General features: G+C 52.4%; 51 protein-coding genes (1 of these 51 only partly in view). 25 read left to right on the top strand and 26 right to left on the bottom strand.

Annotated features, from left to right (window positions below; all coding sequences use genetic code 11):
• A protein-coding gene (locus tag KIS30_02285; GenBank protein MBX8645575.1) for a hypothetical protein crosses the window boundary here: on the top strand, positions 1-692 show its 3' portion. 457 nt of this gene lie to the left of the window's left edge; the window shows 692 of its 1149 coding nt (coding positions 458-1149); its start codon lies beyond the left edge, outside the window; the stop codon is at positions 690-692.
• A gap of 15 nt (positions 693-707) precedes the next feature.
• On the opposite strand, the gene KIS30_02280 is transcribed toward KIS30_02285, so the two are convergent.
• Entirely contained in the window at positions 708-2642 is a 1935-nt protein-coding gene (locus tag KIS30_02280) for an alkaline phosphatase family protein (GenBank protein MBX8645574.1), read from the bottom strand.
• Positions 2643-2728: 86 nt separating this feature from the next.
• On the opposite strand from KIS30_02280, the gene KIS30_02275 reads away from it, so the two are divergent.
• The 3 genes from KIS30_02275 (at position 2729) to KIS30_02265 (ending at position 7407) form a co-directional block, all read left to right on the top strand.
• On the top strand, positions 2729-4339 hold the full coding sequence (locus KIS30_02275) for a hypothetical protein (protein MBX8645573.1): 1611 nt from the start codon (positions 2729-2731) through the stop codon (positions 4337-4339).
• A 114-nt stretch (positions 4340-4453) separates the two neighbouring features.
• Positions 4454-6319 carry a CehA/McbA family metallohydrolase gene (locus KIS30_02270; GenBank protein ID MBX8645572.1) on the top strand — a complete coding sequence of 622 codons (1866 nt, stop codon included), beginning with the start codon at positions 4454-4456 and terminating at the stop codon, positions 6317-6319.
• Positions 6304-7407, top strand: a complete 1104-nt coding sequence (locus KIS30_02265) for a beta-lactamase family protein (GenBank protein MBX8645571.1) — start codon at positions 6304-6306, stop codon at positions 7405-7407. Before KIS30_02270 ends, KIS30_02265 begins: the two co-directional genes overlap by 16 nt.
• A gap of 3 nt (positions 7408-7410) precedes the next feature.
• On the opposite strand, the gene KIS30_02260 is transcribed toward KIS30_02265, so the two are convergent.
• From KIS30_02260 to KIS30_02240, 5 genes are read right to left on the bottom strand one after another with little or no spacing between them, the layout of a single operon-like run.
• On the bottom strand, positions 7411-8403 hold the full coding sequence (locus tag KIS30_02260) for an ABC transporter ATP-binding protein (protein MBX8645570.1): 993 nt from the start codon (positions 8401-8403) through the stop codon (positions 7411-7413).
• Positions 8390-9364 (bottom strand): ABC transporter ATP-binding protein, encoded by a 975-nt coding sequence (locus tag KIS30_02255; GenBank protein MBX8645569.1) that lies wholly within the window; start codon positions 9362-9364, stop codon positions 8390-8392. The genes KIS30_02260 and KIS30_02255 overlap by 14 nt, the downstream gene beginning before the upstream one ends.
• Positions 9364-10257 carry an ABC transporter permease gene (locus KIS30_02250; GenBank protein MBX8645568.1) on the bottom strand — a complete coding sequence of 298 codons (894 nt, stop codon included), beginning with the start codon at positions 10255-10257 and terminating at the stop codon, positions 9364-9366. Before KIS30_02250 ends, KIS30_02255 begins: the two co-directional genes overlap by 1 nt.
• Complete coding sequence (locus KIS30_02245) at positions 10254-11246, bottom strand: ABC transporter permease (protein MBX8645567.1); 993 nt, start codon at positions 11244-11246, stop codon at positions 10254-10256. The genes KIS30_02250 and KIS30_02245 overlap by 4 nt, the downstream gene beginning before the upstream one ends.
• 7 nt (positions 11247-11253) lie before the next feature.
• Positions 11254-13023, bottom strand: coding sequence for a hypothetical protein (locus KIS30_02240; protein ID MBX8645566.1), 1770 nt, complete (start codon positions 13021-13023; stop codon positions 11254-11256).
• A 236-nt stretch (positions 13024-13259) separates the two neighbouring features.
• Between KIS30_02240 and KIS30_02235 the strand changes: the two genes are divergently transcribed.
• The 6 genes from KIS30_02235 to murQ all read left to right on the top strand — a co-directional run bounded on the left by KIS30_02235 (position 13260) and on the right by murQ (position 19931).
• On the top strand, positions 13260-15086 hold the full coding sequence (locus KIS30_02235) for an ABC transporter substrate-binding protein (protein ID MBX8645565.1): 1827 nt from the start codon (positions 13260-13262) through the stop codon (positions 15084-15086).
• 78 nt (positions 15087-15164) lie between these two features.
• On the top strand, positions 15165-16157 hold the full coding sequence (locus tag KIS30_02230) for an ABC transporter permease (protein MBX8645564.1): 993 nt from the start codon (positions 15165-15167) through the stop codon (positions 16155-16157).
• Positions 16154-17044, top strand: a complete 891-nt coding sequence (locus KIS30_02225) for an ABC transporter permease (protein MBX8645563.1) — start codon at positions 16154-16156, stop codon at positions 17042-17044. The genes KIS30_02230 and KIS30_02225 overlap by 4 nt, the downstream gene beginning before the upstream one ends.
• Positions 17045-18049 carry an ABC transporter ATP-binding protein gene (locus KIS30_02220; GenBank protein MBX8645562.1) on the top strand — a complete coding sequence of 335 codons (1005 nt, stop codon included), beginning with the start codon at positions 17045-17047 and terminating at the stop codon, positions 18047-18049.
• Positions 18033-19019, top strand: coding sequence for an ABC transporter ATP-binding protein (locus KIS30_02215; GenBank protein ID MBX8645561.1), 987 nt, complete (start codon positions 18033-18035; stop codon positions 19017-19019). The genes KIS30_02220 and KIS30_02215 overlap by 17 nt, the downstream gene beginning before the upstream one ends.
• A 6-nt stretch (positions 19020-19025) precedes the next feature.
• Positions 19026-19931: an N-acetylmuramic acid 6-phosphate etherase gene (murQ, locus tag KIS30_02210; GenBank protein ID MBX8645560.1), complete on the top strand. Its 906-nt coding sequence runs from the start codon at positions 19026-19028 to the stop codon at positions 19929-19931.
• A gap of 17 nt (positions 19932-19948) precedes the next feature.
• Here murQ and KIS30_02205 read toward each other — a convergent pair whose 3' ends face one another.
• Together KIS30_02205 and KIS30_02200 are read right to left on the bottom strand one after the other, a co-directional pair.
• Complete coding sequence (locus KIS30_02205) at positions 19949-21040, bottom strand: DUF871 family protein (GenBank protein MBX8645559.1); 1092 nt, start codon at positions 21038-21040, stop codon at positions 19949-19951.
• Between the two features lie 5 nt (positions 21041-21045).
• On the bottom strand, positions 21046-21960 hold the full coding sequence (locus tag KIS30_02200; GenBank protein MBX8645558.1) for a hypothetical protein: 915 nt from the start codon (positions 21958-21960) through the stop codon (positions 21046-21048).
• A gap of 282 nt (positions 21961-22242) precedes the next feature.
• Here KIS30_02200 and KIS30_02195 point away from each other — a divergent pair, with 282 nt between their 5' ends.
• A complete protein-coding gene (locus tag KIS30_02195) occupies positions 22243-22473 on the top strand; it encodes a SelT/SelW/SelH family protein (protein MBX8645557.1) in 231 nt (76 codons plus the stop codon).
• Between the two features lie 344 nt (positions 22474-22817).
• Positions 22818-25559, top strand: a complete 2742-nt coding sequence (locus KIS30_02190; protein MBX8645556.1) for a DEAD/DEAH box helicase — start codon at positions 22818-22820, stop codon at positions 25557-25559.
• Positions 25560-25572: 13 nt separating this feature from the next.
• Here the strand turns inward: KIS30_02190 and KIS30_02185 are convergent, their stop codons facing one another.
• The 7 genes from KIS30_02185 to KIS30_02155 form a co-directional block, all read right to left on the bottom strand.
• Entirely contained in the window at positions 25573-26211 is a 639-nt protein-coding gene (locus KIS30_02185; protein ID MBX8645555.1) for a fumarylacetoacetate hydrolase family protein, read from the bottom strand.
• A 125-nt stretch (positions 26212-26336) separates the two neighbouring features.
• Positions 26337-27005, bottom strand: a complete 669-nt coding sequence (locus tag KIS30_02180; protein ID MBX8645554.1) for a cyclase family protein — start codon at positions 27003-27005, stop codon at positions 26337-26339.
• A complete protein-coding gene (locus KIS30_02175) occupies positions 27002-28972 on the bottom strand; it encodes a glycoside hydrolase family 15 protein (GenBank protein MBX8645553.1) in 1971 nt (656 codons plus the stop codon). The genes KIS30_02180 and KIS30_02175 overlap by 4 nt, the downstream gene beginning before the upstream one ends.
• A gap of 5 nt (positions 28973-28977) precedes the next feature.
• Positions 28978-30069, bottom strand: a complete 1092-nt coding sequence (locus tag KIS30_02170) for a glucose 1-dehydrogenase (protein MBX8645552.1) — start codon at positions 30067-30069, stop codon at positions 28978-28980.
• Positions 30070-30105: 36 nt separating this feature from the next.
• On the bottom strand, positions 30106-30522 hold the full coding sequence (locus tag KIS30_02165) for a hypothetical protein (GenBank protein ID MBX8645551.1): 417 nt from the start codon (positions 30520-30522) through the stop codon (positions 30106-30108).
• 28 nt (positions 30523-30550) lie between these two features.
• The gene (locus tag KIS30_02160) at positions 30551-30895 is read right to left on the bottom strand and encodes a hypothetical protein (GenBank protein MBX8645550.1); all 345 of its coding nucleotides are present in this window, start codon (positions 30893-30895) and stop codon (positions 30551-30553) included.
• A gap of 85 nt (positions 30896-30980) precedes the next feature.
• On the bottom strand, positions 30981-31838 hold the full coding sequence (locus KIS30_02155; GenBank protein MBX8645549.1) for an aldo/keto reductase: 858 nt from the start codon (positions 31836-31838) through the stop codon (positions 30981-30983).
• A 560-nt stretch (positions 31839-32398) separates the two neighbouring features.
• Here KIS30_02155 and ilvB point away from each other — a divergent pair.
• From ilvB to KIS30_02115, 8 genes are all read left to right on the top strand, one after another.
• On the top strand, positions 32399-34105 hold the full coding sequence (ilvB, locus tag KIS30_02150) for a biosynthetic-type acetolactate synthase large subunit (GenBank protein MBX8645548.1): 1707 nt from the start codon (positions 32399-32401) through the stop codon (positions 34103-34105).
• Entirely contained in the window at positions 34074-34367 is a 294-nt protein-coding gene (locus KIS30_02145; protein ID MBX8645547.1) for a hypothetical protein, read from the top strand. Before ilvB ends, KIS30_02145 begins: the two co-directional genes overlap by 32 nt.
• Positions 34368-34382: 15 nt before the next feature.
• Positions 34383-35378, top strand: coding sequence for a ketol-acid reductoisomerase (ilvC, locus tag KIS30_02140; protein ID MBX8645546.1), 996 nt, complete (start codon positions 34383-34385; stop codon positions 35376-35378).
• Between the two features lie 121 nt (positions 35379-35499).
• A complete protein-coding gene (locus KIS30_02135; protein ID MBX8645545.1) occupies positions 35500-37821 on the top strand; it encodes an FMN-binding glutamate synthase family protein in 2322 nt (773 codons plus the stop codon).
• A gap of 2 nt (positions 37822-37823) precedes the next feature.
• On the top strand, positions 37824-39950 hold the full coding sequence (locus KIS30_02130; protein ID MBX8645544.1) for a glutamate synthase: 2127 nt from the start codon (positions 37824-37826) through the stop codon (positions 39948-39950).
• Between the two features lie 96 nt (positions 39951-40046).
• A complete protein-coding gene (locus tag KIS30_02125) occupies positions 40047-40805 on the top strand; it encodes an SDR family oxidoreductase (GenBank protein ID MBX8645543.1) in 759 nt (252 codons plus the stop codon).
• Between the two features lie 230 nt (positions 40806-41035).
• The gene (locus KIS30_02120; protein ID MBX8645542.1) at positions 41036-42487 is read left to right on the top strand and encodes an ammonium transporter; all 1452 of its coding nucleotides are present in this window, start codon (positions 41036-41038) and stop codon (positions 42485-42487) included.
• A gap of 125 nt (positions 42488-42612) precedes the next feature.
• The gene (locus KIS30_02115) at positions 42613-42756 is read left to right on the top strand and encodes a hypothetical protein (GenBank protein ID MBX8645541.1); all 144 of its coding nucleotides are present in this window, start codon (positions 42613-42615) and stop codon (positions 42754-42756) included.
• 3 nt (positions 42757-42759) lie between these two features.
• Here KIS30_02115 and KIS30_02110 read toward each other — a convergent pair whose 3' ends face one another.
• The 5 genes from KIS30_02110 to KIS30_02090 all read right to left on the bottom strand — a co-directional run bounded on the left by KIS30_02110 (position 42760) and on the right by KIS30_02090 (position 45523).
• Positions 42760-43224, bottom strand: a complete 465-nt coding sequence (locus KIS30_02110; GenBank protein MBX8645540.1) for a PD-(D/E)XK nuclease family protein — start codon at positions 43222-43224, stop codon at positions 42760-42762.
• The gene (locus tag KIS30_02105; GenBank protein ID MBX8645539.1) at positions 43212-43481 is read right to left on the bottom strand and encodes a hypothetical protein; all 270 of its coding nucleotides are present in this window, start codon (positions 43479-43481) and stop codon (positions 43212-43214) included. Before KIS30_02105 ends, KIS30_02110 begins: the two co-directional genes overlap by 13 nt.
• Positions 43482-43536: 55 nt before the next feature.
• Positions 43537-44640, bottom strand: a complete 1104-nt coding sequence (locus KIS30_02100; GenBank protein ID MBX8645538.1) for a saccharopine dehydrogenase NADP-binding domain-containing protein — start codon at positions 44638-44640, stop codon at positions 43537-43539.
• 49 nt (positions 44641-44689) lie between these two features.
• Entirely contained in the window at positions 44690-45208 is a 519-nt protein-coding gene (locus tag KIS30_02095; GenBank protein MBX8645537.1) for a hypothetical protein, read from the bottom strand.
• 102 nt (positions 45209-45310) lie between these two features.
• The gene (locus tag KIS30_02090; protein ID MBX8645536.1) at positions 45311-45523 is read right to left on the bottom strand and encodes a hypothetical protein; all 213 of its coding nucleotides are present in this window, start codon (positions 45521-45523) and stop codon (positions 45311-45313) included.
• 141 nt (positions 45524-45664) lie between these two features.
• Between KIS30_02090 and KIS30_02085 the strand changes: the two genes are divergently transcribed.
• Both KIS30_02085 and KIS30_02080 read left to right on the top strand, forming a co-directional pair.
• On the top strand, positions 45665-49720 hold the full coding sequence (locus KIS30_02085) for a DUF835 domain-containing protein (protein ID MBX8645535.1): 4056 nt from the start codon (positions 45665-45667) through the stop codon (positions 49718-49720).
• Between the two features lie 94 nt (positions 49721-49814).
• On the top strand, positions 49815-50060 hold the full coding sequence (locus KIS30_02080) for a hypothetical protein (protein ID MBX8645534.1): 246 nt from the start codon (positions 49815-49817) through the stop codon (positions 50058-50060).
• On the opposite strand, the gene KIS30_02075 is transcribed toward KIS30_02080, so the two are convergent.
• The 6 genes from KIS30_02075 to KIS30_02050 all read right to left on the bottom strand — a co-directional run bounded on the left by KIS30_02075 (position 50057) and on the right by KIS30_02050 (position 53986).
• Complete coding sequence (locus tag KIS30_02075) at positions 50057-50539, bottom strand: hypothetical protein (GenBank protein MBX8645533.1); 483 nt, start codon at positions 50537-50539, stop codon at positions 50057-50059. The genes KIS30_02080 and KIS30_02075 overlap by 4 nt on opposite strands.
• Positions 50536-51126 (bottom strand): hypothetical protein, encoded by a 591-nt coding sequence (locus KIS30_02070; GenBank protein ID MBX8645532.1) that lies wholly within the window; start codon positions 51124-51126, stop codon positions 50536-50538. Before KIS30_02070 ends, KIS30_02075 begins: the two co-directional genes overlap by 4 nt.
• 158 nt (positions 51127-51284) lie before the next feature.
• Entirely contained in the window at positions 51285-52199 is a 915-nt protein-coding gene (locus KIS30_02065; GenBank protein ID MBX8645531.1) for a DUF1641 domain-containing protein, read from the bottom strand.
• Positions 52200-52204: 5 nt separating this feature from the next.
• Complete coding sequence (locus KIS30_02060; GenBank protein MBX8645530.1) at positions 52205-52588, bottom strand: DsrE family protein; 384 nt, start codon at positions 52586-52588, stop codon at positions 52205-52207.
• 11 nt (positions 52589-52599) lie between these two features.
• Positions 52600-53754, bottom strand: coding sequence for an NAD(P)/FAD-dependent oxidoreductase (locus tag KIS30_02055; GenBank protein MBX8645529.1), 1155 nt, complete (start codon positions 53752-53754; stop codon positions 52600-52602).
• 1 nt (position 53755) lies between these two features.
• The gene (locus KIS30_02050; GenBank protein ID MBX8645528.1) at positions 53756-53986 is read right to left on the bottom strand and encodes a sulfurtransferase TusA family protein; all 231 of its coding nucleotides are present in this window, start codon (positions 53984-53986) and stop codon (positions 53756-53758) included.
• A gap of 268 nt (positions 53987-54254) precedes the next feature.
• On the opposite strand from KIS30_02050, the gene KIS30_02045 reads away from it, so the two are divergent.
• From KIS30_02045 to KIS30_02035, 3 genes are all read left to right on the top strand, one after another.
• Positions 54255-54704: an Lrp/AsnC family transcriptional regulator gene (locus KIS30_02045; GenBank protein MBX8645527.1), complete on the top strand. Its 450-nt coding sequence runs from the start codon at positions 54255-54257 to the stop codon at positions 54702-54704.
• 60 nt (positions 54705-54764) lie between these two features.
• Positions 54765-57065 (top strand): hypothetical protein, encoded by a 2301-nt coding sequence (locus KIS30_02040; GenBank protein MBX8645526.1) that lies wholly within the window; start codon positions 54765-54767, stop codon positions 57063-57065.
• A 1-nt stretch (position 57066) separates the two neighbouring features.
• Positions 57067-57671 (top strand): glycosyltransferase (locus KIS30_02035; GenBank protein MBX8645525.1); only part of this gene is annotated, 605 nt, incomplete at its 3' end.

Here is a 57671-nt window from a genome sequence, read left to right as displayed (position 1 = left end):
TTCCATACTACAAGGACTCGATTGCATTGACGGGTTTTATTGCCAACTTCTCTTCCGCGCTGGAAAAGTCCGGCCTTTCACTGTCGGTTGATCTGCCGGGAAGCGCGGTCCTCCAGCATTTTTCGCCAACCTCGTACGGCGGTGCATACAACTGGAGTGCGATTGCCGGAACAGGCGTATCGAAACTCATAGTGATGGATTATTTCTCGATAGGCGATTTCGAGCAGGTCGTGAACTATTCGATAACACACATACCGCTGAACAAGCTCTCTGTTGCGCTGCCGGATTACGGGTTTGGCTTCATTGTCAACACCAGCACGACTGCTCAGTTCCCGTTCAGCATAGTCAAGACGATAAAGGCGCACATGTTCGGACAAGTGAAGTCGATAGTCCACGACGCGCTGCTGCAGCATGCGAATGTGACCAAGCACTTCGGCGCATTCTATGGCGAACCGTACTACAGGATTGTGTATCCTGGTGAAGTCGGAACCGCGTACGAGTATTATTACGTCAATAGCCATGCAATGCAGCTGAGGCTGGATTACCTCTCAAGCCTCGGAATACATCAAGTAGCGATGTGGAGACTCGGCGCAGTGGACAACACCATCTGGGGACCGCTGCAGAGCTACGCTTCAACATCTACCGGATATTCGACACAGACTATCATGGCCGCGGCAAAGCAGGATGAATGAGGGCAGATACACCAGTCAGTCTTCGTCCGTCACGTCGCCCTTGAAGCCCTTCGGCGCCACTATGACCCTGGTCCGCACGGGATACTTTGCTTTAGCCGTGGTATGACTGAGCCTGGCTGCCCCGCCTTCAAACATGTCCTTGGGGACAGCACCCTCACACTGTGCGGTCGTTTCCATGTCGAGCAGCTTGCATGCAATAGGAACGACATCAGTCAGAGAGATGGCGTGCTTCCTGCCGTACCCTTTCTTCAATCCCGGCGCCGAAGCCACAAATGTTGCGAAATTCGACGAAAACTCTGTCTCAGCAGTCGGGGGCTGAGGACCATGATTCGCGCCGCCTGTTTTCCAAACGATTCTCTTCTCTCCCAGCGAGGCGACTTCACTTCCGCTCCAGACGTAACCTCTGTCGAACACAAGCACTATGTCTCCGATTCCTTTGCCCCACAGGCCTGCGACGTCGGCTTCCTCTCTACGCAGCACAGAGGCGAAAGGGGAAAGACCGTTGTCCGGATCCCTGATTGACAGAATAGCCGATCTGACCTCCTCCCTGAAGCTGTTGTATTCCGCTGGTTCCACAACCCCTTCCGGATCCCTTCCCCTAACGTTCAGATAAACATGAGACAGATTTACGAAAACTCTTGAAGATGGTATATCGACCCTGGGGACACCGTCCACCACATCAATCTTTGTCCATCCTTTTTCCATGAAGAGATTGTAAAGTGAGACACGGTGGTGGTTTGGTATGTTTCCGTGATCAGACACGACGAGGAATGCATCCTCTTCGTCGGCAATATCCATGAGCTTGCCTACGAGCTCGTCCGCCAGTGCGTAACCTTCACGAAGCATTTCGATCGCGTGCATCTCGCTCTCTCCCCCCTCATAGTCTCCACCCGTACTGTCGGCAAAGCCGAGATACGAATGCTGCAGCGTATCAACGTAATGCCAGTGAAGGAAAAAGAGAGACGCCTCGTAGCGGTCGCCCATGAATTCGAAGCATCTCGCTATCCAGCGGATCTTGTACCTTGCCTCATCAAGGAATGTTTCACGATCTACGAGGCCGGCAACATACAGTTTGCCAATATCATCGTTGATATATGGACCTATACTTGAGGACAGTTCCAGCCCCACTTCCGCCGGCGAGCAGAAATCGGTATCCAGGTACATGCTGCTTCTGTAAATACGCATGGAAATGCCATCATTCGAAGCACCTCGGCGGAGAATCTTCCATCTCACTGTTGCATTGCCGTCACCGCACTTTATGCGCAGCCAGTCCGTCCATTCGCCTTCATTGAACTCAACCTTTCCACCCTCGTACTCCAGTGTTGCGCGTACGCAGGACTCAACCGATACTCCTGCGGGCTTTTTCAGGCGGAAGGTGTATTTTCCGTGATTGTTCCTGAACGGAATATCTATGGACACAGAGCCGTCCTGGTTCCACGGCTCGGTCCACTTTTCCCATTTTGAATCCTTACCCTTGACTTTCACCGGTATGTTGTATACACAGGATGTAGCGAGCCCGAAATAATCTCTGTTCGGTCCGTAAAACCAGTCGACGTGATAAATTCCATCCTGATCTGAAGGATATCCGATATAGTTGAGCAGGACGGATTTCCTGCCATGCCTCCGGGCAGTTTCCCAGAGATATTCCGCCTTGCATACAGTTGACGTCATGCACTCGTCGAAATGGTCCTCCTCCAGACTCTCACCGGCGGAATGCGAGCCCCACAGAAAAACACCGTGTGTTCCGGAGGTGGCACCGGTGGAAATGGTTGCCCAGTTTGTGGGCGTGAAGACCGGAAGGCTGGAAACAGCCTTTGAATACACTCCGTTTGAAATCAGCCTGGCAATGTTGGGCATCCTTCCTTCGGAAAGAAAGCGTTCCATTATTTTGGGCGACATACCGTCTATTCCGGCCAGAAACAGTTTTTTCTCATTGCTCATTTCGTTCAACTGGCCTGAATTGACTATATCTAATAAGACTTTCCCGCGGCAGTAATCGCAAGCATTATGCTTTCTTTGACATACTTGCACGGCTGTTGAGAAGAAACATGAAACGTTTCGATTTAGAAGAGAACATGGGCCAGCTTTTCCAGATATCGTTGCCGCAGGACAACACAGCCAGGTGGGAGAAACTGATTGAAGAGATTAGACCCGGAAGTATCGTGATTCAAGGGGCGAACGTTTCCAGTTCCCGCGACATTAAAGCGTTTGTGAAGAGAGTGAAAGTTATTTGCAGCAACGTCGGGATTCCGCAGGACCATGCGCCCCTGATCGGCATAACACAGGAAGGTGGATGGATCAGCAGGATTGACGACATTGCCAACAGCCCCGGCAATATGGCGCTGGGTGCATGCGACAGCAGGGAATCCACATACGCCTCATACAGGGCCATGGGGGAAGAGCTCCGTTCGTGCGGCATACAATGGAATCTTGCACCGACTGCCGATGTCAACACAGAACCTACGAATCCCATCATCGGCGTCAGATCGTTTGGAGATGATCCTGAGCACGTCTCAAGGCACACAGTCTATGCGATGGAAGGACTCAGGGATGCGGGCGTTCTCTCATGCGTCAAACATTTTCCGGGCCATGGTGCCAGCAAGTCCGACTCGCACCTCACGCTGCCTGAAATAGACAAAGGCATACAGGAACTGAAAAAAATAGATCTTCTGCCATATCGTGCCGCAATAAAGAACAATGCCGACTCCATTATGATTTCACACATACATTTTCCGCGCATTGAGAATAACGGCCTTCCCGTTCCGGCCTCCCTCTCGAGGAAAGTTGTCACAGACCTGTTGCGCGACAGGATGAATTATGACGGACTGATACTGACAGATTCGCTGTCAATGGCGGCAGTCGCAGACAATTTCAACATGGAGAAGGCTGCAGTGATGGCCGTTGAAGCGGGCGTGGACGTGCTCGAATGCGCCGTGCCGGAAAGATACATCGAACTGTATAACGGCCTGAGGGCATCTCTCTTGTCAGGCGGCGTGAAACGCAGCAGAATTGCCAGAAGTCTCGCTAGATTTACCGAATTGAGGAGAACACTCGCAGGCATTGGCGGTAAGGCGGCACCTTGGTCGATAGCGGTACGAAAACATGTGACGGTGGAAGCAACATTTTCAACAGTGACGGAAATCAACAGTCTGCAGGATTTCCGCCTTCCTGCTCCCGGAGCAGGAAAGGTGCATACTGTTTTCTTCAGCAGAAACAGATTCCTGGAGGAAAAACAGGCACGCAGGAATCAGAGCCCGGTCACTCCTGCACTGAACGAATGGGGTCTTCGTCCTGGCATGAGTCTGCAACTGCCGAGAGGTATCGGGAAGTATAGCATTGCTGGAGAGGTAGACCGTATTGCGGCGGCAGCAAGAGAAGGAGATGCGGTGATTGTATTTGCGAACGATGCACTGTCCGGTCATGTGCTGAACGACACACCGCCGCAAATGCTGTTTGCCAGGAAGCTGGCATCAGGTATGAGAGGAAGAGTGGCGGTCGTGGGCACAGGCACGCCGTACGAGGCGGCATTTATTCGCGAAATACCTTACATTGCGGCGTACAGTTACAGGCACGATGCACTTCTCGCATCTGTGGGCGTTCTCGCTGGCGCGGTACGCGCACGTGGACGCCAGCCCGTGAAAATCTGAATGCACATGCGTGCGGACAGGAGACAGTGATTGACCGATGATCGGCAACTGAAAGACAAGCCTCAGTCTGCGATCAAATAATGTAGATGTGTGTTGTGACCGTAATCAGATAACATGGCGGCATACAACATCTACTGGGGAGATCCGCACGGGCATTCCGGTTTCTCCGAGTGCTACTGGAAGGACACGGACTTTCCCTCATGCAAACCTGAAGTCTACTACAGGAACGCGAGATACAGCGCAGGACTCGACTTTGCCACACTCACTGACCACGACCTCAACTTAACGCAGGAGGATTGGAACGGGATAGTCACAGCGTCCAACGAGGCCAATGAGCCGAATGCTTTTGTCACAGTGCCCGGGTTTGAATGGACTTCGGCGAAATACGGTCACCAGAATCTCTACTTCATAGATGATTCGGGCCCGCTGATCAAATGCAGACAGTCGGGAAGAAATATCGGACCCATGGACAAGACTGCCCTCTGGGCATCCTCGGAACCGCAGGACTGGATGCCGCCTTCGAAGCTCTGGCATCTACTTGAAGGCATGGAGGGACGCGTCATAACTGTGCCGCACCACGTGGGTGTGAGTCAGATGCCGTACGACTGGAATTATCACAACCCTGCGTTTCAACCGGTTACGGAGATTACTTCGCTGTGGGGAAATTTCGAATCGCCGGAGACCGATATAGATCACGGCATCTCGGACGTTCTGCCGGACAGATACGTCAGAGATGCCCTGAACCGTGGCTACAGGCTAGGATTCATCGGCGGAGGCGACAGTCATGACGGGCATCCTGGCGACACCTATTTCGGACCAAGAAGGAAAAGGAATGTCATCGAGGGACTCATTCTAGGAAGAAGCAGGGTGGGGAGAGACATAGCAGAGTTCATTTCGGACAAGACCGCAAACACCAGGGGACTCACTGCAGTGCTTGCAGAACGGCTCACAAGAGATAGTGTTTTCAGAGCCGTCACCGAAAGAAGATGTTACGCGACGACCGGTGCCAGGATAGAGATTGCTTTCACGGTCAATGGAATGCCTATGGGTTCCGAGTTCACCATCGGGAGCGATGAGAAGGTCGAACTGATGGTGAGCGTTAGAGGGACTGCCAGCATAAAGAGCGTCGAAGTCGTCAGAAACAACGGTTTCGCCGGAAAGTGGGAACCCGGCTCAAAGACCTTCCGTGCAACAATAAACGACGTTCCAGGAAGGGGTGTCACGTGGTATTACCTAAGGGTGCTGCAGAAGGACGGACACAGGGCATGGTCCTCTCCCGTATGGGTTACAAGGCCGGGATTTCAATGCCTCTTTTCACGAGAGGGAGATTACATCAAGGTAAGGAATCCTTCGTATTCAGTTGCCGTTCCGCACAAGGTACTTGTCTATTCGGCAGAGCCGCTGACATTCAACCGATTGTTGACTGAAAGGGGCAGGAGGACGTTTCATGACGGCTATAACCTGCGGATAAAAAGGACGGCGGAACTGGAAGCAGTTCTTGAGATCACGGGATTGAGCACAGAGGGAAAGAGACTCTTTTCCGGATCGGTAGATTTTCATAATGCGGCGCAGATGAGGTTCAGAACGTTCAATTTCAGGACTGTGAAGTACGGCGGAGATCTCTATGCGACAAAGAGACAGACTGTATCGTGGAGTTTTACTTCAGAAGGGGAACCTAAAGGACTCTCAGTGCTCGTCAGAGCGAAGTTGCTGAAGACGCTATCGTTCCGCTTCCGCAGCGACATGCATCCGGACGTGTGGAAGGCGCCTTTGCACTTCAACGGTGCAAAAAGCGATGTGGAATTGGCGGGTTGCGTGCTTATAGAATATCACGGTGACGCCCTCGTCATGAAAAAAAGAGTTCCGTCGATACCTGGATTCGAAACAACCCGCATAGCGAAGACGCGGGCAAAGGGGCAGTACATACTTGCTTATGCTGAAGACGCGGAGAGTGAACCGCTCAGATGGCCAGGAGAGTAGTTACGAATAAAGTGACAGCTGTGCAGCCTGATGACAGGCGCAACCCGGATAGCAGGCTCTCCGAATTGCTGAGGAAGGGTACGGGCAGGACACATACGTGCGCGGCTGCCGGAGCTTGGAGAGAGGGCAAAATGCTGTTTGAGGGGTGCACAGGATATACGACGACAGGGGGAAAAACGAGGAGGAGGGTGACGCGTGATTGCCTCTTCGATATTGCATCCATAACCAAGATATTCACGTCGATTATTGTCATGCAATCGTGTGAGGAGGGACTCCTCAGCCTTGATGACGCCGCTGGCGACATCGTTCCGGGCCTGAGTGGTGAAGGACTCCGAAAATCGACGGTCTTCGAGCTGATGTCACACACGTCAGGACTACCCGCGCTGAGAAATTCGATGAAGCGATGCGCATCGAGGGCATCCGTGCTGAGAGTCCTCAACTACGTAGATGTCGGGAAGCGGTGCGTTCCTGTATACAGCGACCTCGGTTTTATGCTCCTTGGCGAGATTGTTGAGACGATTCACGGGAAGAGGGAGGATGAGTTGATAAGAGAGAGGATAACGGAGCCGCTCGAACTCCATTCCACGCTTTACAATCCTGACAGGAGCGGATGCTGCGCCCCCACAGGTTATTCGCACATCAGGAAGAGGGATCTGATATGCGAAACGCACAACGAGGTTGTTGCCAGGATGGATGGCGTTGCAGGTCACGCAGGGCTGTTCTCAACCCTCGGCGACCTTGCGACGTTTGCCTCTACGGTTCTGTCCGACTGTGTTGAGGGAACTGGAGTATTGCTGAGACAGTCGAGTTTGAAAAAGATGATCAGACCGGTCTCAGACATATTCGGCATGCCGTACGGCCTTGGCCTGATGCTGCGCACAAAGGACGATGGAGGATATCCCATCGAACGCGGTGTGGTATTTGGCCACACAGGGCATACCGGAACTTCCGTCTGGATGGATGTCGACAGGAGACTCGTTTCGATTCTGCTGATGAACAACGATGCGGTGGGCGGCACGTTGGAAGATGTGCGTGGAATCAGGAACGAATTTCATTCGTTCGCGGCTGCAGTCGCAGACAAAGGCTGAGCGTCAGTTGATATGCCTGAGCTCTTCCGTTTCGATCGGATGCAGGCAGGCCACACTCCTGCCGTTGGGAGCGATCGTAAGAGGGGGAAAAGACTTGCTGCATTCTTCCGTTCTCCTCGGACATCTGGCAAAATATCTGCAGCCCCCGAGCTTCCACGGGTCCGCCGCATCAGGATCAACGTCGGAGCCCTCACGTTCAGCCGGCTTATTCCTGCTGCTCCCTTCAGACAGCGGCGCATGACTGATGAGCACAGAAGTGTAGGGATGTCTCGGAGCCGTTAGGATATCCTCAGCAGCAGAATCCTCCACCACCTTCCCCGAGTACATGACAACGATCCTGTCAGATGCATATGCGGCAACTCCCATGTTGTGCGTTATGATCATATAACCCATGCCTCTCTTCGACGCCAGCCTCTTGAGCAGATTCAGTATGCCTGCAGCGGCCGACGCATCGAGCATGCTTGTCGGCTCGTCCGCAACAATGAAATCGGGTTCCGTCGCCAGCGCCCTTGCTATGGCGATGCGCTGTTTCTGCCCGCCGCTAAGCTGATGTGGATATTTAGAGAGAAACTCCGTTTCCAGACCCACCTGATCAAGCAATGCCTCACTCGCACTTCTGAGTTCGGTTCTTGACGAGATGCCGGAGATGAAGCGAAGCGGCATCGACAGGTAATCTAAGACCACATGCTTCTGGTTCATGGCATCATAAGGATCCTGGAAAACAACCTGCACATGTTTTCGGAAGTTCTTCTGTTCTTTTTTCTTCAGCCTGTGTATATCCTTTCCGGCAAAGAGCACGGCGCCTGAGTCCGGCCTGACGAGTCCGAGAAGCGCCCGGCCAAACGTCGTTTTGCCGGCCCCGCTCTCACCAACAACCGACACCAGGTCAGACAGTTTGAAGGAGATAGTCACGTCGTCGATGGCCGGTACAACCCTCCCCTGAGAAGTGAACCTGACCGATACCCCATCCAAGCCTATCGTTCTACTTTCCGCCATTGCCATACCTCGGATGGTAACAGTACACGACTCTTCCGTTGTCGAGCGTGGTCGCTGGCGGTTCGGAATCGAAACATTCGCTGGTAGCGAATTTGCATCTGCTGCTGAACCTGCAGTTGCGCGGGAGATTGATAGGGGAAGGCGGGTATCCCGGAATCGATTCCACCGTCTCTCCGCGCCTGTCAAGAGTTATGTTGGAATCGATGAGTGCTTTCGTGTACGGATGTGCGGGGGTTGCCAGCACGTCCGAGGCCTTTCCCGATTCGACAATCCTGCCCAGGTACATGACTGCAAGGCTGTCGCACATATCCGCTATGAGCGACAGGTCGTGCGAAATGATTACGACAGTGGACCCAGAGGCCTTCACTATCTCCTTGAGCAACCGGAGAATGTGTTCCTGCGAAACAACATCGAGTGCAGTAGTGGGCTCGTCCGCAATAATGAGTTTCGGATCGAGCGCTATGGCCATCGCTATGACCACACGCTGTTTCTGCCCGCCGCTAAGCTGATGAGGGTAACGGCGCAGTATATCGGATGGCAGTCTCACCTTACGCAGAAGCTCGGCCGCCATGTTCATTGCCTCTTTCCGCGTACCGCCGTTGTGATCGATTATCACTTCGGTTATCTGCTCGCCCACACTGCTCACTGGATTAAGGCTGTTCATGGCCCCCTGAAAAACCATGGACACCTCCTTCCATCTGAAGAGTCTGCGCTCCTCACCGCGCAGCGATGTTACATCCTTTCTGTTGACTGTGATGCGGCCCTCGACCCGACCTGGTTCTCTGACCATTCCGAGCAGTGAAAGGCCTATCGTCGTCTTTCCGCAACCCGACTCTCCGGCAATGCCGAAGATGGATCCTTCCTCAATGCTCAGGTCGACGGCATCCACGGCCTTGACCATGCCTTTCCTGGAAGGGAATGTGACGGACAGCCCGTGTAAATCTGCTATAATCGCTGCCATCACCTTCCCTCTGTCGAATAGCGCGGATCAGTTATGTCACCAAACGCTCTCGCAAGCAGTGTCATGGACACTCCTGTGAGTGCGATAGCCAGACCAGGCAGCGTAATCCACAGTATGCCGTTGTGATATATCGCTCCTTCAATCTGTGCGTTGTAAAGAACAGTCCCCCAGCTGTAACTCGTCGTGCTCGCGAGGCCGATGAATGCCAGTGAAGCATCGGCGATTATTGCATAAATCACGGCGAGCAGGGCATTTGCCAGTATCAGTGAAATGATGTTCGGCAATATCATCCTGAAAAGAATAAAAGTTTTCGTTGTATTGCTTACAATGGCACTCTCAACGAAACCGCGTTTTTTCAGGGAGAGCACCTGTGACCGTATCATCCTGGACATTGGGGGCCAACCGAACACAATGATTACAGTGAGAACGGTTATCACACCCGGACCCATAATTGTTGAAACGAATATCATGAAGGCAATCGATGGTATAACAAGCATAACATCCACGAATCTCATCAGTACCTCGTCAACGAATGAACCGATGTACCCGGACACAATGCCGACGAGCGTACCAATCGATGTAATACCTACAGCGGAAACGAAGCCTATCTCGAGCGACAGACGTGTCCCGTAAATCATCTGGCTGAAAATGTCCCTTCCCAGCCCATCCGTTCCGAAAAGATGGGCAGCACTCGACGGCAGGTACGGTTTCGCTACGATAGCGTAAGGAGAGTATGGCGCTATGAACGATGAAAAGAGAGCGATAAAGGCGAGAGCGGACAGTATGATGAGGCCGGTCATTCCGCCCCTGTTCATTAGCAGTTTCTTCAGGAAGGTATCCGTTCCAGACTCGGTTTTGAAGAGTCTTTCAAGCTTCAACTCCTGCATCATCATGAATATCGGATCCTCGGGTCAATGTAGGAATAGATTACGTCCGCGATGAAATTCGCGCCAATTACGGTGATGCCGAGAATATAGAAAACACCCTGGATAATCGGGTAATCGTGTGAAAGGATCGCGTTGAAGAGGAGTGTGCCAACTCCCGGATAACTGAATACAATCTCCACAAGCAGGGCGCCGCCGACGACATAGCCGAAATGAACGGCAATAAGGCTCACGATCGGAAGGATGCCGTTGCGCAGGCCATACTTATAATAGAGACGCGATTTGCGAAGCCCCTTCGCTTCGCCCGCCACCATGTAATCCTCCCGAATAATGTCTGCGAGCGTGTTCCTCATTATAATGGCGTAAACTGGGGTCGTGGCTACGATGATTGTAATCATTGGCAGCATGGCGTGATAGAGAACATCCTGTATGTACTGGGGCGAGAACATAGGACTCGTATCTGTTATGGATATTGCGCCGCCTATCGGGAACAGCCTCAGTACTACCGCGAGAACTATTTGGAACATGATTGCGATCCAGAAGTACGGCATTGATTGTGTGGTCATCGCGGTGTATGTAAGGAGCCTGTCAAGCGCCTTGCCGCGATTCATACCGGCGTACAGACCGGCCATAGTGCCTGCAAATGCGGAAATAGCGACGGAGCTTCCAACAAGGAAGAGTGTCCATGGAAGTGATATAACGAGCAGAGACCAGACGGACTGAGGATAGTATTCATAAGAAAAACCAAGATTTGGGGGGAATGTGAAAACCACGTTCTTGAGATACAGGAGAAACTGAACGTAAAGCGGCTTGTCCAATCCAAACTGCGCCGTCAGCTGCTTGATGGCCGAAGGCGGGAGCTGCTGTGATGCGGCTATTATCTCAACAGGATTGACTGCAATCAGGCGCGGTATGATAAAAATCATAAGCAGCGCGATGAAAAAAGTCAGTACGGCGTACAGTGCACGCCGCACCAGAAAACGCACAGATATGCCCAACTCAGATCTACCTTTGCCGTTTCCTTAACACATAAACCGCCACAGCGATGACCGCCAGAACGACCACAAGTCCCGCTGCAGCGTACACCACTCCGTTGTTGGATGTAGCAACCGTGGCAGGTCCATGCAGGCTCATCAGCAACGGAGCCTGGGGGAACTGATATCCCTGGGCAGCTGGACCCCATCCGCCGATGGTCGCATTGGAATATGCCCATATGTTCTGTCCGTAGTACAGCACGATGAGCGGCACCTGAGTTGCCATGATCTGCTGCACATTCGCATACAGCTGGTACTGCTGGGAGAAACCGCTGACGTTTCTGGCCTGATTCAGATCGTTCCAGACTGTCTGATTGGACCACCTGGCCCATCCGTGATAGTCGAGTTCCTGTGTTCCTACCGGCGTAACAGAGTTGGTGACGAAGACGCCGAGGACGAAGTCGGGAATCGGCGGCCTGCTTGTTCCGAGCAATATCATATCGAATGTACCGTACTCTAGCGCATTGACAATGGTACCTATAGTGACAACAGACTCGGACGCGTCGATGCCGGCAGCATGCAGATTCTGCACTATTACGCTGACTACACTACTCGCCGTGCCACCCACATCCATTATCTTGGGTGTCCATGCGGTCCCGTTCGGGAATGTGAGATAACCGTTGCTGCCGTTCTTGAAGCCGAGGCCCAGCAGCATTGATCGTGCCTTACTTGGATTGAATGTATAGTTGGCAAGAGTGGACGGTATCCACTGGGAAAGCGAAGGAGGCAACTGTCCCTGATTTCCCGCGGTTCCGTAGCCGTTCAGGGCAAGCTGCACAATCTGCGTCCTGTTTATGCTGTAAGCCAGAGCCTGCCTCACCGTGGTTATGTTGTACGGGTACAGCGCGTCGTCAAACATGAACAGACCTGCCGGATCGAAGTATGTGCCAACAATCGATATTCCGGGCGACACAGAGACACCGACGTGACTCACGCCGCTGAGAGCAGCCACCTGACTCGGCGAGGGCTGAGCGAGTGTTATCTCACCGGTTTGCAGGAGAGCGGGAATGTTTGCCGTCGGTGAAAGCAGCTCCACTGCAAGGTTTGTAATCTTTGGCTTGCCCATATAGAAGTAGGGGTTTGCCTTGTAGTGCAGAACAGTTGAACCGGGCGTCCAGTTCACAAGCAGGTATGGACCATCACCGACCGGCGATGATGAACCAGTATAGGCCGTTATGTTGGAAATCGCAGAGAAAATGTGCTCAGGCACGATGTACTTTCCAAGCGATGCGTAGTCGAGAAACGGAGAAAACGGGTGCGTCAGTGTAAACTGAACAGAGGTGCTGCTCAGAGCAGTGACATTCTTCAACAGTGAGCCTACGATGAAACCGTTGAGAGTGTCAAACAGGGGGTGCTGCTGCAGCAGCCTGAAGGAATAGACCACATCGTTCGCGGTGAGCGGTGTCCCGTCAGACCATTTCAGATTCGGTACCAGGTTGAATGTGTATACCGTTGCATTCGCGTTGGCACTCCAGGATTGCGCAAGCTGTGGCATGAGTGTTCCATTGGGTGCCTGAAGCATAAGCGTGAGATAATACAACCCGCGCAACTGGTCGGTCGTTATGGCAGACTGACCGCCTGCTTCCCACGGATTCAGATTTGTTATTGCTCCGGGCGAGACGATGCCTACGGTCAGTGTAACGGGGGTTGAAGAGGCCCTGTCTGACTCCGGCACCAAAACAAAGAATATACTCGTCGACAGCAACACGGCTATCAGCAAAGACACGATTTTCTTATTCATTAAATCGCGAGCATGTGATTTGTTATCACTATATTAAATAATCGGACCATGTCCGCAGCCAGACTCCGTCAGCGAGCAAGAAAAGCGCAGTCACTGAGCTGCGCCTGTTCATAGGAACGAAGGTAATCTTTTCATTCTTGCTTGTCTGAGATGCCTATGATTGGGAGAAACTGTTTTATGATAACCATGCTAATAATAATCAGTCATTTATACATCTGTTCCATTCACCGGGAATTATGACTGAGAGAAAAAGAATATTTTTCATGCGAAGGGCATTGATCGCGTTTTCCGTCGCTTCCGCTTTACTGCTGATCGGTAGTGTATTCGGCGGCAGCTTCGTAGGTGTTGCTTCCGCAAAACAAGTAGCCAAGATAAATCCGAACGGTACATTCATCTTCGGTTCTATCCAGGGCACACTCACCAATCTGAATCCGCTCACAGCCACAAGCATGGCAGGAGACATAGATGCTCTGCTGTACAGTTCACTCCTATACCCGGGAACGAGCGGCGGAGTCATACCGTGGCTCGCAAAGTCATACAACGTGACAAACAACGGCCTCACGTTCACATTTAATCTAGTCCACAATGCGACGTGGTCCAACGGACAGTCTGTTACTGCCAAAGATGTCACATATACATTTCAATCGCTGATCAATACACCAAGCATTGACTTTTTCTCATTCAATAATTACATCCAAAGTGTAGTTGCCTTAAACAACTATACGGTTGTATTCAAAATGAAAACGTTCTACAGCCCGCTGATTTATGAAATAGGAACAGAGCCTATCATTCCGGCAGCATGGGGCAACAGCCCGTACACTTCCAATCTCTCAAGTTTCACGAATTACGCGACAAACATTACATCTGGGACGTATCAGGCGACGAACCTGATAACCGACGGCCCGCTGATACTGAACAGCATGTCTACAACTGCTGGAACAGTGTTCAGTGCAAACAAGCATTTCTTCAACGGACCGCCCTCTTACGCAAAAATGGTATGGGAATATTTCAAGACCACTTCAGATGCCACTGCTGCGCTTGAAAGCAAGACGATTGATGCATTCTGGGGGCCCTACACAGACAGAGCACTTTTCGCAAAAATACCCTATATACGAAGCGTAAGTGCTCCCTCAACATACGAATTCTTCGCTTGGATGAACAACGCAATTGCGCCATTTAACAACACATATGCAAGAAAGGCTGTAGCATATGTCATAAACAAGACGAACTTGAACCTGCTCGCTCTTGCAGGAGCGGGACTCACAGGTTCGTACGGAGCGCTTCCGGCACTTTACAAGAATCAGATACCCGCAGGACTGCCATTCTACCACTACAACCTCACAGAGGCAGCGATTATGATGAAGGACGGTGGATTTACTCAGAAAGGAGGTCAGTGGTACTACCCCAACGGCACACAGGTAACTGTCACTTTGATTGAGCCTCCGCTCGCAGACTGGGTTACTGCCGGAAACGTGATAGCCAACAACCTGACTGCATTCGGAATTAAGACAACATATGTGGCAAATACGTTTGCACAGTGGAACTCGAACACAGGCTACGGCAAGTATCAACTCACATACTTCGGATACACAGGCTATGCGCCAAATGCTTGGAGCGTGCTCTATTCTCTGTTCTCCAACAAGTCCTCAGCACCCATGGGCCAATTCGTCTGGACCCACGGGTGGAACGTGGAACGCTACAACAACACGACAGTCAATAGTCTGCTCACACAAGCTGCATCCACATCCAACAGCACCAAGGTTCAGCAGCTGCTGGACAGTGTGCAGCAGATCATTGCGGCACAGGTTCCAGTGGCAATGACATCGGACCCCCCTACATTCTTCAGCTACAACAATCAGACAATCAGAGATAACACACCAAGTTACAACATTGCATGGATGATCAGCGTTGAACACATCGACGTTCTGCAATACGTAAACGAAACTGCTCCCAATTACCTCCCGTACATAGGAGGAGGAATCGTGGTACTGATTCTCGGGGGTGTCGCAGCTGCGATATTCTATGTCAGAAGGAAGAGGCTGAAGGAAAGGCATAACAAGTAATCTTGCCCGGTTGTCGGATGGCGCCGCAAACCTCTTACCCATAAATTTATGCCGCTTACGCAGAAGGAGACGGTAAGATTGATCGGCAAACGGTATCTGCTGAGAAGACTCGTAAACATGGCGGTCATCGCATACGGTGCGATAACGCTCAATTTTTTTCTTCCGAGAATAATACCAGGCAATCCTGTTATGGCGAACCTGTTTGGAGGCGGAGGCGGACAGATAGGGAATCCGGTCGTGGTACAGAGGCTCACTCAGGAGTTCGGACTGAACAATCCGAATCTGCTCTATCAGTATTACAGATATCTTGTCGAGCTTGTCCACGGCAACCTGGGCATTTCATTCTATTACTATCCGCAGAGTGTCACTTCGGTGATACTGCAGAGACTGCCGTGGACGCTGTTTCTTGCAGGATCCGGAACAATATTTGCCGCCCTGCTTGGCATACCGCTCGGTATTTTTCTTGCGTGGAGAAAAGGAACACTGCCTGACTCGCTGATTTCATCAGCAGGCATGCTGATTTCATCGATACCTTACTTCTGGATAGGCATTATACTGCTGATTTTCTTCGCCGTAGATATTACGATTTTTCCAGTTGCACATGCCGTATCCCAAGGTGTCACATACCACAATGAATTTGCGTTTCTAGGGGACGTTCTGTATCATGCGGTTTTGCCCATATCTACGCTCGTCATAGCCCTGATGCCAGGCTATGCGCTGCAGATGCGCAACACCATGATAACCGTAATGCATGAAGATTACATACTGACGGCCTTTGCAAAAGGACTGCCGAACCATGTTATAAAGAACAGATACGCTGCCCGAAATGCCATACTGCCCGTGACCACCCACGTAGGCATAGCGCTGGGATACGTTGTCGCAGGCGCACTCATGGTGGAATATCTTTTTGCCTATCCAGGACTCGGATATACGCTCTTTTCGGCGATACAGAGCGAAGATTACCCGCTAATGCAAGGCATTTTCCTGATCATAAGCCTGTGCGTCATACTTGCCAATTTCATTGTGGACATCATCTATACAATTATTGATCCGAGAGTGAGTCTAATTTGAACAGTTCGACAGATGTGAAGCAGCAATCCCCGGTACGCTTCCTTGTGAAGAGACTGCTACGTCCGCTGATACCACTCACACACAACAGGAAATTCATTCTCGGTGCATCTATAGTGCTGTTTTTCATCGCGCTTGGTCTGCTCGGAAAATTCATTGCACCATTCAGTCCTCTGGCGCAATCGGGAGCGCCTTGGAGTCCGCCTTCAGCCAGGCATATTTTGGGCACAAACTACCTCGGTCAGGATGTTTTCTCATGGTTTGTCATAGGCACTGCGACGTCGCTGAAGGTGGGTTTCTTCGTCGCGCTGTTTTCGAGCAGCATAGGCATCTCCGTAGGACTTACCGCGGGGTACCTCGGTAAATATACCGATGACGTACTGATGCGTTTTGTCGACATGCTCCTTGTCATACCAGCCTTTCCCCTGCTTGTCATACTGAGCGCATATCTTCCACCCACAAACACATCCACCATACTGATTCTCTCGCTGCTTTCCTGGCCATTCATGTCCAGGGTAGTGAGATCGCAGGTGCTTACGCTGAAGGAGAGGGGATATGTTGCAGTTTCGAAACTCTCCGGATCCGGTAATCTGAGCATAATGTTCAAGGACATCTTTCCGAACATGGCACCCATAATATTCATAAACATGATTTTTCTCGTCATCGGCGCAATAATTGCACAGGCCGGTCTGGCGTTCTTCGGGCTTGGAAATGTGAATTCAGTCAACTGGGGAACAATGCTCTACTGGGCCCAGGTCGAAGATGCCGCAATACAGAGTGCGTGGTGGTGGATAGTCCCACCGGGCATTGCCATCGGTGTCCTGGGCATGGGCCTGAACATGCTCGCAAACGGAATAGCTGAGACTACACTGGAAATGAGGACAGGGTGATTGCACACGGAATTGCTTGAAGTTTCGAAATTGAACATCCGATACAGGACAAAGAACAGGACCATTCATGCTGTCAGGAATCTGTCCATATCCATCAGAAGAGGAGAAGTTGTCGGACTCGTAGGGGAGAGTGGATGTGGCAAGTCCACATTCGGCATGTCGCTGTTGCGTCTGCTTCCCAAATCGACTGACATCTCCGCAGAAAAGATGGTGTTCAACGCGGAAGACAGCTCACTGGGAGAAGGCATCGAAATACTGAAGCTGTCCGAAAAGGAACTGAGAAGACTCAGGTGGAAGCACGTCTCTGTCGTTTTTCAGGGATCCATGAACTCGCTGAATCCGGTGGCAAGAATAGGCGATCAGCTGGCGGATGCCATGTTCTGGCATGGATTCAACGATGAAACAATCGAGAACAACATAACGTCCTATCTTGAGCTTGTGCACCTTGACGACTCGATACGGAAGAACTATCCTCATGAGCTCTCCGGTGGCATGAAGCAGAGGGTTGCCATAGCGATGGCGCTCGTCTGCGGCCCCGAACTTGTCGTGGCGGATGAACCCACAACAGCGCTGGATGTCGTTGTGCAGAGGAAGATATTGAAACTGCTGATGGATACGAAAGATAAACTCAATCTGTCTGTAATATTCATAACGCATGACATTTCACTCCTCGCGTCAATCGCAGACAGGGTCGCAGTGATGTATGCCGGTTCGATCGTAGAAATCGGCGATGTGAAGACGCTATTCAGGAGGCCCCTTCATCCATACACGAGGGGGCTCATGTCTACCATACCGCGCATCGACGAAAGACAGACAGAGCTTGTTGAGATAAACGGCTCGCCGCCTGACCTTTCGAGCGACATCGGTGGTTGTCCGTTTGCTCCGAGATGCAATATCGCTACAGAATTGTGTACGAGAGAGACGCCTGAATTGCGTGCGCTGGGAGATGCACATTTGGTTTCGTGCCATAACGCGGAGATGTCAGTGAATGGAAAAACTGGTTGAAGTAACAGACCTCCGGAAAATATTCGGCCAGTCGAAGAGTTTTCTGAACAGGATGGGAAAAAGACGACATGTCGAGGCTGTCGCCGGCGCGTCGTTCGATATCGGAACGAACGAAATAGTTTCTGTTGTCGGAGAAAGCGGCAGTGGCAAGACAACACTTGGAAGGCTGATGGTTCGACTCTTGGAACCGACGTCAGGAGAAGTCAGATTTCACGGAAAGAACATCTTCGACATGAGCAAGACGGAGATGATTTCCTTCCGGCGGAACGTACAGATGATCCTGCAGGACCCGTATGACTCTCTAAATCCACTCTTCTCGGTGTTTGCAAGCGTGTCGAAACCGCTGAACATTTTCGAAAAGAATCTGTCACGAAAGGATAAGGAGGAAAAGGTGGCTGAGCATCTTGAAAGCATGGGACTCAAGCCCGCGGGACAGTTCATGCACAAGCTGCCGAGCGAGCTCAGCGGAGGACAGAGGCAGCGTGTGTCCATAGCCCGGGCAATGATACTGAAACCCCAGTTCATAGTTGCCGACGAACCTGTCTCCATGCTAGACGTTTCGCTGAGAGCAGAAATGCTCAACAGGATGAAAAAACTCTCGCGCGACGGCGGTACCTCCTTTCTCTTCATAACGCATGACATATCGAGTGCGAAATTCATGGGTGACAGGATGCTGATTTTCTTCCGCGGCAGGATCGTGGAGCAGGGAAAGACCGCCGACGTAATAGGGAAGCCAAAGCATCCATACACCATGCTGCTCGTCGATTCAGTTCCAGTTCCTGATCCAGAAAGGGCATCCTCCTTCCTCACCCTGGACGACGCGGGCGGCGGCGCTGAAGAGAGCTATTCGGCGAGCGGATGCAGGTTCGCATCCAGATGCCGGTTTGTCATGGATCGGTGCCGCGTCGCCGAACCGCCGATGTACGATACCGGCGACGGGCACGGGGCTTCATGCTTCCTTTACGAGTGATCAGCTATGCCTGAATCAGAAAGCAAATATATGCATCTTGAAACGGAAGAAATATCCGAAAAATTTCGCAGACTGGACATGCTTGACACACTATCTCTTCTGAAAACGATAAATGAGGAGGACAGCAAAGTTCCGGGCATTGTGGCAGGTGCTCTGCCTGTCATAGCGAAGGTAACCGACGCTATTGCAGGATGCATTGGAAGAGGAGGAAGACTCATATACGTGGGTGCAGGGACGGCTGGAAGAATAGGATTCCTTGACGCCGCGGAATGTGTGCCGACCTTCGGCTTACCCACCGGCACTGTCGTGTCTATTCTTGCAGGAGGCGTCCGATCCATGACAAAGGCGAAGGAGGGTGCGGAGGATTGTGCAGCATGCGGCGCAAAAAGCATGAATGCCCTGAAAGTCCACAAGGACGATTTCATAATAGGCATCGCAGCGTCCGGAAAAGCCCCTTTTGTCATTGGCGCAATGAAGCGGGCAAAGGAGAGAGGGGCGACATCCGCCGCGCTGGTGAACGTTAGCAATGCTGCAATAGCGGAGCATGCCGATTACGTCATAACGCTGCTGGTGGGACCGGAAGTCATAGCCGGCTCATCGAGGATGAAGGCAGGAATGTCGGAAAAACTCGTCCTGAACATGATTTCGTCCGCTGTTTTCGTTAAACTCGGAAGGGTGTACGACAATATGATGATTGAACTCAAACCGCATAATGAGAAGATGAAAGAGCGATCGGTGCACATCCTTTCAACCATAACCGGTGCAGACTATCGCAGTTCCGCAGACGCTCTGGAAAGAGCCGGGTGGAGCATAAAAACTGCCGCTGTTATGATTATGAAGGGCGTGAGCGTCGAGCAGGCCGAAGCCAGGCTCTCGGAAGCTAAAGGCAATCTGAGAAATGCCCTGCTCTGATCGTCTGTCGGAAGGATTCAGACAAACGGAACGAGTTTAAACTTCCTGAATGGTCTGACCATTCTGACAAGCTCCCTGTCCTCTTCGAAGACTGTGCCTACAACGTTGATGCGCTCATCGGCGGGCATCTTCTCCAACCATAGATTGAGCTCGCATGAATTTTTCAGATTGTTGTTGCCGTCCCTGTATCGCTCATTGTCAATTGTCACGGAATATTCTCCGCGGGCAGTGCAGTTGCGCGGAGGAACCATCCGGTGAATCTCTTCCGGCTTAAATCTGTACGTGTGCCGCAGCGAAAGCATGGTGCCAGGCTTTGCGGTCAGTTCGTTTGCAAACAGCAGATGTTTTTCTGCTTCAGTGGCGTCACTGGACGGTATGGTTCTTATCCGGACATAATCCCTTGAACCGGTTTCGGCTATCGCGTCGAGATCCCTGTCAGGCGCCATTGGATCGCCGATGAGCACAGTGTCGATGCCGTGCACGGCAAAAAGTTCCTCTGCGGCCCTCTCCGGAGACATATACCTGTGTGATTCCACAGTAACGCGCGTATGCAGTGTGGACGAGTGAACGAACGCAAAAAGGGGTATACCATGACCGGAGTATGCGGACGCCTGCTGCTTCAGGAAGTCCATTGATATACCTGACTCGAAACGCGGATAATAGTTGAAACTGGCCTGAAGGTTGCGCACGTCCGCGCCATTCGCAAGCATTTCATCGAGGTCGGAATCAAAATAGTGGCATCCATTCAGCTCGATCCTGAGACCGGCTTCGTTATGTGTTATCTCGGCCGCCTGTCGGTTGGTAAACCCGTCGTCCAGACGAAGCGCGGTGACACCTGCTTTTCGAAATGGCGAAAGATCATCGAGCGTTGCGTTGAATATTGTGAGAGCGCGTGGAGAAATGTCTGTGACGATTTCCATGCCTAGTTCCTTCACCCTCTTCGTGACGATTGGCATTTCCACACTGACGCGGGCCGGGTCCGAACCCGGTCTTTGCATGCTCGTGAATATTCTCTTGAACCCCTTGCTTGATGCCTTTTCCAGATAACGCAGATTGTCCTCGACGCTGTATTCCATTCCGGTGAAAATGGAAACGCCTGTTGTTCGCATCGAATTCAGCTCTCCACGTCGCAGGGCTGCGCCCTGAGCTCGTGTGACCCGTCGGCACGCGTCGTTTCAAAATAATAAATCAGCTTGCCACGGAACATAACCGGATCGACGTATCGCACTGATCTGCCGCCTTCGCCAAGCAGTGACGGAGCCTCGGTGGAGAGCCGCAGAAAATGCTTCAGATCGGCTGTTATGGCCATACCGCACCTCTCTTCGTAATTCTCTTCAATGCTCGCGGAGCCGTCATAGAACGAGACGAAACCCCAGGGAGTCCTGGCAACAGAGCTTATGCGGGTAGTGCTAGAATCCCATCCCTTTCCGAGACCTATTACCTCTCCCGCCCATCTGAAATTCACGCCGTCGGCGCTGATCGCAAGACCGCTGTTGGATGTCGTCAGTCCGGTGGCGAAGGCGTCGGCGGTAGCATGCAGACCAGACACTGCGGTCTGTGGTAGAGGAGCGTAGCTGACGTACATCAGATAGAAGTTACCCATTGTGACGATGTAAGGGTCTTTCACCCCGCTTGCGCCCGCAGCATCCGCAGTCAGCACGTTCTTTCTTGAGGCTATGTCGAAGGACTTGACTGATGGCGCTTCCATCATATCTATCTGCCAGACATTGGTCGCCGGATTCACATAGCTGAAATACAATCTGAAACCACTCGCGATCGGGACCAGGCAGCTCCGTTCGATGGATGGCGAATTTCCAAGTGCGCTCTTTTCTATTTCGAATTCATCCCTGAAACTGATACCGTCATCGCTGACAGCAATCCTGTTTATCACGCCTCTGCCTTCCCCTCTCGGTCTTCTGATTCTATATGTCAGGTAGATACTGTTACCCAGAACCAATGCAGAGGGAGCGCCGACCCAGTATCCCGGTGCATTTTTCTCTGGATGTCTGATTACAACAGACTTAGTCACATCAAACTCCGGCATAAACCCTAGCTCTCTGGAACTGTGCTGTTTCATATCACGTCAAAGTTCCGATATTAACCTACATAATTAACCTTGCGACGCATGTTTGCCTGTGGCGAAGATGCATGCTGAAGGACACAACCCTGGATGGAGGAAAACTGACTGCACATTGCCGCAGGCACCGAGGGAAATCTGGCCGGGATTCAGCGTTGTGCTGGACGCCATCATGCCAACATTTTGGATCAAGCAGATATATGAATTTGCAATTCTGGAACAAACATGAAAACCATAACGATAAAATATTGCCAGCCATGCGGCTTCATGCCAAGGGCACTGGATCTTGCGAAGGATGTGCTGCAGGCGTACGGCATGGCATACAACAAGAACCTCAGCCTGAATCTGCAGCCCGGCGACAAGGGCATTTTCGAAGTGCTGGTGGACGACAGTGTTGTCTTTTCGAAAGAGAAGCAGGGCAGATATCCGGATGCTAAGGAAATTATTGATGCCATCAGAAAGTGACTATCGCGTTGCGAAGTCACAGTCGTTTCTAGCACACTTATAGCACATGCTGCTGCAAGTCAGGCGCTCTCATTAACACTGTGCCGATTGAACTGATATCCTCCTGGACAGATTTTCCAAAGCAACATAGGACAGAATATCATTCTATCCAAACAGCACGGTCCGATGACAGAGTTTGCACCAAGTGACGGGCGACTTACGCGGCAACAGATATTAATCCTGAGAGCAGACAGTAAACTGAAGGAATTGACGCATAGAGAAACCCTTTAATCAGGGGAGCAGGTCTTAACTCAAGAGTCTTGATGGATGAACACCTATTGATGACGGGGGCAGCAAAGAGCCCCATGGACTTACTGGATGCCAGACTGCGGGAAGTGCTCAGGAGCAGGAACATAATCGAACTGCACCCTGTGCAGGAGAATGTCTTCCTGCCCGTGTACGGCGGCAAAAACATACTGGTCTGCGCGCCTACGGGAATAGGCAAGACTGAAGCAGCCATGCTTCCGGTTCTTCAGAAAATGATCGAGGAAAAGGGATCCGGCGGCATCAGATGTCTTTACATAACACCGCTCAGGGCGCTGAACAGGGATATGCTTGTAAGGCTGAAAGAACTTGCGGCATCGGTCGGGCTGACAGCTGCGGTGAGGCATGGGGACACTTCGCAAAGCGAGAGGAACAGACAGTCCGCAAATCCTCCGGACATACTGATTACTACGCCTGAAACGGTGCAGATATTGCTCACGGGCAAGAAACTCAGAAACGCGCTCGCAGCTGTCAGGTTTGTTGTTGTGGACGAACTTCACGAACTCGTCAGCGGCGAGAGAGGCGCACAGCTGTCCGTCGCTCTTGAGAGACTGGCTAACATGGCTGGCGAATTCCAGAGAATCGGGCTGTCGGCAACCGTGGGTTCGCCCTCCGAGGTTTCCAAGCTTCTTGTATCTGACAGGGAAGTGCAGATAGCCGCGATTCCCGTGGAAAAACTCAGGGAGATTGATGTCAGATGCCCGAAGCGCGACGATCGGACCGATGAACTCTCTGCAAATCTCCAGGTCGACGAAGGAATGGCTTCCGCCATACAGGAGACGAAAAGACTGATCGAGAGTCACGGCAGCACACTCTTTTTTGTCAACACCAGGGATCTTGCGGAGGCTATATCCTCCAGATACAGAATATGGTCTCCCGATTTCCAGATCGGCGTCCATCACGGTTCACTGTCAAAAGAGCTGAGAGTGCAGATGGAAGAGGAGTTCAAATCAGGCAGACTGAAATGCCTGATATGCACATCCTCGCTGGAGCTCGGCATAGATATTGGAACTGCCGACTTCACCATTCAGTTCAACTCGCCGAGACAGGTCACGCGCCTGCTGCAGAGGATAGGGAGATCAGGACACAGAGCAACTGAAGTCAGCAGGGGATGCATTGTTGCGTTTGACGAGGATGAGATGATCGAGGGTTCGGTCATCGCCAGAAGGGCAATGGCAGAAGTGCTGGAAGAGCAGACAGTCAGGGAGAAGCCGCTGACGGTGCTTTCGAATCAGATCATTGCTATGTCCGCCGAGGGCACCTACACACGCGAATCCATGCTGTCGACAATCCGCAGGAGCTATCCGTTCAGGCATCTCGCAGAGTGGGAATTCAACGAGGTCTTCTCCTTTGCCGAACAATACAAGCTGATAAAGGTCGAGGAAGGAACGGTCAGGAGGTCAATGAGAGGGCTGCGTTACTTCTACGACAATATATCCATGATCAGGGACGAGAAGACCTTCAGCGTCAGGGACATAAGCACGAGGAAGGTGATCGGGACGCTCGACGAGGGTTTCGTCGTTTCATTCGCGGAACAGGGCGCGTCTTTCATCACACATGGCAGAAGCTGGAGGGTCGTGGAACTAAGGGAGACGGAACTCCTTGTGGAGCCCGTGTCCGTTTTCGGAGCCCTTCCCTCATGGGTGGGCGAGGAGATACCGGTTCCATTCGAAGTTGCGCAGGAAGTCGGACAGCTGCGCAAGAAGAGGAATGTCATGGACTATCCGCTCGATGCGGAGGCGAGTATGAAAGTTGCTGAATACCTCTCCGGCGTGACGGAGCCGTGCATTACGGCAACGGACGATCGCATCGTGATAGAGACAGAAGGAAGGAGAGCGGTCGTCAACGCGTGTTTCGGCACGAGGGTGAACGAAACGCTGTCCAGGATGATTGCAGCGGTGATTTCCGCGAGATCCGGCGAGAGCGTAGGCATTGATATCGATCCGTACAGGATCATGCTGGAGCTTCCCCGCAGCGCAAGGAAGGAGTGGATAGAGGAGGCAATCCGCTCCATACCGCCCGAAGCACTGGACTCGTTCATGAGAAAGATCGTGTCAAATGTTTCCTATTCCAAATGGCAGTTTCTCTTTGTGGCGAAGAAATTCGGTATCGTGAGAAAAGATGCCGACTACCGCGAGCTGAACATGACGAAACTCATGGCCTCCTTCGAGCACACGCCTGTGATGGAGGAAACAATAGACAAGAGCATCTGGGAGAGTATGGATGTCGGCAGGGCATCCGGTGTGCTCAATGACATCGCATCAGGAAGGATACAGATTGTCTACGCACCACTCTCCGCATACGGAAGAAAGGGACTCGATGCGACGAGGGAACTTTACCGGCCGGCCAGGGCCGACAGAGGCATACTGGAGGCGCTGAAGAAGAGGCTGATGGAAGAGGAGTTTTCGATGCTCTGTCTACACTGCGAGGCGAAATGGAAAAGCAAACCGTCGAGGGAAGGAAGACGGGTAAAATGCTGGAAATGTTCCAGCCCGATGGTGGCGGCGCTGAGCAGCTATGACCGCGGACGGCTGCCGCGCAAACTGAAATCCCAGAAAAAATTCAGCGATGAAGAGATCAGGGAAGTGCGGAAGCTCAGGAAGAACGCCAACCTCGTCATGGAATACGGTCAGAGAGCAATGCTGGTGCTTGCGGGAAGGGGCATAGGGCCGGACAGTGCCGCAAGAATACTTTCGAAGCAGGGCGATCAGGAAGAGCAAGTGCTGAAGGACATACTCGAGCAGGAGATAATTTTTGCTAGGACGAAACGTTTCTGGGACTGAGCCGCGAAAAGAGTCAGACGGATGAAACTACGCCGTGTTTCAGCGTGCCGATGCCCTCAATCTTCACTTCCACCGTGTCGCCTGCTTTTATCGGCGAAACGCCTGCGGGTGTGCCGGTTGCAATGATGTCGCCATCCTCCAGCGTCATTACCGTTGAGACAGTGCTGATGATGGATGAAATGGAAAATATCATGTCAGAGGTGTTGCCCCTCTGCCTGATCTCGCCGTTCACTTTCGTCTCTATGCCGAGCGAGCGAATATCGATAGCGCTTGCCGCAGGAACCATGTCTGTCGCGGGAAAAAATGTGTCATACCCTTTCGACACCGTCCACGGTTCGCCTTTCCGTTTGGCGGCTGTCTGTATGTCCCTCGCGGTGACGTCGTCGCACACCACATAACCCTTCACGGATTGCATCGCGTCCTGCTCGCCGATGTTCTTTGTTCTTTTGCCGATGACCACACCGAGCTCTCCCTCGCAGTCCACCCGCCCGACGCCGGCGGGCAGGACGACATTACCGCCATTACCGAGCAGCGAGCTCGGCGGCTTGAGAAAATAGAGCAGTTTTTCTGGAACGGCATTGCCCAGTTCGGAGGCATGTTCGGCATAATTCCTTCCGACACAGATGATCTTGGTAGGTCCTTGCCCCTGCATGTTAAGCACCGGATACGCACATGGAAAACATGGCTTTCAAGTTTGCCTGCCGGCAGATGTCGACGACTTCGTAGCTTTCCAAGAACTGAACTGCAAATGATCAAACGCACCAGGCAACCGGATGGTCACCGTCCGTTCAGTGTAATCGACGATGCCAGCGGGGGAGAAAAGAGCACCGCCCTCGCTGGTGCGGCCTCTCTTCCCTGCAGCCTGATCGGGAACACGGCAAGCGTATATCGGCCCTCTTTCACGCCGGTGAGACAGAGTCCCTCGATGATCGGTATGTCGGCACCGAGAAGTTTGTTGTGCGCTGGAGCGTCATGGGAGCCGAACTTCTCGACGGACAGGTAATCCAGTCCGACGATGGGCACGTGCATGCGCACGAGCTCATCGGCCGTCTCACCCTCAATGAACACGAAATCCCTGGTGAACGGCCTGCCGTACAGTCCCGAATTGGATGTCCTGAAGAGAACACCGTCGCCCTTCGGGATTCTCTTCCCGGCAAGCACCTCGGGTGTCACGCTTTTCCTCCGTGTCCGGACGACCTGCACGTTGCAGAAAAAGCTGCCCATTTCCAGCTCGTCTATCTTCTTTCCGCCGGGTATGAAGTGGAAGGGTGCGTCAACATGTGTTCCGGTGTGGACGCCCTCGCTGAGGCGTGTCAGATTGACCTGATCGCCGCGCTCGATGCTCATGGCCCATTCCAGTGACAGGGTCGGATTGCCGTCGTAAATCGGCATCCCGTCCCTGACTGCCACTGACACATCGATGATCTTTGAAACGATTCTGCTCAATTTACATCACCTAACCGCCCTGCCTTTTCAAGATATCTGTCGACCGCGTCAATGAATGCCGCATGGCTCCACGTGAGCGGCGAAACGGAAAGAGGATATCCGGTGCCAGGATGAATCTGCTCCGCGAGTATGCCGCTCGGAAGCGCGTGCTGTGTCGTCCACTTCAGCAGCTCCAGCGCCTTCGCCAGCGACTTCCTGTCCTTTGCCACTGCGGTGTACCAGTCCGCGAGCCACAGCGTGCAAATGAACCACGGATTTCCCTGCACGTCCGTGCTGTCCGCGCTGCGCTGATACATGTCACCGTCGTATCTGGCAACGCCGCCAATGCCGCCCCTTACCCAGAGTTTGTCCTTAATCGCTTTCATAGTTCCGGCGACCATCGGATCGTCCGGCTCAAGCACGCCGAAGAGGAAGATGCCTGAGAGGCTCGCATCCACTGCGTTGTCCCTTTTGGGTGTGGAGCCCTCATCGCATATCAGTCCCCTGAGAAATCTGCCGTCCTCATGGCTGTAGAGATTTGCAATCATCGCCTTCTTCAGCGATGCCGCTACCGAGGAGTACCGTGCCGCCACATCCTCTTCACCGAAGCTGCTGCAGAATCTGGAGGCGGCTACCAGGCCGGCATAATTTGCTGAGCATGTGAATGTGAACACGCCGCGTCTCTCCTCCCACAAATCGTAGCTGTCGACGGAGAGGCCGGTGCTGCTGTCGACATAGGAGGCAATGAAATCAGCTGCATTCTTGATGAGCCGCCTGTAGAGAGGTTTGAAGAACTCGACATCCCTGTAACGTTCGAAATGATTCCAGAGTGCATGCAGAACGAGCGAAGTCTCGTCCTCCTGTATCGGCAACGATGGCTTACCCCCCAGCGCCCACGGATGCCAGCTGCTGGCGAACGAGCCGTCAGGGTTGTACTTCTGCAGAAAATAACCCCTGTGACTTATCACACCGGCGCAGAACTGGTAAAACATTGAAGAAGTGGATGAATAACCTGCATTGTCCATGGCAAGAGAAACCAGAGCCCCGTCTCTCGGCCAGACATAGCTGTAAGTGTCCCTGTTGAATCTGAGCAGATCGGTGTCGTTGGCCGCGATGACGCCGCCCTGGCTGTCTATGTTTGTGGCGATCGCCAGCAGACTCCTCCTGTACAGTTGCTCTATTTCCGGCGGCAGATCCATGAAGTCTTTCTTCTCCTTCGTGCACCAGAGGCGCCAGTAATTGGCCGTCCTCTCTATGAACCTGTCAACACCCCTCGACCTGACAAGATTCTGAAGCCTGTCCACACTGTCATAATCCTCGCCGGCAAGCATGTAGTAGTAACCGCTCCTGCTGCCGTTTGCCGGCACGCGGAAGGTAATGCCGATGACTGAATCCACTGAGCCCTGCGATATCGTGTTGCCGGAAAGCATACCGTCCTCTGCATCGCGCCAAGTTCCCTCCCTGCCTTCCATCTCCTTCTGGCCGCAGGCAAACATGCTTATGCCTGCTCCGTCGTCCGCGCCAGCGTCTGTGAGAAAATATCGCCTTCCCTTGTAATGTATGACGACATTCAGCTGCGGGTCGAAAAATGCCGTGTCGCCAATGTCATTGCCGTACAGATGAAAATCATGATGGAAAAACAGTCTGACTTCCGCATCGTTTCCGGCCACTCTCTTCACTTCGATTTTTCTGACCAGTGCGTCGATGACGAAGTCTACCGCATCGCGAAAATGCAGCTCAACGCCAAGCGCATCGTTCCTGAGCGTCACATCGCAGACAAGCGTATCCTGGACATAGCGCAGAGTCTTTTCCCAGCCGGGTGAATTTGTCCAGCTGAATGCCCCGTTGACCCACACACCGACCCTGAACATGTGTCCTACGGAATGATTTTCGCTGCCGACATGCGGGTAGTAAATATCCCTGATTGTATAATCGCCGTCAAAGGCTACGAGCAATTTTCCGTTGCCTATCGGCAGATCCCTTGGCATTCAAATCACTGTTTCGTCCAGTCGATTACAACCTTCACCGACTCATGCCCTCTCAGAGAGTATGCGGATGAGAAATCCTCGGGCCCGAACCGGTGTGTTACCATCTTCTCGAGTATACCCGGATATCTTCTGTTTATTTCAACCATATCATAAAGCGCTGCCTTGAAATAGCTCAGGTTTGCATTGACGATACCTACGACAAGAGCGTTATTGAGAACAAGCGAGCGCATGATCTGCACTGCAGGCATCTGGTATGTTTGTGCACCGCCCGGGATGCCAGTCAGTGCCATAATGCCGTTCGGCGAAAGAGCCGGAACGGTATCGAGGCCGACCACTGCATCTCCTGTTGCTTCAATAATAAAATCGAAATTGCCGATCGTCTTTGCGAACTCAACAATGCCCTGTGTACGGCTGTCTATGTGCGTTACGCCAGCGCTCTTCAGTATGCCTGCGTGCAATGTGCTGTCATCATGCCGGTCGGCTGCCCACACCTGAAATCCCCTGATTTTTGCCGCGAGAGCCGCGAGCATGCCGACGGGGCCCGTCCCGAGCACGAGCGCCTTTCTGCATGAATAATCGCCGTCGCACTCCCATCTCACCCTCTGCTGCAGTCCGACAGCCTGAATGATTGCCTTTTCGCCAATCGTCATAGGTTCTGTAAGCACTGCTGCATCGCCTAAGTCCGCGGGCACTTCGGCGATGTACTCAGGCACTTCGGCGACAACTTCGGAATTGTAACCGTCCAGCTGCTTGATTCCCCTTTCCCTGTATTTCCCGGTGAAGCACATGTCAGACTGGCCGTGAAGACAGCTCCAGCACTGGCCGCATCCGCGTCTCACAGTGGGAACGACCAGGCTGCCCCTGCGCAGTGTGCTGCTGCCCGGATCTGCTACGGTGCAGAGTGATTCGTGTCCGATTGCAAGGAACTGTTCGCCAGCAGGCGCCTCGCCGTAATAAGCGGAAATTATCTCCCTGTCAGTACCGCATATGCCTACCAGCCTCGGAGTGAGCAGAACCTGACCGTCTGTCTGCGAAGGTTCCTTTTTTTCGTTCAGCATGACGCCGGGCGTGCCGGGTTTAACGACAATTGCTTTCATGTTTCAACGATGGCAGCACGTGGTCTACCTTAAAATCTATTTTGATAGCGAAACTGCTGTTCCGCCGGATCGGTCCGTCCTGAACACATATCTGTCAAGAATTCTGTCATACTCGACGCCATCAATATCTATAACGGCCGTTCCGGGATGCGGGGATCTGAGTGCGGAGAGTCTGATAGCAAGCGTGGTGTTTTCGTTGAACATCGTGTAAGACCTGAAATGAATACCCGACCGTTCGGCTTCGACATCCATCATATCTCTCTTCAGTTCGCGCAGTTCACTCTCGAGTGCCTTTCTCTTTTGAAGCAGGTCTCTACGCCGTACGCGAATCCCGGACAGTTCGCCTGCCACTGTTTCACTGTCCGGCGGAAAGGCAACGTGTCTCCTGCGGCTGATGAACAGAGCAATGTATGTCACAGCCGTTTGCTCTACTCCGCGTCTTCTGGGAATCATATCATGCCGCTCCTCCATCCCTCTCGTATCATTCTTCCCTGAGAGCACGCTTCAGGAACAAATTGTCCTTCGAATACGTCGCGAAGAGCAGTTTCTCCTCACTGAGTCCTGATCGTGCGTCAATCAGCCTGCTCCTCACCTCTTCGAGTTCACGTTTCACGTTTTCGATGTCCCTTTCGATAATCGGCAGTTCGCAGATGCCGACTGCCAGTTCGGCGAGCCGGCGCATATCGAGTTTGCTCATGCCGTGTGCCGGTGAAAGTTTCCGGACTTCACCCATATCGGGGGCATCCGCTTCCGCAGACACCGTTTTTACTGCAGCCGAAAGCTCTGCGTCCTCTAATTGTGAAAGGAGACGAAGTACACCGCGCATGAAACTCTATTCGACGATCGCGCATATTAATATAGGGCCAGAAAACAACGATGTTGCGCGTTGATTGCAGACGAGATGCAGTCGCTCATCCGCCGTCATTGGAAAATATGGCTGCGAGAGCGTTCATGTCTTCCCTGTCAAATAGCCTTCCGCCGAGCGTGGAGTTCTCCGCCACGTGCTCCGGATTCGAAGCGCGCGGGATCGGGAAAACGCATTTGTCGGATGACAGCAGATAATTCAGCGCCAGCTGCGCGTCTGTCTTAAGCCCGCACTTTGAAGCGATCGCCTTAACTGTCGCGGCATCGCTGCTCCGGAGTTCTGCCAGTTTGCCGTGTCCCAGAGGGTAGTATGCCATGAGCGCGATACCGTTTTCTCTGCAGTGCGGCAGTATATCATTTTCAACATCGCGGTGTTTCAGATTATAGTGCATCTGCGTGGATATGAGAGAATGCCTCTTCAGTGACTGCTCTGCCTCAATCATCTTCTGAAGAGAGAAGTTGCTTACGCCTATGTACCTTATCTTCCCATCGTCGACTAGCCGTTCCATTGCGCGCATTGATTCGCTTACAGGAACGCGGAAACTCGGGAAGTGTATCTGATACAGATCGATGTAACTGATGCCAAGACGACGGAGGCTCCTATCGCATGCCCTGATCAGTTTATCCTCTCTGAGGTGATTGGGAAAAACTTTCGTCGCTATGAAGAGTTTTTCTCTGTCGTAATCCTTAATCGCTCTGGAAACAAGGGGCTCACTCCTGTAGAATTCTGCCGTGTCGATGAGATTTATGCCCTCTTCAATACCCTTTCTTATTGCCGTGACCTTTTCATGCACACCGAAGCCGATGCCGAGTGCCGATGCTGCAATCCATCGAAAATCATAATATGTGCCCATGCCGACGCAGGAGACACGTACGCCTGTCCTTCCAAATTCCCTGTATTCCATATACGCTTTGGTATAGGACACGGGCCTATATCACTTGCATGTTCCGACCTGAAATATACGATTGACGTGAAAACTGCATCCAAACTGGAAGTCAGTTTGTTTGTTTCCCGGCATAAAAATATACTGCCCAGCCAAACCACATGTTAAAGAGAACTACTCCTACTACAATGCCCCATATTACAGCCATGCCCAGCGACATCTTTGTTCCTCCCCTACGTTATCAATATTGATGTTAATGAGATACTCGCAAGTCCCTTAATAAACTTACTAGCATCTGGCAGATGTATTCTGCATGCCAGCCGTAAACGGGATATGTCTGGAACTGACTTGCATTTAAACGATGTATGACCTAGTCATATGTCGTAGTTTTACAATTATCCTGCCCCTGCTAATTCGTCACAATGTATTTATACACAATGCTATCTGCGAACCTCAGATGAAAATCAGAAGTGCCTGCGGAACAATGACGCTTTGCATGTCCTGCATTATTGCAGACTTGTTGCACTTCATTACCTGAAACGACCAACTTTCTGGTTTTGTCGTTTCAGGGAGATGGTAGAATGAGAGGAGCTAAACTATTAGTTAATACACTCGCGGAGCACGGTGTGCGGACGATCTTCGGCATACCCGGAGGTGCGAATCTCGCCATATACGACGAGATAGACACCAGCGGCATAAGACATGTGCTAACAAGACATGAAGGAGGAGCAGCGCACATGGCGGACGGATACGCGAGGATAACGGGTAAGCCGGGCGTATGCCTGGGAACTTCGGGTCCCGGCGCCACAAATATGATAACCGGCGTGGCCACGGCGTTTCTCGATTCATCACCCGTCGTCTGCATGACAGGTCAGGTTTCAACGAAAATGATGGGAAATGACGCATTTCAGGAATCAGACACATTCGACATGATGATACCTGTGACCAAAAGCAACTTCAAGGTGAAATCGCCGGAAGACATACCGTATCTTGTCGGAAAGGCATTTGCAATAGCCGTCAGCGGGAGGTTTGGACCGGTCGCCATAGACTTACCCACGGATACTGTGGCCAACGATTTGACCGGTGAACCTCATCTCGGCGGGGTGGCGATACCCACGCCCTCTGATTTAGCCAACCTGCAGTCGGCTCTGGCAATGCTCAACGCTTCTCAGAGGCCGGTAATCCTTGTGGGCGGCGGTGCAAAGTGGGCAAGATGCGGAGACTCCGTACTCGAGCTTGCCGAACTGCTGGGCGCGCCGGTCGTTTCCACAGTTATGGGAAAAGGAGCAGTAAGGGAAGATCATCCGCTCGTGCTTGGCACAACTGGCATGCACGGAAGACGCTCCTCCGCCATGGCTCTGGAGGAGGCAGATGTCGTGGTCGCGATAGCGACGAGATTTAGCGACAGAACCACCGGAAAGACAGGAGAATTTCTGACAAAAACAGGCATAATACATGTGGACATCGACAACGTTGAAATAGGAAAGAATGTGAAGAACGTTGTCGGGCTTACCGGAAACTGCGGCGAAATTGTCGACCTGCTGAAGAAGACCGTGGACAGGCATCCGGAAGGACGTGCTGCGTGGACTGCGAGGATTCTTGCCGCGCGTTCGTTCTGCCAGTGCGATTTCGATCTTAACGAGTCGCCGCTCAAGCCTCAGAAAGTCATCAGTCAGCTTTCGAAACTGATGCCGGAAGATGCAATCATCACGACAGACGTGGGGCAACATCAGATGTTTGCCGCACATTTCTTCGAGGTGTGCGGGCACAGGAGATTCATCACATCGGGAGGTCTCGGTACAATGGGTTTCGGCCTCCCTTCGGCCATCGGTGCCAAGGTGGCGGAACCTGGAACGAAGGTCGTGTGCCTGACCGGAGACGGCGGCTTCCAGATGACATTCGGTGAATTCGCCACTGCCGTGGAAAACGACATACCTGTCTTTGTCGTGGTGATGAACAACGGCAGCCTTGGCATGATACGACAGTTCCAGAAGCAGTTTTACGGCAACCACATCTTCGCGGCGGACTACGGCAGATCCCCCGACTTCGTCAGGTTCGCCGAGTCGATGGGTGGAGAAGGCGTTACGGTGGAAAAGACGGGAGAGGTCGCAGAAGCAATACGGCGCGGCCTGGCAAGCGACGTACCGTTCGTCGCAGACATGAAGCTTGACATAAACGAAGACTGCCTGCCGATGACGCCGCCGTGGGCGGGCAAGAACGGAACAATATACGGGCGATGTAAATGGAAGGATGTTAATGACAGCGAAATTAAGAATTTCGGCAGATGATCAGGAAGGCGTGCTGCAGCGAGTCATCTTTGAGTTCAGCAGAAGGAACATAAGCATTGAGAAGCTGATCTTCGTGCGTGAGGGAGGTTCCAATGCAATAAGTGTGGAACTGAAGAACGATGCCGATGCAATGAAAGTGGTAAAGTCGATCAAAAGGATTCAGGGCGTTGCGTATGCAGAACAGCAGCTGGACGGCTGTGAAGCACACGCAAGCGCTACACAGACGAGAAGGGAAGTGAATCCGCAGGAAATGCTGGGCTGAAATGAAGGTGAAAAAATGGTCAATGCATATTACGATAAGGATGCAGATATGGGTGTTCTGAAGGGTAAGAGAGTTGCAGTCATAGGATATGGCATACAGGGGAGGGCGCAGGCGCTCAATCTCAGAGATTCAGGCGTCGACGTCACAGTTGGACTCAGGAAGAGCGGTGACAGCTGGAAGATAGCCGAATCGGATGGATTCGCACCGGTGACGGTGCCTGATGCAGTCAGGTCCGCAGACATAGTGATGATGCTCATACCGGATGAGGTGCAGTCTGACGTCTACGCGAACGATATCGCGAAATACCTGAAAAAGGGCATGACACTGGAGTTCGGTCACGGTTTCAACATACATTTCCGCAGGATAGTGCCGCCAGAGGGGGTCGATGTCATCATGGTCGCGCCGAAAGGACCCGGAGCGATGGTGAGGAACACATATCTTCAGGGTTTCGGCACGCCTTCACTCGTCGCCGTCGAGAAGGACTACTCGGGAAATGCGTTCAACGTCGCGCTTGCGATTGCGAGGGGCATAGGGTCAACAAGAGCAGGCGTCATCAGGACGACATTCAAGGAGGAGACAGAGACAGACAATTTCGGCGAGCAGGTCGTCTTGTGCGGCGGAGTGGCGGAACTCATAGGAAAGGCATTCAAACTGCTTGTTTCCAGCGGTTACCAGCCTGAAGTTGCTTATTTCGAGGTGCTGCATGAGCTCAAGCTGATTGTCGATTTGATTCAGACCGGCGGAATAGAGAACATGTGGGATAATGTGAGCAACACTGCGGAGTACGGCGGACGGACCAGAGGTTCACGCGTGATTGACGATCACGTGGTTGGCAATATGGAAAAAATACTGTCCGAAATCAGGGACGGCAGCTTCGCGGAAGAGTGGATGAACGAATATTACAGAGAGATGCCCACACTCAGGAAGAAGAGGGACGAAGCACAGAAGGAGCATATTGAGGAAGTCGGCAGGGAGCTGAGGAGCCTTTTTGTGAAAAAAAACAGTGAATGAGATGATATTGACCGGATTGGATGGCAGCAGCTCAGGACGTACAAACCGAAAATCGTAATTTAAAAACGAAAGGGTAAAATACTCCCGTTCATTGCCATAAATAGACTTGATAAAAAATAGCGTGGTAATCAATAAGTTCAGGCCTCTTCCAGGAAGAAGAGTCGCAGAATTCTGGGACGACTGGAGAATCGGGCACATCAGAAGCCTGGCGCAGTCCGGACGTTCCACGGAGCAACTGTACATTCCAGGTGCGAACAGGACTGGCAGAATACTCGACCGCATTTTCATTGACAGGAAGAGCACGGACAATGGACAGCGGCACGGTGCTGCGGATACCCGCCTGCCGTTCTGCAGCGGTTCTGACCTGGTGCTTTCCTCCCCACTGTACCTCGGTGACATGTCATACGGCGCTCTGTCCGGCATTCCGAATATAGCCATAGCCATGGCTGCCGAAAAAACTGGTGTGATTGCCGGAACCGGGGAAGGCGGGCTCATGCCCGAGATAGCGGGTTGCAGCAGAATAACGGTCCAGTGGGCATCGGCACGATTCGGAGTCGACGCATCATCCCTGTCGAAGGGACAGGCCGTTGTGATTAAAATCGGACAGGGGGCGAAACCCGGCATCGGCGGACATCTGCCTGCCGCAAAAGTGACAGGACCGATTTCCGCAGCAAGACGCATACCGCCAGGAAGGGATGCCATCTCTCCGGCGCCGCATCACGACATATACTCCATAGAGGACCTCGGCCAGCGCATAACCGCACTCAAACATGCTACCGGAAAACCAGTGCTGGTGAAAGTAGCCGCAACGAACTACATCACATACATAGCGGCCGGCATCGCCAGGATGGGCGCTTCGGGCATCATAATTGACGGCGCCGGAGCAGGCACAGGCGCCGCGCCGAGGGTCATCAGAGACAATACTGGTTTGCCGATAGAGCTTGCCGTACCTTCTGTAGACACCGTTCTCAGGAAGGAGGGGTTGAGGGAGAACTTTACGATCATTGCAGGTGGACGCGTCAGCACGCCTGAGGATTCCGTCAAGCTGATGGCGCTCGGAGCCGACATGACCAGTCTCGGCACAGCCACACTGCTGGCACTGGGCTGCCTCATGGTGCACAAGTGCCACACGGGCTTCTGTCCCGCGCTTATCACAAACAGGATTGAGGACAAGCCGGAACGGTTGATTTCGCAGGAACAGGCGATTCTCTGGATATCAAATCTCGTCAGCGGATGGTCGGAGGAGATGAGAGAAATCATGACTGCAGCAGGCGTGGACAACCTCTCGAAGCTCATCGGCAACAGATCACTGCTGCGCCTGTACGGTAGAGAGAGGGAGGAACTGTCTTCCATCCTGGACATAGAGGAAGAAGACGGTTATGGCATTGAAGCAGGAGATCCGGGCAATTCTGACACCCGTGAGGCTTCCAGTGAGCGCATCTGGGACGAGGACACCCGCAGAGCACTGAGGGAGCTGTCGGGCGCTTCCGGCAAAGCTCCGAGAGAGGCGGTCATGGCCAGTATGGGCACCGGCACCGTAAGACGTGCCGGAGAGAAGGCAAGACCGATGGATAGCATAGTCTGCGATGGTGCGCAGGTCACGAGGCCCAGCATTGACCCTTACAGGGAGCAGATAGATACAGGCGTGCAGATATGCGGTGGCCGCATCAGGCTTTCCTCACCGTTCTTCTTCACACACGATTCAGCTGAGAATGACGCCGCAGACGACATTGTGCTCGAAAGGGTAGCCTCCGAAATGGGACTGATACTCGACAGCAGACACCGCGGCGCTCTGGGTTCGGGAAGTAGACTCATGTCCGCACTGGACATCGGGCCACGCAACGCGCACCTGAGGACGATCGACATAGACGCCGTTGATGCATCAGAACGGATGAAACCCGTGGAAGCAGGAGGCGGATTGCTGCTGATAAGGTGCCCGTCGACGCCAGACACTGTCGGAAAACTCGCCGGAGTCGACTGGGACAACGGTGCATTCGCCGGCGTTGTAATAGACATGGATGATGCACGTTCGGACACTCCGCTGGAGCTGACCATCTCCGCCACAGACGCACTGTTTCTGGACGCAGGCAGGAGAGACGGTGTAACCATACTTGCAGAGGATGATTCAATCAGAGGAGCGGAAGACATATTCAAGCTGGTTGCACTCGGCGCAGATGCTGCAGGTTTCCGCACTGCCGCATCGATAGCATGCCGCACGGACAGTGCCGGTGAAGCAGGAACACACAGCGGCGGCACGATGAACCGGGCACTTGTACAGAATCTGGTTGCAGGTCTGCAGAAGGAGATCAAGCTGCTTGCCGGCGCGGCGGGAATAAGCTCCGTCAGTTCTTCGCTCACAGGCAACAGGGAACTGCTCAGGGCGGTTGACATGGATACATGGTGGCGAAACGAGCTGAGCCTGAAGCCTGCAGGACCGGGGTGAATATGATGAACAGAGGAGAGCCGATAGATTTGCGCGTGCCCGTTGTCAAGGACGGATGCGGTATATTCGGCATGATCAGGAAGAAGGATGCGATGAGGATAGCCAGCGGCCTGCCGGTGAAGGGCATATCCGCGGCCGGTTACAGGGGAGGCGGCCTCGGAGCCGGTTACGCATCATTTACGCTCACAAGGACTGCGCCCGAATGGGAACCGTTCAGACTCACTGCGTTTGTGAGGGACGATGTGGCAGCGACCTACATCAGAAGGGACGTGGAGAGGAAGTTCGGCAGGATTCTCCATTCACGGCTTGACAGGGCCGCAATAAGCAGGGGAGGAGGCGAGATGAAACGGATGACGGCCTCCGTATCGCCTTATGACGTTGCGAAGACCGGCGAGCTTGATGCCATAGTCGACAGCATAAACATGAAGCTCTTCTCCGGAAGAAGGCCGGAAGGGAGGATCGTTTCATTCGGCAGATTTGTCGATGTGTACAAGGGCGTCGGACATCCGATTGAGGTCGCGCAGGCTTACGATCTGGACAGTGATGGCATCGCGGCCGATATGTGGATTGCGCATACGAGGCAACCGACGAATTCTCCCGGAACTTATCCGTTCTGGTCTCATCCGTTTGCATCCATGGAATGCGCAATCGTGCATAACGGAGACATAAGTTCATTCGGCTCAAATGTCAACATGCTGAGATCCTGGGGATTCAGGAGTCATGCAGGCACCGACAGCGAGGTGATAGCAAGGCTCCTTGACAGGCTCGTGAGGGTCGAAGGACTTACGGTGGAGCAGGCATGCACCGTGCTGACCGGTCCGTTCGAGGACGGTCTCGACGGAGAGATACTTTCACTCATGAACAGATATCGCAGAGCGAGACTCGACGGACCGTTCTCCGTTGCCGCCGGCATCTCCGATGGCGAAGATTTGTATCTCATTGCCATGGTGGACAGGTCGAAACTCAGACCCATGGTGATCGGCGAGGACGACAGTCATTTTTACGTTGCGAGCGAAGAAACGCAGATCCGGTGCATATCGCCCGAGGCTAGGACTTGGAGACCGGAACCTGGTGGTTATTTCATAGCGTCTGTTTCCAGAGGGCTCATAGCTGGCGGGAGCTCCAGGCGCACCGCGATCGCCGGCGGAACAAGCATGACGATGCAACACGAATGGCATAGGCCTGAGTCTTCTGAGGATGTTACGGAGTGGCCAGTGTCAAGGGACGCCTCGTCGATGACATACGAGGATATCAACGCATTTCTCAGGGAGTCTATTGCGCGTGGTGCTGAAACTGTGCGGCTGACCAATATTGCCGGACACAGGTATATTGGCATGGCGCTCGCCGCGCAAAACAGACTGACAGTCGAGCTTCACGGGAATCCGGGCAACTGTCTGGCAAATCTCAACGAGGGCCTTATTTACAGGGTATACGGCAACATAGCGGACGATGCCTGCGACACGATGCACCGCGGCGGCGTAATCGTTCATGGCGATGCCGGCGATGTGCTGGGCCAGGCGCTTCAGGGTGGTTTCATATTTGTCCGCGGTTCTGCCGGAAACCGTGTGGGCATACAGATGAGGGAATTCAATACAGCCGGCGGAAGGCCGACGCTGATCATCGGTGAGACATGCGACGATTATCTCTGTGAATACATGGCCGGTGGCACGGCGATGGTTCTCAATCTTCTCGATGCGCCGGAGCCGATAGGCAGGTTTGCCGCCTCTGGCATGGTCGGTGGAAGGCTGTATGTCAGGGGAAGGGTCGGGGAAGAACACTTCGGGCTCAACCCGATGAAGGAAGATGTGCTGAATTTTCTGAGAACGGCGGCGGAAGAAGAGCGCATAGACAGGAAGCTGATGGCCGACTTCGAGCAGCAGGGGAAATTGACGCGCAGCTTACTGAAATGCACACTCGACGCAGCTCTGTTTTCGAGGATTGACGAATTATTCTACACGGGCAGACATTCAAAACCGCTGACGATCGAGACGAGGAAACTGTGCAGTGAGGATTTTGAATATATCGGAGTCGCGCTGGACGATTTTTTCCGTTCGTTCGGCATTCAGAGCGGCACGGTGGACGAGATACTCGAGTCCGATTTCACAGTCGTCTCACAACCACACAGCTGAACTGAAGTGTACTGTCATGCAGCGTTGCAGGAAGGTGTAACCCCGATGTGCACATGCTTTAAGCCTGATTAATCAGTCTAGCGCGACAATGGTATCATGAGCGGAAAACTTTCGGAAGTCAGGGTGCTGGTGGCTGGCGGTAGCGGCAGCATAGGGAAGGCGATCGTCAGAGCGCTGCTGCTGGAAGGAGCGTTTGTCGCAATGGCTGCAAGAGCCGGGGAGCGACTCAAGGAAGCTAATCACGAGATGAAAAAGGAAGGACTGGACGTGTTCGCAGTAGTCATGGATGTGGAATCGCATGACTCCATAACTGAAGTAGTTCATCTGCTCCACTCCAGATGGGGAGGAGTTGATGCATTCTTCAACTGCGCCGGCACAGGCATGGAACAGTTCAATCCCTCGTTCGCCTTCAGTGCAAAACCCTTCCATACATACGAAATTGCATCGATGAGGAGGGCGATGGACGTTAACTACATTGGTTATTTTGCGGTGACGCAGGCGTTTATGCCCACCTTCATTGAGCAGGGCAGAGGAAAGATTGTGAATGTGGACGTTGACAGAGAACTTCTGGCGATAAGGGGTTTCGCACCGTTTTCACCGACACGATCCGCTACTGACACACTTACAATGATCATGGCGAAGGAGTTGGAAGGCAGCGGCATAACGGCAAACATACTGACGCCCGGCGGCTTCGTCAAGGGCGGCATGTTTCCGCCAGGCACTTCCGAAGATGCATTCGGTAAACTCCTGGATGCCGGTATCATGGGACCGCCGGCCGTCTTTCTGGCCTCAAGCGATTCAGACGGACTGAACGGCGAACGCATCGTTGCATCGGAATTCAAGCAGAGGAGATAGTTCGCTGCAGAAAAATCCCAGGTATCATTTTCACGAACAGCGTCAGTCTTCAGAAACACGTTGTAATTGCAAATGCACTCTTTTTCTTAAATTACTATGCTCATAATATCAAAAATTATTCTATAAGCATATCATTTGACTTAGTATATTCACTAAACATTCAAATATTGCATCTGTTCATGACACAGAAGAGCATGACACAGAAAGGTATGGAGGTCTGACGGATGGCGATCAGCAGCGGAGACACGGCATGGGTTCTTGCATCGGCCGCCCTCGTCATGATAATGACGCCTGCACTGGGCTATTTCTATGGCGGGATGGCAGGCAGGAAGAACATACTTTCACTGATCGGCCAGTCCTTCGCTGTGCTTACGATTGTCAGCATCCAGTGGGTACTGGTAGGCTTTTCCATAGCCTTCGCTCCAGGACCTTCGGGTGTGCTGCAGGGCATCGTTGGCGGAACTCAGTACATTGGCATGGCCAACATGGGGTACAGCGCCACCTATCCGGGCATTCAGAACATAAGCATCAGCACATTCATGATTTTCCAGGCGATGTTTGCCGTGATCACGCCCGCCCTCGTCAGCGGTGCGTTTGTCGGAAGGATGAAATTTTCGACGTTCATTGTCTTCACGCTTGCCTGGACAACACTCGTCTACGATCCTGTGGCGCACTGGGTATGGGCCTATGACGGATGGCTGCACGGGATGGGCATACTCGATTTCGCCGGCGGCACCGTCGTCCATCTGAACGCCGGAGTTGCAGGCCTCGCCGCTGCCCTTTTCATCGGGCCGAGACTGACAAAAAGCGACGGCACCGCGCACGCAGAACCGACATTGACGATACTTGGCGCGGCCCTTCTCTGGTTCGGATGGTTCGGATTCAATGCAGGATCGGCGCTCGGAGCCTCCGCACTGGCAGTCAATGCATTCATAGTCACAAACACAGCCGCAGCACTTGCTTCGCTTACCTGGCTGGGACTGAGCTGGCACTACACTGGGAAGGCAAGCATGCTCGGTGCTGCCTCCGGTGCCGTGGCCGGACTCGTTGCCATCACGCCTGCCTCAGGCTTCGTCAACATATGGGGAGCGCTGGCAGTGGGGTTCGGAGCCGGCGCCATCTGTTTCTATGCCGTTGCATGGAGGAACAGAACGAAGGTCGACGACACACTGGACACATTCGGAGTCCACGGAGTAGGAGGTGCGTGGGGCGCGATCGCAACCGGCCTTTTTGCAACCGTCGCAGTAAATTCGGGCGGGGCTAACGGACTGTTTTACGGAAATCCGGGACAGGTTGAAGTCCAGCTGATAGCTGTTGCAGCCTCATCTGCATACTCGTTTCTGATGACGATTGGCATATTGAAAGTGCTCGATTACGTGATGGGAGTCAGGGTGCCGGTTGAGGAGGAGCATACCGGACTGGACATAGCCCATCACGGTGAAAGGGGATACACGGGGATCGACAGCCACACGATTACGGAGATGGGCGTGCGACTCACGTTAACCCTTCAGCCGCAGGACGGGAAAGGGAGCGGCGTGCGGGACAGCGTGAACCTGATGGTCATGATGAATCGCGATGAAATAGAGGAACTGAAAAAACTGACCGGCGGTGTAAACGGTGCAGTGATTGGTAGCAGGCAACTGACTGGAAAGATTTCCGGAGCCGAAGGAATAGAGGATTGAATCTGAGCAAAGACACGGTGCTATGGCAGCAACTGATACAGCAGGAAGGCGACGTCATTCAAAAGCTATTTAACGAACGTCAGGGCTGACAAAGGACGATAAGCAGGAAAGGAGACGTTGTTTTTATGGTCAGCAGGGTCGTTTACAAATGCTGGTTCTGCGGCAGGGAATACGAAGTTCGGGATAAGGCAGACAGCTGTCACGATTCCGGCAGCTATGCCATCTACAGAGACGGCACCAGACGTAAGAGGACGCCGTTCGGAAACTGATTCTCACCTTCCGCAGAAGTCTTTGAACTCGCACATATTGCATTTCCATCTGTCGTCGGTCATACGGTCATACCCTTCGAGCATTTCCAGCATTATGTTTTCGACATATCGCCTGGAGCGGCCGTCCCAGGGAATGAAAAATTCCATGTCACGGTACACCAGTCTTCCTCCCTTCGTTCTGCCTCTGCACTCTTCTATCAGAAGACAGTAAGACAGCAGCTGTGCAACATCCCATTCTCTGGCACTTCCTCCGGCATCATAACTCTTGTATTCCACAGGCATGAACGTCCGCCCCTTTTTCAGCACAACATCAGGTTTACCGGTGAGAGGATAACGATCCGATCTGAGCAGCGTTCCTGAACCTGAGAGATCGGTTGAATGCATATGATCCGCTGCAAACAGCCAGTATATGATTATCGCAACGCCCGCTGTGAAGAGGAATAAGGCGAGAAGGGTCATCGTAGCCATATGATCATGGCTCCCGCGAGTGCCAGCATTCCTGCGGCAAGCAATATCAACCTTCTCAGACGAAGCTTCATCATGACGCGCCCTTTCGTTCTGTGATAGACTACACCGCCCTGTTTTCTCTCACGGACAGCTGCAGGTTCAACGTAATCAGGGGGCAGGGAAACCGATATACTGTACTTCCTTGCACAGTACACAAAAGTTGCAATCTGTGAAGATGTTATCCTGACCGGAGACGCTCGATTTTTCTGTATACTCATCCCATCCTTCGCTTTCGGACGTCCGTCCGCAGCACCTTCTCTAGGATGCACTATATCAAGATTGAAGGTGAGGTGGCCGTCTGCTGCCGGTCTTTCGCCTGCGCGAACGGAAAACTATACCCCTCTTTCGTAGAGCGGAAAAGAGCGCTGAGAAGAGTCTGTCGTCGAAACCCAGATACTCCGGCGGTAACACACCCCTTCCCTCGATGTAACCGTCCAGAAGCAGACGCGCTATGACGGCGGCGGTGTAACCCGTCATGCGTGCCATGGACTTTGTTCCTGTCTTCTCATCGAATCGGTCAATGGATGTGAATTCGACTGTGATGTCGTCCTTTACCGCTGCGACCTTTGTGAGGCACAGATCTCTGAAATCCGAGCCTGCCGAAGAGAAAAGCGTCTCGGTGACAGCGCGGGGAACAATGCCTCCTGCGGCCGAGTCCGAGAAGAAACCCATGTCACGCAAAAATCTCATCGACGCAAGATGCCCCGGATAACGGAGTGTCAGCTCGTACATGTTCCTGACATTGATGGTTTTCAGGAGCGTCCGCAGGCCGTCCGTGTAGAAAGCCTCCAGGCGGCCGAATCCCGGAAAGGAGATGCTCCTGATTTCAGAGAGAGGATCTATCTGAACGATATTGCCGTTCCTGATGATCCTCGCTGGCCTGGTATATTCGTCGATGAGCCCTTCAACGTTGAATGTCGGAGCGTGATGAAACGGGGCAATATCCTCAGAGGGCAGACCTGCAACCAGGATCTCAATCGATACAGGAGACATGGTTCGGTATAGATGCCCGGCCAGCACATTGCTCAGGCCCGGCGCGTAACCTGCATCCGGCACGTAGATGCAACCCTGCCTGCGTGCGATACCTTCCATAGACATCGGATCCTCGGCCATGAAACCTGTATCTACGACATGCTTGCCCATTCGCAGCAGCTTTCTCACAATGCCGCAGGATATGCTTCCGGGAAGTGCGCTGACAACGGCTTCTGAACGCTCAATGAGCGCCCTGTTGTCGAATACATTCCCTCTGTACTTTCTTACTCCGTCGAGAGAACGCAGAGACTTTGAGGAAACATCGCACACTACAACATCACAGTCGGCGGAAAGGTCTGTTGCAATTGCCCTGCCGACGAGACCGGCACCAAGAACCAGGATCACGTGGTGGGCAATACATTCATGTCTAAACCGTTTTGCGTGATTCGACGGCTCATTTCTTCAGGCGGGGGACATATATGACCAGTGAAGAAGCGGAATAGGGATTCTTCACTCTCCTGAGGTCGAGCCTTTTCACCAGCGTTGACCATATGTACGGAGAGACGTCAATGCCGGAAGCTTCCGAAAGAAACCTCCTGTCGCGCTGTGTTATAATGCAGCCGTACCTGTCGAGTCTCTTCATGAGGAGGGAACACAGGCTTGACCAGTTATCCTGACTCAGCGCCGGTCCGTACGGAAACCGGACTTCAGAAACAGAACGCAGCAGAGAGGAATGCTTAACCTCTATTCCTGGCTCTGTCGGGCGCGTAGTAGAGAGGCTGCCGATACGCTCTTCCGCCTTCTCAAGCACGGATCTGCACAGGCTGTTCAGCGCCTTTGAATACATCACGACCCTCTCCGTCTCCATCTCACGCCTGTTGCGTGCTGCATTCAATATGGTGTTTATTGTCTGCTCAAGTTCGAATAGTGTCGATTCGTTGAGACCATCGCCGATGTACCCGACGGAACTCATTCCGGCATGCTCCTGCGCCAACGCTCCGGATGCAAATGGGAGTGTGCCGCTCCCTGCATAACCCTGAGCTGAATCATTAAGGACGATATCGTCGGACATTAGTCAGACATAGATTGCCGCATATTTAAGCAGATTGGATGCAGTTTGCACCATAAGATACGCGAAAACGTTCGGTGAAAGGGAGGCGACATGTTTTCTGACCGCTGACCATCCGTCAATTGCCCTCAGCCCATTGCGCATTAACCTTCTCGTGATGCGTGCTTCATTCTGGACTCCTTCAAAGGGGACAGATATGGTCGGGAATCGCACTGACATTGACCGATTCGCTGTCTGTCTTCAAATGAACTGAATATCAAGAGTGACAACCTGACAAATTTTGTTTAAATAGCGACCTGCCGGATTAACCTGCATGGTCCAGCCGTCTGAAAGACCGGAATACCTGCGTCGGAGTGACAAATGCCAGAGAATGAAGTAAAAATGAATGAGTTTGTCACGAGCGCAGCACTCAAGGGCAGCGCTCTCCCGGTAGCGGGAAGCAGCGTCGACTCTTTTGAGCGTCTGATATCCGCAGGCGTCGACGTCCTGACAGATGCAGGAGACTGGAAATCACTTCTCTTCTCCTTCGGCAGGCAGATTACCAGACTCAGAAAGGATATGTTCGTCATTTTTGTGGTCATCAGCAGGGATCTCCGATTCAGATGGACGAGCCATCAGGAGCTCCTCGGCGAACCAGGCGAAACGAAATATGAGGATCTGCTGCCGCTCAACGCCGATTTCGGGGATAGCAAAAAGTCGATAAAGGCGCCCAATTCCGGCATCAGACTCGTTGATGAGGTTGCGCTCGCGACGGGAGTCACTGACTTTATCCTCTTCCGCGGAACAGAAAGAGGGGCGCCGACGCTGTACACTTATGTGGGTGTGCGCAGGCAGCTCAGCATGGATGAAGAACTAGCGCTTGCGCTTGTTGACAGGATATTTGACTCGGTTGTCAGAAGAGAATTTGTGGTCGGCGAACATCTCTCCCACGCTTCCAGACTTACAGCGGCAATCGAACTTGGAAATCAGTTGCATGAAGGGGCGCTCGCAAACAACGTTCTTAACAAGATTGCAGACATAATACAGAAGAGAATGGGTATAGACTATGTTGCCCTGATGGTGACCGATGAAACCGGGCACGCGCTCGAGTTCGCAGGAATGAGTGAATCGCTAACACCATTATACGACAACCCGCAGAGTATGAGCCTCAGCAGCATGATCGTCGGAGTTGCAGCTCAGAGCGAACCCCTCGTCATAAAAGATATCGAGTCTATTGGCTATAAACCGCTCGGAACAGGCACGAAGTGGGCTGCACTTGTGCCTGTAAAGACAAACTCGAAAAGCAGCGCAATACTGATACTCGAGAGTAAGTCTCCGGTTCCTCTCGATGATTTTGAATTCAGGGATGTCGAATTTCTGTCCCAGGTTCTCGGAGCAAGAATGTCCTCCAGTCTGCTCATTGAGGAAAAGAACAGAAAAATACTGTTCAGAAACATGCTTCTGGAGGAGATTCTTCTGCTCCACAGGGAAAACGATCCCGTGCGGATCGCGGAGGAGGCACTCTCATTCATAAATTCAGTCATTCCGTCAAGCATTTCTGTCTTCTATGTGCTCAACGAGGGCAGATCGCTGCTGATTCCGGTGACGTCGAGAGGCGTATTCGCAGAAGAAATGCTCTCATTCTCCGTTAAGATTGGAGAAGGAATCGTCGGAAGGACCATATCGAAAGACAAGCCGGTGCACATACAGGAGGCGAACGCGGATGCTTCGTCGATAAGCATACCCGGCACACCTAACGAGCCCGAAGCGATTCTTGCCATACCCATAAAGAGCGTCAGAGAAGACATTGGAGTCATTGCATTGCACAGAATAGGAAAGAACACGTTTTCGGCGGAAGAAATTGAGATGGCGGAGATAACCGGAAGGCAATTTTCCACTGTGATGGAGCGGGCCAATGCTGCCATGGAGATTCACAAGTCATATGTGGAAAAAGAGAAGGAAAACGCCATGCATTCGCTGCTGTCCGAACAACTGATTGAGAGCCTTGACAATCCGGACAGTGACACATTTTCATCCAGAGTACTGGACAGCGCACTAAAATTTTCAACATGTGAGGCTGGTATGCTTCTGCTCAGGAGAAGCGGAGAGAGCCGGTTGCAGTGTATATGCGCAGACAGTGAGTCTTTCAAAGAGAGCGGATGCTCTGCCGATGCTACATCTCTGAGCACGGTATTGCACGAGATGACGAAGCTTGCGACGAGAACGTACACACTGGAAGGCGAGTCGGCGACTTCTGCGGCGATTGATTCACTCGGCGCAGACTTTATCGAAGGCACTGCACCGAGATTCAGGAATATGCTCATACACGAATCATCGGAGAAGGATGGTCAGTCTGTGGTGCTCATTGGTTTCGATTTTCAGTCGAACCTCAGGAAGGACGTGTACAGGAACACCGTGACTCAGAGACTCCTTGATTTCTATAACTCGCGTCACATCAGCATCAAGACAAGCAGAAACAGTCATGCGGATGTTGTGCGCCTGAACAAGCTGGCGGCATTCAAAGACGCGATTGTTGAAGAGGTTGATGTTCAGTCGATCTACGGAAAAGTCTGCGACTATGCCGTAGCGCGGCTCAATGCTTCCTTCGCGGCCATCTACTCGGTGGATTATGTGTCTGGGATTCTCAGACTTGTAGCCTCCTCTGGCGGTGGCGGAGTCGTGCCTCAGGAAACACTGATGAAATATGCAGCGCACCTGACAGGAACGCACGGAACGCAATCACAGGCAATTGAGTTTCCGCCTTCGGACGACGAAAATGTGCCGGTCATATTCAGAAACAGACTTGCGACATGGAGAATGAGTACGATTGACGGGGCAGACCTTCTGTTCATTGCCGGCTACGCCGGAGACTGCGATACCACCGAACACATGCACATCTACAACGAAATGGCACCGTTTGTGTCGCGAAAAGTGAGACAGCTTTCAGCATTGTCTGAAGAGAGACGCAGGCATGGTCTCATCAGCACGGTGGACGAAATAGGAAAAAAGGTTGGGGCACACACGGAGTTCGGGAGCATGATGGATGCGTTCGCATCCGCAGCGGGGCACATAATTGGAACTGAGTACGCGCTCGCGGGGGTGCTGTCTTCCTCCTACATAGAATGGAGCGGATACTTCGAGACGCGGATACCGGATTCAATTGAAAAACTGGCCCTGAAGACAGCAGAAAAGGGGGAAGCGATGATAATAAACGACTTCAGGAGCGCGCAAATTGAAACTGAGCCGGTTTCAGGCAGCTACGTCAGGGAGATGCTGATGTATCCGCTGTTCAAGGACAGCGGAACTGAGATAAGGGCAGTGCTGTTGCTCATAAACAGATTCGGCTCTGACGGCTTCAGCGAGAGTGATGTTGCCTTGCTGGACAGACTCGCATCGAATGTTATCAATTCATACTCTGCAGTGGAGACACTGAAACAGGAAAAACAGCTCAAGAGGGCGGCTGAGCTGAAATGGACAGAACTGGCAGAGATACTGGACGGAATAGACGAACCGATCATCAGAGTGGATACGTCCGGAAATATCGAGTTTATTAACAGTGCGGCAAAGCAGCTGCTGTCGATGCAGCCCGGAGTTGCAGTGGAGAAAATTGTCTCGCTGCTTGACGAAGTGGATACGTATCAGATTGTTGATCTCACAGAAAATATCAGGAAGGGCGAGAGGTTTGAGTCGTCGTATCTGTTTGCCTCGGCCGAAGGTGCTAAAAGAGTCATTGTTTCCGCCTCTCCACTTTCCGGCAGAAACAGAAGGGGCCTCATATTGAGATTGAAGGAAGAACCGCAGAACGAAACGCAGGAGCCGAAGGATCAGCCGAATAGAGTGAAGGGCGCGGAAGTTTCCAGTGCAGCGCATTCACAGATAGAGGGCGTGAGGTATGCGATGAAACGAGGCTTCAGTTATATGATAGCAGAACAGAAGCCGCTGTTCGCGTATCTTGCCCTCGTCGATTTCAAGAAGGCAGGATTCAATCCACTCGTGATTACGAGGCAGCATCCCTCCAAGCTAAGGGAGAAGTACGATATGGGAAACACTGAGATCAGATGGCTGACCCAGGTTGTGGGCAACAGCAACCTCGATCCTGCCAAACTTTCCGTAATCGGCAACGCGATGCTCTCGTTCATCGAGAGGCACAAGAATGCAGTTGTGTTTATTGACGGACTGGAGTATCTGCTCTCTAATAACAGCATGATAAAGGTCATGGGCATGCTCGAGGGCGTGATGCAGAAGACTGTCGACACATCCTCCGTACTGGTCGTCGCCGTTGACAAGATGACGTTTGAACAGAGGGAGCTTGCGATACTCGAAAAACTTTTCGAAGAAGTCAATGTCGGTGAGATGAGAAAGGGGTACCTGAGCACAGAGCTGGAGAAATTTGATAATGACAAACCGGATTCGACAGAAACCGATGCAAACGATTAAGTGAAACATGTCGTTACCCGAAGACTGCTTCGGAATAATGCGCTCAGTGCTGTTTGTGCAATGGGGCAGTCGTATAGGGGAAACGGTGCATCACATGGCGGAACGAGATATGCTTGATGTGGAATGTGACAGTTGCGGCGTGAGAATAAATCTGGACAGCTGCGTCGTCACTGTGAAGCACAGGCTTCATAAGCCGGTAGAATGCCCCATATGCAGAAATGCGCGCATCTCAAAGGAACTGGAACAGTTCAAAATAGAGTTCAGCGGAGCTGAATCTGCAGAGGAACATCCGGCGATCAGGCGATCGCGCATCCCTTCCGCGAATCAATCATTTTTCTAAACGACTGAGGCACCGCGGACATAACGTCTGTATTCCAGGTATTCCACGAAGGACGGTATGATTCTCAGAAGGGCAAACGAGGCCAGGATCAGCGCGATGTAGTAAATGGCCATAGAGAGATGATAATTGCCCTGGACAGTTATGGTAAAGGGGCGTCCGACGACGGAGATTACATAATAGGCTATTGCAACCTGTGATGCCGCCCTCAGAATGACGCCTGCGATTCTTTCGTTTCCGAGAAGCACCGCACCCGCATTGAGAAACATGAAGATCGAACCTAGCAGAATCGCAGATTGGGTCCAGACGCTCATCGAGTTGAAACCCAGTTGTGGATATGATGATGCCGCCTGCATATAGAGTATTGGCGCAAGTATGAAAAATAACGCCGACGTGGCAGAGGAAAGAACGGCACCTGCTATGTGCAGACTTGGTTTATCGATGCCCGCAGGGGAAGCCCGCTTTCTGTATTCTCCAATCATGCGGCGGCCCCCGTGTATGTTGCAGATTGCGGTATCTGCGGATAATCCGCATACCTCTGAGCCTCCTGGCTGTTTGCAAGCTGTGCGGGTTTAACGATGGACGATGATGTGAACGGCCCCTTATAGCTCACGCCGAACTGGAAGAAACCATAGGCATAGGAGGCGCTGATGGACGTGCCGACAGACATGTTAACAGGGGTGGTTGCAGCTTCGGAGACAAACCATGCCGGCAACGCGCCGATGGTGACGGGAACAGAAATGCTGTAACGCTCAATTTGACCGGGCAGTGCAGCGGCCAGGTGTGTGCTGTACGAATAAATCAGAGTACCGTTGGTGAGAACGCTGAGATTCAGCGTGTAGTATATCTGTCTAATCGCATACAGGCAATGATTTTCGACTGTGAACGATGTGTTTATATACAGTGTTCCTGCGGTATTGGTCTCCGCCGGAGATGACGGGACGGAGAAACTTAAGCCCTTTCCCGTTACTAACGGGACGGTTGCCGATGCTATGAAGAGCAGGAAGACCGCACCAAGGAGCGTAATTATCCTGCCGATACGCCTCGATGTTTTAAACTTGGAGGACATACAGATACCCGGAGCTTTTAACCACTATCGGCTGATTGCTCATTAAAATGCAACCATACAATTACACTATTTGAAAATGAGACAGGAAGTTGCTTTTCAGCGGGCATGTTCATAACGCCGCGCCATCACTGCAGTGAAGATAAAGCGGATGCGATACGTCAGTCTTTGTCTGTCACGCCATCAGTCGTGACCTCGGTCTTGAATTCCTGACCGAATATCTTCAGCAGCTCAAATACAACGCCGAAGCCCTTTCTGACATCCGGGTCAGAGAGGGACAGCAGAGACATACCGCCTTTCCTTGGCGGCGCTTTTTCCAGCCTCTGTTCAAGCGATTCGTCCGTCAGCGTATTGAACACCCGCGTAGCAACCGGAGACGAAAGCATGTCTATGAGATTGTGAAGGGAATGCCACTGCCTTAGCAGTTCGGACAGCAACGATGCAATGTTGGACAGCGCTTCGTCGTTCAGTCCGTCCCGGAGAAATTTGATAATGTATGCCGCATCCACAAGTGCGTCAAGCGCACCGTCACGCTCAAGTCTGGACACTGTTGCCAGAGCAGAAGGTAATTCCTCACCGGACAGAAGAGAAGAGTACTTCTTCGAAATGGAAAGCATGTCTGCCATGCCGGAGGCGATATTTTCGATTGCCTCGTCGTTCAGTCCGTCCTTGAGGAACTTCAGTGCATATGCTGCGCTAACCACCGAGTCGAAGACGCCGTCTCTGTGCATCCTTCCTATGTCTTTTATGAGTTCGGAAAGCTCTTTTCCCTCGGAACTCAGGCTGCCGATGACAGCCATAGACTGCTCTGATGAAGCGGCGGATGCCACATCCGTGAGTCTTCCGCCAAGCTTCGACAGCGATTCTATCGCTTCGTCGTTCAGTCCGTCCTTGAGGAAGCGCAGTGCTGCCAGTGCCTGCGACATGGCTTCAATCTGTCCTTCATTCACCATCGTCGAGAACTCTTTCATTACGCTGTTGAAGCGTGGTATATTTGCAATAAACTCGCGTACCTGTTTCTCTTCCTCCGCGTTCAACGTCAGGCTCCTCACACCTTCTGTACTTTCACCGCTCAACTCAATCACCAGATGCTGATCATACTGCTTCCCTCTGAAGAATCGAGAAACGAAGTCAGACCTCCGATGCCGTCGACCACATCCGAGTAGTCCTCCTTGCGCAGGTTGAATAACTTAGAGGCCATGCTGCAGGCCGTTATTCTGACCTTTCCCGTTTCCTTAGCCTTCCTGAAATACTCCGCAAATCTACCGCCCGCCTCGGACTTTACTATCATTGCGGCGGACTCTGCCTCAGACAGCACTACAGGTTCCCTGCCGAATGCCTTTACGCCGTCCATGGTGGCAAATATGTTTACCTCCTCCCCCATGCTGGACGCCAGGAATGCGGTCATCGACGCAAATTCCACCCTTTCCAGATGGTTGGAACCGAGTATTATTGAGAGCCGCAAGCAGAACACCGTCAAACCATTGTCCTGGCGTGGATGCTCCAGTAGAGTTTGTTGTAGGCAAGCTTGCTCCACCAGTAGATCTGGGAGGGGGTTGGAGGCACCGGCGGATGGTTGTAGTCGAATTTTATGTACGTTGCCTGATCCATGCCCGTCGCTATGAAACAGAACACCGTGCCGGGATAGGTCTTCTTTCCGTCCGTGCCCATGACATCTGCTGCCACGTTGTGACTGACAGTGTATGATTCGTAGTCAGCAGTGGAACCTGCCTTCGATATTGCTATGTCGGTAGTATCACCCATGGCATGAATGTTGTCATACCCTTTCACAAGGAGCGTAAACTTGTCTGTTCCTACCCAGTTCCTCCTGTCGCCGAGGCCGGAGTCCCCTATCACCTGCGCGCCCTTGTGAGGTGGCACGCTTACCAGCAGGTCGTAGTCCAGCGACTCGCCCTCCTTCGATGTTATCTTCCTGGCGCCGCCGTCAACGGAGGCCAGTGTGAACTGGCTGTGTACGTTTATTCCTCTTTCTGCGAAGATTCCTGCCATCATGCGGTTCACGTTGGGTATGCCGAACACGCCCGGGACTGGGTAGCAGTAATCAATCTGAACTTTGTCCCTGATACCCTTCTTCCTGAAGTAGTCGTCCAGCATCAGCGTTATTTCGAGAGGCGCAACCGGGCACTTATGAGGGAGGCTCGCGGTGTCAACAACAATTCTGCCGCCCGTGAATGACTGAATCTTCTTCCACATCTGAGTAGACTTTTCGAGATTGAAGAAAGTATCAGCGCCGCCGGCGAATCCGGGTATCTCGTCAAATTGAAGGTGTGAACCCGTAGAGAGGACGAGCTGATCGTAGCTGTGAGTGGCTCCGTCTGCGGTGGCTAGCGAGTGGTTGGCCGCATCTATCCTGGTTATCGTTCCTTTGTCCCCGGTAAGGAACTTCACATGCCTGTCGAGAACAGAGCGCTCCGGGACATGCGTCTCTGCAGGCTCCATCACACCCATCGAAACGAGCAAAAATCCGGGTTGATAGAAGTGCTTGTCATTCCTGTCGAGAACAGTAACGCCAACTTCCCCCTTTTCGATCTCATTTGACAGCTTCTGCGCTATTCTGTTTGCCACAATCGTTCCGCCGAGCCCACCGCCTGCCACTAAAATGTTCTTCATTTCATTTCACCTTCCTCAGAATTATTTTGAACTTTCCGCCTTCGGAGACATTCTCAGCCACTTCATTTCCTGTCCGCCTGGCCCAGACGAGAACATCATCACGCGTTGCCTCGTCGCCCAGCAGTATTGCGACACCTTCGCCGGGATATGCGTCATTCATGGCCGATGCCATTTCGCCAATCGGACCGGTGCAGTTCGCGGATGTGGCGTCAATGGTCTTGTAGAGCTTGATTTCTAACGTGCCCGCCTTACCCCCTGATACTGAATCTCGTTGAGAGGTTAAGGCGTTGGCAGTTAATTATTCTTTCCTGCCGTCGATCCGGAGCGCCGCAAGAAGTGCGGCATGAATGGCTACTGTTGAAGTGTCCGCCAACCACAAGTGGCACAGTTGACCGGAACGCTGGCTGAGTGCTGGCCTGACCGCGAAGAGGGCATTAGGAGCGGACAAAAGGAAAGCAGTTGGAATGCATTAAATAGAGAATCGATGTATGCGACTTATTATGGCGGGCACCGGCAGCGAGAGCAGGGATAATCAGAAGAAGGTTGTTGTAAGAGTTATTGATGATATCGACACTCAGATTCTCTCTCTGCTCAGGGAAAACGCCAGGATGAAAAATGTGGAAATAGCGAGGCATGTGAGTCTGACGGAAGGCGGCGTCAGGGCGAGGATTGCCCGGATGGTAGAAGACGGCATAATAGAGAAGTTCACGATTATAACGAAGAGCAATGAGGTCAACGGTCTCGTGCTCATCAAGACGCAGCTCGATCAGACGAGGATGCTCATCAAAAGGCTGAGGGAATCCTCAACGTTTGTTTACGAAACCAGCGGTGAATATGATGTCGCGGCGGAAATGAAAACAGAGTCCGTCGAGCTGCTGAACAAAAAAGTCGACGAAATCAGATCTTATCCGGGCGTGTTGAACACAATGACGCTGATTAGGATGGGATGAGCATATCCGCTGCGCTGATACGAAACTATTTTTTATAGCACACGCTGACTTCCAAAAGTGATGAGAGAAAATGTGCCCCTTCCGTTCGAGGAACGGGTTCTGCGGACGCTCATAAACAGAGTTGCGTATATCGGTCTGGCGATTTTCTTCATCACCTATGCAACTACGCTGTGGTCCAGAGCAGGATACCTGAATCTCGGGATGCTTATTGTTGTATGGCTGCTCCTAATACTGGCCGGCATCTCACTCATATATTCCGCCGTCATAAAGGTCAATCACAAAGGCATTGATTATGTTTTTCTGACACTGCTCCTCACGGGCATGACAGCCTACTTCGCGGCACTCGTGGGCATATTCCCGACATTCGGAACGGATGAGCTGGCACTGGATACTTATGCAGCCTATCTCACACTTCATGGCATAGATCCGTATGTGAGCGCAAACATGATCCGCGCGTTTTCATTCTACCACGTGCCCTTCTACTTCATAACGCCGGTGCTGACTGGAGGATATGTCCACTACATGACTTATCCGGGTCTGTCTGTGCTCATGATGATGCCCGGGCTGTTAGCCGGCGTACACAGCAATTACATACTGATTGTTTTCAGCATTGCGTGTTATCCTCTCCTGTTTCATTACTACAGAAAGAGACGATTCATAGATTTGTTTCCCTATGCCACATTCATACTGCTCGTCAACTTCAACTGGGTCTACTATACAGTCGGGGGAGTCACTGACATAGTGTGGCTCTTTTTCCTTGCACTTTCATACATTTACAGAGACAGACCCGCCATTTCAGGCATGCTTTACGGGCTGAGCATATCGTTCAAACAGACACCTGCGGCGATCTTTCCCTTCTTCCTCTACTTCATCTACATGGAAAAAGGGAAGGACTGGAAGGCGGCCCTGAAGTTCTCACTGTATATGGCGGCGGCTTTCCTCATTACGAATGCACCATTCATCGCGATGAACCCCTCTGCCTGGTTCAACAGCATATCAGGGGTCGCAAGCCAGCCGATCATAGGTATAGGACTGGGACCGTCGATACTGGGTTTTGCCGGATTTGTTCCGGTTGCAAGATTCGTCTTCCTGATATTGCCGGCTCTCATACTCGCCATATTCTTTATCATCTATGTCACGGAATTTGAACGGTTCAAATTCGCATTCTTCGCATTCCCGGTACTCTCGTTTATCTTCTATTACCGTGTGCTGCTAAACTATCTGATCTACTGGCCGTTTCTTCTTCTGCTGCTCTTGCCCGACCTCATAGAGCAGATGAAGAGCGCGGGCTTTCTACAACCTGCGCCGCGCATACACCTGAGGCAAACGGTCGTAGCTGCAATTGCGGGCCTGCGGGATAACAGAGTGGCTGCGTCACTGGTCGCGCTCATACTGATTGGCGGCGTGACTGTCACCGGCTACGGTTATGCTGCCGCGAATCACGATCCGCTGAAAATTGTAAAAATAGATGCGTACGGCAACCCCTATTCCGTGCCGGGAATGATAACCTCTATGAACGTGACGGTCAGCTACATTCCTCAGAACGGCCAGCCGGCGAGCATCCCCGTTTTCTTCAGAATACTTGTGAACGGCCCAGTCGTCAGCGCTAACGGGATGCTATGGAGCGCACAGAACCCGATTATTGCACCAGGCGTGAGCACGCTGCAGATTGTGCCTAACACCCAAATCGACTACATACAGAATAATATCTCGTTCAGGCTCATTGCATATTACGACAACTTTCAGTCATCCTATGCTTCCGCTGGCGGATATGCAAAACCTGCCTTCCAGATTGCCAATCCGCTGATGCTCAAGGCCGGTTTCTACAACACGACCTCACCAGTCGGCTGGTACTTCTCGATCAGTGGAGACGTAGCGGGATCATACAATTATTCGCCGGGTCAGATAAGTATAATAGCGGGAAGGAGTACGGCGCACGCGGGATGGGTGTCTGCGCAGATGATCAATGACAATATTAACCTGGCCGCTCTTGCAGGGGCAGGCGCATTCCTGAACTACAGTCTTAACATAACTGGACCCGCGGGCACCGGAGGAAGTTCGGTAAATGCGAGCGGCCAGCCGTTGCTCTTCTTCGGAGCAGAGATTGTTTTCGAGAGCGGGCTCAAGAGCATCTGGATTGGGTACAATGCCACCATATCTTCCAAAATACTGCACCCGGATGTAAACACAGTGGTGATACTGACAAACATTACTGAAATCAACTTCAGGGCAGTATACGGCATGGCGCTTGCAAACAACTGGTCAGTCAGTGGGGCAATGTTTATGTATTTGGCAGGTAGCCTGACGTATACGAGTCAGATGTCGGCGACATTCTGGAACTTCAGCATCGGCGGTGCATGACATGACTGAATTGAGTATCGTGATTCCGACATATAACGAAGCAGGCAATCTTCCGGTCCTTATTGATGCCATCGAAAAACTGGGATTGGACTGCGAAATCATTGTCGCCGACGACAAAAGCCCGGACGGCACAGGAGAAGTTGCAAATCGACTCAACGATGTTTACGGTAACATACGGCTGCTCTCAAGATCTGCTAAAATGGGTATAGCGACAGCCGTCAGAGACGCTACACTCGCATCAGACGGGAGATTCGTGGCCGTAATGGACTGCGACATGCAGCACCCGCCGGAACTGCTTCCTGCAATGCTGGAGGAAGCGAGGAGGGGAACCGCCATGGTCATAGCGTCGCGGTACACTGAGGGCGGTGCCCCCAACATGTCCGCTGTGCGCAGAGCGATTTCGATGTTTGCTACAGGACTGGCGCATTTCATGATTCCGCAGACACGGAATATAAGAGATCCTCTCTCCGGATACTTCCTTTTCCGCAGGGATGCGGTGGATATAAGGAGCGTAACATCCGGCAGCTACAAAGTGCTGCTGGAAATACTCGCGACAGCGAACCTTAGCGTATCTGAGATTCCTTTCTCATTCGGAACCAGATACAG

Origin of the sequence: Candidatus Sysuiplasma acidicola, assembly GCA_019721035.1 — an archaeon.
In the GTDB taxonomy this organism is placed as follows: domain Archaea; phylum Thermoplasmatota; class Thermoplasmata; order Sysuiplasmatales; family Sysuiplasmataceae; genus Sysuiplasma; species Sysuiplasma acidicola.
This window is presented reverse-complemented; position numbering and strand designations above follow the sequence as displayed.

What these genes read in the sequence shown, in the direction of transcription:
- KIS30_02095 (MBX8645537.1), bottom strand. Translation starts at nt 45,208, where the DNA reads ATGAGTTCCGTCGGGTACATCGGCGATGGTCTCAACGAATCGACACTA.
- KIS30_02170 (MBX8645552.1), bottom strand. Translation starts at nt 30,069, where the DNA reads ATGAAAGCAATTGTCGTTAAACCCGGCACGCCCGGCGTCATGCTGAAC.
- KIS30_02265 (MBX8645571.1), top strand. Translation starts at nt 6,304, where the DNA reads ATGGCCAGGAGAGTAGTTACGAATAAAGTGACAGCTGTGCAGCCTGAT.
- KIS30_02160 (MBX8645550.1), bottom strand. Translation starts at nt 30,895, where the DNA reads ATGCGCGGTGTACTTCGTCTCCTTTCACAATTAGAGGACGCAGAGCTT.
- KIS30_02250 (MBX8645568.1), bottom strand. Translation starts at nt 10,257, where the DNA reads ATGATGATGCAGGAGTTGAAGCTTGAAAGACTCTTCAAAACCGAGTCT.
- KIS30_02175 (MBX8645553.1), bottom strand. Translation starts at nt 28,972, where the DNA reads ATGCCAAGGGATCTGCCGATAGGCAACGGAAAATTGCTCGTAGCCTTT.
- KIS30_02260 (MBX8645570.1), bottom strand. Translation starts at nt 8,403, where the DNA reads ATGGCGGAAAGTAGAACGATAGGCTTGGATGGGGTATCGGTCAGGTTC.
- KIS30_02205 (MBX8645559.1), bottom strand. Translation starts at nt 21,040, where the DNA reads ATGCGAACAACAGGCGTTTCCATTTTCACCGGAATGGAATACAGCGTC.
- KIS30_02110 (MBX8645540.1), bottom strand. Translation starts at nt 43,224, where the DNA reads ATGGCTACGATGACCCTTCTCGCCTTATTCCTCTTCACAGCGGGCGTT.
- KIS30_02115 (MBX8645541.1), top strand. Translation starts at nt 42,613, where the DNA reads ATGGTCAGCAGGGTCGTTTACAAATGCTGGTTCTGCGGCAGGGAATAC.
- KIS30_02235 (MBX8645565.1), top strand. Translation starts at nt 13,260, where the DNA reads ATGACTGAGAGAAAAAGAATATTTTTCATGCGAAGGGCATTGATCGCG.
- KIS30_02085 (MBX8645535.1), top strand. Translation starts at nt 45,665, where the DNA reads ATGCCAGAGAATGAAGTAAAAATGAATGAGTTTGTCACGAGCGCAGCA.
- KIS30_02255 (MBX8645569.1), bottom strand. Translation starts at nt 9,364, where the DNA reads ATGGCAGCGATTATAGCAGATTTACACGGGCTGTCCGTCACATTCCCT.
- KIS30_02090 (MBX8645536.1), bottom strand. Translation starts at nt 45,523, where the DNA reads ATGTCAGTGCGATTCCCGACCATATCTGTCCCCTTTGAAGGAGTCCAG.
- ilvC (MBX8645546.1), top strand. Translation starts at nt 34,383, where the DNA reads ATGGTCAATGCATATTACGATAAGGATGCAGATATGGGTGTTCTGAAG.
- KIS30_02130 (MBX8645544.1), top strand. Translation starts at nt 37,824, where the DNA reads ATGATGAACAGAGGAGAGCCGATAGATTTGCGCGTGCCCGTTGTCAAG.
- KIS30_02080 (MBX8645534.1), top strand. Translation starts at nt 49,815, where the DNA reads ATGGCGGAACGAGATATGCTTGATGTGGAATGTGACAGTTGCGGCGTG.
- KIS30_02185 (MBX8645555.1), bottom strand. Translation starts at nt 26,211, where the DNA reads ATGCAGGGGCAAGGACCTACCAAGATCATCTGTGTCGGAAGGAATTAT.
- KIS30_02105 (MBX8645539.1), bottom strand. Translation starts at nt 43,481, where the DNA reads ATGAGTATACAGAAAAATCGAGCGTCTCCGGTCAGGATAACATCTTCA.
- KIS30_02125 (MBX8645543.1), top strand. Translation starts at nt 40,047, where the DNA reads ATGAGCGGAAAACTTTCGGAAGTCAGGGTGCTGGTGGCTGGCGGTAGC.
- KIS30_02270 (MBX8645572.1), top strand. Translation starts at nt 4,454, where the DNA reads ATGGCGGCATACAACATCTACTGGGGAGATCCGCACGGGCATTCCGGT.
- murQ (MBX8645560.1), top strand. Translation starts at nt 19,026, where the DNA reads ATGCCTGAATCAGAAAGCAAATATATGCATCTTGAAACGGAAGAAATA.
- KIS30_02215 (MBX8645561.1), top strand. Translation starts at nt 18,033, where the DNA reads ATGGAAAAACTGGTTGAAGTAACAGACCTCCGGAAAATATTCGGCCAG.
- KIS30_02165 (MBX8645551.1), bottom strand. Translation starts at nt 30,522, where the DNA reads ATGATTCCCAGAAGACGCGGAGTAGAGCAAACGGCTGTGACATACATT.
- KIS30_02155 (MBX8645549.1), bottom strand. Translation starts at nt 31,838, where the DNA reads ATGGAATACAGGGAATTTGGAAGGACAGGCGTACGTGTCTCCTGCGTC.
- KIS30_02240 (MBX8645566.1), bottom strand. Translation starts at nt 13,023, where the DNA reads ATGAATAAGAAAATCGTGTCTTTGCTGATAGCCGTGTTGCTGTCGACG.
- KIS30_02045 (MBX8645527.1), top strand. Translation starts at nt 54,255, where the DNA reads ATGGCGGGCACCGGCAGCGAGAGCAGGGATAATCAGAAGAAGGTTGTT.
- KIS30_02040 (MBX8645526.1), top strand. Translation starts at nt 54,765, where the DNA reads ATGAGAGAAAATGTGCCCCTTCCGTTCGAGGAACGGGTTCTGCGGACG.
- KIS30_02190 (MBX8645556.1), top strand. Translation starts at nt 22,818, where the DNA reads ATGGACTTACTGGATGCCAGACTGCGGGAAGTGCTCAGGAGCAGGAAC.
- KIS30_02145 (MBX8645547.1), top strand. Translation starts at nt 34,074, where the DNA reads ATGACAGCGAAATTAAGAATTTCGGCAGATGATCAGGAAGGCGTGCTG.
- KIS30_02070 (MBX8645532.1), bottom strand. Translation starts at nt 51,126, where the DNA reads ATGTCCTCCAAGTTTAAAACATCGAGGCGTATCGGCAGGATAATTACG.
- ilvB (MBX8645548.1), top strand. Translation starts at nt 32,399, where the DNA reads ATGAGAGGAGCTAAACTATTAGTTAATACACTCGCGGAGCACGGTGTG.
- KIS30_02075 (MBX8645533.1), bottom strand. Translation starts at nt 50,539, where the DNA reads ATGATTGGAGAATACAGAAAGCGGGCTTCCCCTGCGGGCATCGATAAA.
- KIS30_02055 (MBX8645529.1), bottom strand. Translation starts at nt 53,754, where the DNA reads ATGAAGAACATTTTAGTGGCAGGCGGTGGGCTCGGCGGAACGATTGTG.